Here is a 57,671-nt window from a genome sequence, read left to right on the forward strand (position 1 = left end):
AATCTTCGATGCGGCCATAACGTTTGTTTTTAATCTCTGCCAAATGGGCCAGTTTTTCCGGTGTGAAACCGGCTTCATCAACCACAGTACCGCCTGAATCAGAAGCAGTAATAACCTTGGCACCCAGTTCCATGGCTTTTTCGATAGTGTATTGGGCTACGTTACCGGCACCGGAAACAGAAACTTTTCTGCCTTCAAAACCTAAACCGTGGCGTTTTAGCATGGCGTCGGTGAAATAAACCAGACCATAGCCGGTGGCTTCCGGGCGAATCAGACTGCCACCGAAGGAAAGTCCTTTACCGGTGAAAACACAGGCGGTGTTATTGGACAGTTTCTTCATCATGCCGGACATAAAGGCCACTTCACGGCCGCCAACCCCAATATCACCTGCAGGAACATCAGTATCCGGGCCAAGATGACGGTAAAGCTCAGTCATCAACGCCTGGCAAAAACGCATAACTTCAGCCTGACTTTTCCCTTTCGGATTAAAATCAGAACCGCCTTTACCCCCGCCCATTGGCAGTGTTGTCAGGGCATTTTTAAAGGTTTGTTCAAAACCCAGGAACTTAAGGATGGATAAGTTTACTGATGGATGGAAGCGCATCCCGCCCTTATAGGGGCCAATCGCGGAGTTAAACTGAACACGCCATGCGCGGTTAACCTGGACTTTACCTTGATCGTCAGTCCAGGCAACGCGAAATTGGATGACGCGTTCTGGTTCAACTAAACGTTCCAATAGGCTCTGTTCACGGTAATGGGGGTTTTGCTCCAGAAAGGGCCAAAGTGACGTGAAAACTTCACGTACGGCTTGGAGATATTCTGGTTGGTTGGCATCACGTTGTTGTAAAGATTCTAAAAATGACTCCAGAGAGGTTAAAGCATTCATCACTAATAATTCCTTGTACCAATTAAGACTCTCCTGACAGATTTTTGCGGCCTATTATTATTATCCAAAATAGTGAGGAGACGATGTTGTGCATCCCCGACTATATCACTGGTTTATATTTAGGCCGCAAGGGATTTTGACAAAAACTTAGCAGGGTTATTAATGTGAGGAGATATAGGGCGGGTGCGGGTCTCCGCATAAAAAACGCCCGCGAAAGGCGGGCGTCAGAGGTGATGATGCTAAGCTAATATGGCTTATGTAGCTTAATCGTCTTCACCATTTTCATCATCGCGCAGTGGTACGATGAGCATATCGACATGTACGGTGTTGATCAGTTGGCGTGCTGAAGACATCAATTTGCTCCAGAAGTCCTGATGATGGCCGCACAATACCAAGTCCATATCGTATTTCTTAATGGCATCAACCAGTACCTGACCCAAATCGCCACTACCACTCAGCGTTTGTTCAATTGGATAGCCTGCATTTTGAGAAAGCTCGGTCAACGCATTGTGTGTTTCTTCAGAAATGCGTTTCTGCATATCGCCAAGATTAACGTCGATCAGGCCGGTATAGAGATCTGAGTAGTTTACATCAACATGGATCAGGGAAACTTTGGCATTGTACGGTCTGGCCATTGAGACCGCTTTTTCCACCAACACCTTGCTTTCCGGAGATAGGTCAACCGCAATCAGAATGTGTTTGTAAGCCATAAGTAAACTCCTTCCATAATGTTAATTAATGGGTAAGCAAACATTCAACCTGTTGAACGGGTGCTAACACGATATCGACATAGTATCATTATGACCCCTAACTGAAGTGTTTCACGGATCACAACACACTGTTTTGATGATGATCACTAAAGTCAGTGTCTGTCTTTTTACACCAAAAACGAACCAAACTCTACCGTGCATGCCCTAATGTGTCGTCGCATTGATTGAATTTAAAGCAGATCATTATCCTAAGTATAGCGCTGTTCCGATAGCATGATGTGGGTAATTTCATATTTGTGATGTAAATATAACCTAAAAATAATGGCCGTTTGATTTATATAAATCAGTTAAGAAAGATTAATATTTAGACAGTGTTTTAGCGAGCAACAAGACTTTTATGGGGAACAAAGTTTGTTATAAGTTAATACTAATCGATACTTAACAGACACCAAATTTGGCTTAATTTAGAGATTATCAGGCTATTTCTCATTTCATTTCCTACACTCTTAAAGGGAGTCCAATACGTTCAGATAGTGTGTCGAGTAAATAACACATCGAACCACAATCAGTGAGCGAACAATAGGGGGTAGTTTTTGAGGCCCTGGGGGTGTTTGTATCGGCTAGAGTGAGCGATGGCGCAAGGGTTCAGGGGAATGGATCTGGTGCGTATGATATCGCTGGGAGGATGATTATGATCAGTACCGTCGCGCTTTTTTGGGCTTTGTGTGTGGTATGTGTGATTAATATGGCACGTTATTATTCATCTTTGCGTGCTTTGTTAGTGGTATTACGTGGTTGCGACCCGTTGCTGTATCAGTATGTTGATGGCGGTGGATTCTTTACCTCCCATGGTCAGCCGAGCAAACAGATTAGATTAGTCGGTTACATCTTTGCTCAACGTTATCTCGATCATCATGACCCGGAATTTATTCGCCGTTGTGAGAGGCTACGTGGGCAGTTTATCCTGACCAGCGCACTATGTGGTTTGGTTGTGGTCAGTCTGGTGGGCTTAATGTTGTGGTATTAGTATGAACTTCTTGCATCGAAACAGGTAAAAAGGCGACCGATAAGGCCGCCTTTTATTTATCTCAAACTCGAGTTTGCTCAATTTGAGTATGGCTAATTCGCTGGATTTAGATAAATTTCAACGCGATCCAGTACAACCCGCCGGAAAGAAGAATTGAGATTGGCAAGGTTAAGACCCACGCCAACATAATGTTCTTCACCGTCTTACTCTGTACGCCACCGCCATCCACCAACATGGTGCCGGCAACAGCTGATGAGAGCACTTGAGTTGTCGATACTGGCATACCGGTATAACTCGCAATACCAATAGAGACCGCCGCAGTCATCTGGGCAGAAACCCCTTGTGCGTAGGTCATGCCTTTCTTACCGATTTTCTCACCGATAGTCACTGCAACACGTTTCCAGCCAACCATTGTCCCTAAAGACAGAGCCAGAGCGACGGCAACGATAATCCAGGTTGGTGCGTATTCCACTGTTTCTAACAAATCTGTGCGCAGATTATTGAGGAAACGGCGGTCTTGAGCACTGGTTTCTGGCAGTTTGGCAACAGCCCCAGCGGTCTCAGCAACACACATCAGCAAGCGACGCATATGGCTACGTTGATCGACCGTCAGGTCGTCATAGCTTTGCAGATTCGCTAACAGTGCCTGTGCATGATCAATCGCTATCATGGCGCGTGAACTATCACAGTGGAACTGTTCTGGGGTGTTTGGCAATGTATCTGGTGTCGGTACTAATGGCTTCAGCGCGACAGCATGAGGCAATGCTTCAACATGCTGCTGATAATATTGTTGCAGATGAGTTACTGCATCGCGGGTGCGCGCAATATCATAGCCTGTTGCATTCATATTCACGACAAAACCAGCCGGAGCCACGCCGATTAATACCAGCATGATCAAGCCAATCCCTTTCTGACCATCGTTAGCGCCATGAGAGAAACTCACACCAATAGCCGATAGGATCAGGGCAGTACGGGTCCAGAATGGCGGTTTACGTTTACCGTCTTTCTTTTCTCGTTCAGCGGGTGTCAGGTGAATACGTTGCTGCTTCTTGGTTCCGTTCCAGTAACGACGTAACAGGAACACCATCAAACCGGCAATAACCAAACCCACAATCGGGGATAAGATTAATGACAGGAAGATTTGAATCATCTTAGGAACGTTCAGTGCATCTACTACAGATGTACTGGTCATTAATGCATTGGTTAAACCAATACCGATGATTGCACCAATCAGCGTATGCGAGCTGGAGGCTGGGATACCGAAATACCAGGTGCCCAAATTCCAGATGATCGCCGCCAGTAGCATAGAGAAGACCATCGCCAACCCATGTGCCGAACTGACATTTAACAGCAGATCAGTAGGCAGTAAGTGAACAATGGCATAAGCCACGCTCAAACCACCCAGCATCACGCCGAGGAAGTTAAACACCCCTGCCATCACGACAGCCACCTGTGAACGCATGGCGCGGGTATATATTACGGTTGCAACCGCATTGGCTGTGTCATGAAAACCATTGATGGCTTCGTAAAACAGCACAAACAACAAAGCAAGAACTAACATTAGGCCGGTATGGAAATCCAGGCCAGCGAAAAGATGTAGCATAAGCGTTACGCCAGTTTGTGGACATGAACGCGGCGCATTATCAGTGACAATGGGGGGTGGGGAAAAGGAAAATATGACCTTTTTTTGACATGACCGCAGATGAGTTCGTCATTTTTAACAACATATGCATGTTATATCAGCAGGTTACTTAGTTTTACTCTATGAGACATTTTCTTACTATAGCTTCCTGAGAGTGGGCGACTTACAATCTCCCGCCGCTAATTTGTCGGTTGAATGAACAAATAGCATGCGACTTGGCGAAAAAATGGACACTTTTGCAGTGATGATGATTTTACTCAGTGAGGCCCAGTGTGGAACAGTTTGATGTGGTAGTGATAGGCGCAGGTGCTGCGGGCCTGTTTTGTGCGGCTCAAGCCGGGCAAGCAGGGTGCCGGGTACTCTTGGTAGATAATGGCAAAAAAGCTGGGCGTAAGATCCTGATGTCCGGTGGTGGCCGCTGTAACTTTACCAATATGTTTGTCGAACCCGCAGCTTACCTCTCACAAAACCCTCATTTCTGTAAATCTGCTTTAGCACGTTACACCCAATGGGATTTCATTGACCTGGTGAATCGCTATAACATCGCCTGGCATGAAAAAACGCTAGGGCAACTGTTTTGCGATGATTCAGCCCAACAAGTGGTTGAGCTTTTACTGAAAGAGTGCGAATTGGGGCAAGTCACGATTCGATTACGTAGCGATGTGCTGTCAGTAGAAAAAACTGAGACGGGTTTCGCGTTGCAGGTTAATGATTTTAAAGTGAGCGCTCACTCACTTGTAGTGGCTTCAGGTGGATTGTCTATGCCCGGATTGGGAGCCTCTCCCTTCGGCTATAAGTTGGCAGAACGGTTTGGTTTGAAAGTATTACCGACCCGCGCAGCACTGGTTCCTTTCACGTTGCATAAGCCTTTGTTAGATCATCTGCAAACACTCTCAGGTGTTTCAGTCCCAGCGGTGGTGACGGCAGAGAATGGTGTCAGTTTCCGTGAGAGTATTTTATTTACCCATCGTGGTCTTTCTGGCCCGGCAATTTTACAACTTTCAAGCTACTGGCAGGCTGGCGAGTATGTGAGCATTAACTTACTTCCTGATGCTGATTTAGACGCATTTCTGAACAATGAGCGGCAAGTCCACCCTAATCAGACGTTGAAGAACACGCTGGCTCAACTGTTACCTAAGCGGTTGGTGGAATGTCTACAGACGCTGGAACAACTGCCGGATGTCACCTTGAAGCAGCTAAATGTGCCGCAGCAGGCTGCGTTGGTGGCAAACCTACAAGAGTGGCGAGTGCAACCTAATGGAACAGAAGGTTATCGCACCGCTGAGGTCACGATTGGTGGCGTCGATACCCAAGAGCTCTCCTCTAAAACAATGGAAGCTCATAAAGTGCCTGGGTTGTACTTTATTGGTGAGGTGGTTGATGTCACTGGCTGGTTAGGGGGCTATAACTTCCAATGGGCCTGGAGTTCTGCCTGGGCCTGTGCACAGGCACTGGCGGCGAAGCAAAAATAAAGTTTGTCGTGCTTCTGTGCTCGTAGATAATCCTGCTCTATATTTTGAGTGGAGTAATTGTTTTGTGCACCTCATTCTTTATTCATAGCGCGCCGGGTTTATAGAGCCGATGTGAAAGCAGTAGTGTAAAACCAGACATGGCAATATAAATACCGGCATAAACCAGATCGAAAGAAACCAGATAACTGATAATCAGAGGTGTCAGTCCTCCAACAATAGTGGATGACATATTGTAACCCATACTGAGAGTGGTGGTCTGGCCCTCGGCAATGTCAGCTAAAACAGATGAAATATTGCAGGAGATCATTGCGGTATTTATCGTAATGATAAGTTGGGCAAGTAAAACTAACGAGGTAACATCACTGCGTAATATAAAATATAATGGAATATAGAATATAATTAATCCTGTAATTCCGAGATTAAACACCTTGCGCGATGAACTGTATTTATCGGTCAACCAGCCACAAATTAGCATAAAAAACAAAATTGAACAGGACGAGAGTATGGCATACACACTCTTAAAATTACCGATTTGTAAATTTTCCCTGATAAGGGATGTTGACATATTTTGTGCGTAAAATACGACGGAGCCTGGTACTGCTATAAGGAATATTTGGAAAGATTTGTTCCAATTAACACCATGATAATATGCCGTTACTGCTTTCTGCGACGGTAATCTCGCCCTGAACCAGAAACTTACCGCAATATTGACGGCCCCTAACAATAGGGGAATACGCCATCCCACTGTTTGCATAGTTATAGGATCAAGCAACTTTTCAAGCAAGAGAACAATCACCAATGAGGCGATCACCCCCGCCACTGCGCTGCCTACAATGAGAGAGGATATCCTGGCGCGCTCGTTCCGGGCGGCATCATTAAACAAATATGTTGCCAGCGAGGGATACTCACCCGCGTAGCTAAAGGAAAGTGCCATTTGCAGAAACAAAAGAGCAAAGGGGGTGTATGAACCTAAAAGATGGATAGGTAATAATGCCATGCTGAGTGTGGCAAGACCCGTAACAAGGCTGGTGAGAATGAGGGCAGATTTGCGGCCGACTTTATCTGCGTACCGGCCAATAATGTATCCTCCTATGGGGCGGACGATAAATCGCAGGGCAAATATACCCCACACCATTTGTGTTGCCTGCTCATAACCCTGGCGCTCCAATTCCGCTGTCAGATAGGTTGAGATGGCCGCAAAAACGGCAATGTCATAATATTCAAGAGCATTACCAGCAACAGCACCGAGTCTGAATCTCCATTTCATCTGTTATGTCCTTTTTTATTCTCGATATTAAATAATATTTTTTGTTTGTATTTTCAATATTCTCCTCAAGGGAAGTTAATTTGAGTATCTAAACAAGCTAAAGTAATGCCATTTTCCTTTAACACATTAAATAGTCCCCCCAGAGAATGATGCTGACAATTCAATTTTTCTTTTATCCTTTGGATTCGTTTATGTTCAGATGTTAATGAACAGCCTTGAATTGCACATATTTCCTTAACTTTGCGATGGGAAAGTAATAATCGAATCGTGATTATTTCTTTTTGTGTGAATTTGAGATCCCCAAACCGCATATAAGGATGTATGTTTAATAACTCATCTGAGGAATGAATAACTTTTTTTCTATTCATTGGTAGAGTTATATTTTCTCGTAACGGTAATACGATATCCTGATGTTTACACCATTCACGATGTGCGTAATCAGCAATGACAGGTTTCCATTTATAGATGGTTACCATATCGGCAAACGATAGTCTATTGATGGAGTTTACGGTGATAATTTCAAATACACTATTATGTTGGGTGCAAATGTCTACCTTGGAACCTTTTTTATGGCTTTTCTTTAATGCTTCTGAAAACTTATAGGAATAGTTATTCCAATGTTGAACGCCCGGTGTAAGGCGTTCACTCGTGTTCAAATCTAAATTCTCATCAAAATAGATAAGATGCCATTCATAGTTACTTGGCATAGCAAAGATACTTTTATTTAAAGTATCTACTCTGGCATAATTAACATCCATACTATTCCAGTCAAAGTAATTAAAGAAAGTTTTTTTTAATTTCAAAAATTGTTTTTTCCATTAAGTTATTTTTAACATCCATAATAACCTCCTGACATTGCGATTGGAATTTTACGTTAGCATGCCTGTCTGTACTCTACAACTGCTCAAATTAAAATGATAATTTTATAGATATATATTTTACTCTGCCACTCATTTACTTTAAAACACTACGAAACGTAATCTATCAAGTTTTAATAGGGATTAGGTTGGTTAATATATTAACTTAATAATAAATTATACATGAGGAATTAATATGAAAAATGACTGGCACCCAGCAGATATTATGGCCGCAGTAAAAAAGAAGGGGTCATCACTCTCTGCGCTATCACGTCGCGCAGGATTAAGCTCATCGACGTTGAGTAATACCATTATACGTAAATGGCCAAAAGGAGAAAAAATCATTTCTGATTTTTTAGGTGTAGAAGCTGCTGTGATATGGCCTTCTCGTTACCAACATAAGCATAAAGAACTATAGATTGATGCTGTTTAGACGGCCAGTAGAATGGCAAAAAAATTCAACTGGCTGTCACCATATTTAAGTGCTGCTTATTTTACGAAAGCGTCAGCATCCTTTGGATAGTTAACATAACGGCGTTCTCTGTATTTCTACCTGTGATAAAATTTGCGGCAGATTTAGTTTCTTCAAAAGCATTACGCATGGCGAAACTGAAGGTCGCTCTTTCCATTAATTCAATATCATTCAGTCCATCACCAAATACCATAGTCTCGTCCTTATTAACATTTAATAAATTCTGTAGGATTTCGACTGTATGCCCTTTATGCACGCCGACATCAGCAATATCAATCCAGGCATCTTCAGAAACAACAATATAGGCTTTATCAAAGAACTCCTGTAGATGAGGTTTAAAATCAGGGCAGCGACCCTTTTCATCATAAATAGATATTTTGACAAAATCATGATTCACTTGATAAAAATCATCGACTCTTGTCACTTTGGCATATGACTTTTTAATTTTACCTTCCATTTCTTTAGAAACAGAACTCTTAATAAAAGCCCCCTCTGATGTACAAGCAATGAGCACGGGCTCTTTATTAATAGCTTCGAGTTTGGTAATGATATTCAACCCAAGTTTATTTTTAATCAGAGACTGATAAACATATTCGCCTTTATATTTAATTCTGGTGGCACTATCACCCAGAATCCAGAATTGTTCAGCATCTCCCTTGAAAAGCTCCTCTACACGTTCGCATTGTTTACCGGTACATATCGCAAAATGGACGCCTTTCTGCGCCATGATTTTTTTGACGTCCTGAAACATTTCTCGATTGTAATCCCCCTTCTCATCAAGAAAAGTACCATCCAGATCGGTAATTATTAATTTTATCATTGTAGGATACTCATTTTTTTAAAGTACCAATAAAGATTACAAAACATTATATTATTGTCACGCGAAAATATGTTTCTTTTTTGTAATATGTACCATAGATAAAACAATATGTTTTTTATAATGTGGAAATTAATAAAACTAGCCTTTCTGTTATTTATCTTTGCGTTTCTTTGTGGGGCTCTGTGTTCCGGCCAGGTGTGGCATAGCCTGGCGCATAATATCAAGAAATGCCCGCAATCTGGCTGGGTAATAGCTGGCGTGCGGGTAAACTAAATAGATCGGTAGCGGTAATCCATGCCAATCGGGTGTCAGATGAGCTAACCTCCCTTGTTTGATATCATCATTTACTACCCATGTTGACGCGATCCCTACACCTAATCCTATCAGCGCGGCGTTTCGTAATGCATACAGGCTGTCGGTACTTAATTGCGGCTGTATAGAGAAACGGTGTATTTCCCCATTTGTTTTATGGCTCAGAACAACTTCATTACGGTAAAACGTATTCAATGCCAACCAGTGAAAATCCTGCAATTGCTCGGGGTGTGTGGGCAGCGGCTTATCGCCTAACAATTCAGGTGCGGCAACCACAATACGTGGCACTTCGGCCAGCAGGATAGCGACAACAGAGGGGTCTGTTACTGAGCCAACTTGAATAGCGCAATCAATACCTTCAGCAATAAAGTCAGGGCGGCGATCATTTAGCATCCATTCAACAGACATTTTCGGGTATTGGTGCAGGAAGTCTTTGAGTGGCTTGATTAATTGGTCTTGCCCGAAAGCATGTGGCACCAGAACGCGCAGTAGTCCTCTGGGTTCATCAGTCGCACCACGTAGGTCATCTTCCATGGTATTCCAGCTCTCAACAAGCTGCCTGGCATGGGAATAGCAACGTTCGCCATCATCTGTCAACTTCATGATATGCGTGGTTCGCTGCAGTAATTTCAGGCCAAGCAACCGCTCTAATGTCTGCAAACGGCGGCTGATAGTCGGCTGGCTAGTACCCAGACGTGCTGCGGCCGCAGACAAACTGCCTGCTTCGACAATACGAATAAATGTTTGCATTAACTCTATACGGTCAATGCCAGCTAAATTAGATTCTGTCATACGTTAAGCGTATAACAGTTTTACTCTCCAGGCGACTACCAAGATAGGTCTGCACACGTAAAAATGCAGCCTCAATATCATTACAGGTAGCCATCATGTCAGTCATTCAAACCGCATCAACTCACACTGAAAGTGCTGAGAAAACCCTTTCCGGCAGCAAAGTTCTGATGTTGGCAACTGGCGCAGGCCTTAGCGTCGCATCAATTTATTATAGCCAGCCGCTGTTGGGCGTTATGGGTTCTGATTTACACGCCAGCGTAGGAGCGGTTGGATTAGTACCGACGCTGACACAGATTGGTTATGCTTTGGGGATATTGTTGCTTGCCCCATTGGGCGATCGCCATGACCGCCGAATTATTATCTTATTAAAGGGCATTCTGCTGACGGCTGCTTTGCTATTCAGTGGTTTTGTTCCTGGTATAAATGCATTGCTGGTAACCAGTTTTGTTATCGGGATTGCCGCAACAATGGCACAGGATATTGTCCCAGCGTCTGCATCATTAGTCTCAGCAGCACAGCGGGGGAAAACGGTCGGTACTGTTATGACAGGCTTACTACTGGGCATTTTACTGTCACGGGTGTTGAGTGGCTTTGTTGCCGAGTATTTTGGTTGGCGGTCGCTTTATATGGGAGCCGCACTATCGGTCATTATAATAACGCTGGTGATATGGCGCAGTTTACCGCGCGTACCGGCAACCTCAGCATTGAGTTATCCGGCGTTACTCGCCTCAATGAGCCATTTATGGTCGCAGTTTAAAGATTTACGTCGGGCGGCATTATCGCAAGGGCTACTGTCTGTAGGGTTTAGTGCTTTCTGGTCAACCCTGGCGGTAATGTTGCAGGATACTTATCACCTTGGCAGTGCTGTAGCGGGAGCGTTTGGCCTTGCCGGTGCCGCAGGTGCATTAGCTGCGCCATTAGCCGGTTCATTGGCTGACCGCCGGGGGCCGCAAGTGGTTACGTTGATTGGTGCAAGCCTGGCGACCCTATCCTTTGCTGCTCTGTTCCTTTTGCCACTGCTGCCATTTCACTTCCAGATAGGACTTATTGTGCTCAGCGCCATTGGGTTTGATTTTGGTGTGCAGGCCACACTGGTAGCCCATCAAACCATTATTTATAGTCTGGAACCTGCGGCCCGCAGTCGGCTTAATGCACTGTTATTTACCTGTGTATTTATCGGGATGGCTGTTGGCTCCGCCTTAGGTAGTTTGATGTTGGAAAGAATGGGATGGACTGGCGTAGTCGCCTTAATCACTCTGGCAGGCGCCGCTAGCCTGGCTGTGCGCTGGGGAGGGCTTCGAGCCAAATGAGAGAGTACTAACCTATTGGCATAGTGCCAGCTCCTGCTGCGATAGAAATACATGAGAGATCGCTTCGGGATATTGGTCAAAATAGAAATATTTATTTCATTTAAATAAAACGACGAAACAATTATGTTTCTAATAAACTCAAATATTCGGTGGGTAAAATTCATTTAACTCTCATTAATCTGGTTGATTTTTTTAACATTAACAACTTATTTGTGGCGAGGTAATAAGAGTTTTTAGCTTAATAAGCGCATTGCGTGGGCTATCTGGCTTTTTTGGTCATGACCTTTTTTCCTTGCAGGAACTTGCGATACATCGCACAAAACAAAATTTCCAAACAAAGTTATTTGAAACTTTTTTTCCAATAGCATAGAGTCTGCATATCGGCTGGTTTTTCGCCTGTCTGGCGGCTGGTCGCCTTGTTGGCTATTTTGGTCCCACAGCAAGATAGCCCTTATTGATTGAGCGTATGGTTCGTTATGAGTTGTCTGGTTTAAGCCACTTTGAGCGAACCCTGCGATAGCAGCTATTGAGAAGAGGGTGAGACATGAAAATCGTGAGTAACTTTATCGGTGGGAAGAATTCCCTGAGTTCCAGCAATCAAACTGCCGATATTCATAATCCAGCCACCGGTAAGGTTGAAAGCCAGGTCACGCAAAGTACAGCTGAAGAAGTTCATCATGCTATTGGCGTAGCTCATCAGGCCTTTGCCGATTGGTCGCGAACCACCCCTCTGCGTCGCGCTCGCATTATGTTCAACTTTAAAAGCCTGATTGAACAACACCGCGATGAATTGGCGGAGTTGATTGTTCGTGAGCATGGCAAGGTATATTCGGATGCTTTGGGCGAAATTACGCGCGGTCTGGAAGTGGTCGAGTTCGCCTGTGGTATCCCACACTTATTGAAAGGCGAATATTCCGCAGACGTGGGGACTGGGGTTGATAGCTTTTCAATGATGCAGCCTTTGGGGGTTGTTGCCGGGATAACACCTTTTAACTTCCCTGCGATGGTTCCCATGTGGATGTTCCCTATTGCATTGACGTGTGGCAATACCTTTATTCTGAAACCGCCGGCACTAGATCCTTCTGCATCAGTTCGTCTCGCTGAGTTGCTGACGGAAGCGGGCTTACCTGATGGCGTATTCAATGTTATTCACTGTTCAAATGAAAGTGCTGCCCAACTCTGTACAGATCCACGAATTCAAGCCGTAAGTTTTGTCGGCTCTTCTACTGTGGCCGAACATATTTACACCACGGCCAGTGCGCACGGTAAACGTGTACAAGCCTTTGGTGCCGCGAAAAATCAGGCGATCATCATGCCTGATGCTGATTTGGATGCGACTGTAAATGCATTAATGGGCGGTGCCTTTGGATCAGCCGGTGAGCGTTGTATGGCGCTGCCTATTGCGGTCGTGGTGGGTGACAGTACTGCAGATAAATTAATTGAAAAGTTAAAACCACTCATTGCTCGCCTGCGTGTCGGCCCAGGCATACAGCAAGGTGGAGAAGAAAATGAAATGGGGCCCCTAATTTCAGCAGCTCATCAGAAGAAGGTACTTGGCTATATTGATCAAGGTGTTAAAGAAGGTGCGACATTAGTCACAGATGGCCGTCATTATAAAGTTGCGGGTTATGAGCAAGGATACTATGTAGGTGGCACACTGTTTGATCATGTCACCCCAGATATGAAGATTTACCAGGAAGAAATCTTTGGCCCAGTGTTAGGGATTGTCAGAGTACCTGATTATCAAACGGCAATTAATACGGTGAATAGTCATGAGTTCGGCAATGGGAGCGCGATTTTCACCAGTAGCGGTCACTATGCAAGGCAGTTTGTGCATGAAGTTCAGGCGGGGATGGTTGGCGTCAATGTGCCTGTTCCAGTACCAATGGCGTTTCACAGTTTTGGTGGTTGGAAGCGTTCCGTGTTCGGTGCATTAAATGTGCATGGCACTGATGGGGTGCGTTTCTACACCCGCATGAAAACAACCACAGCCCGTTGGCCAACAGGTCAGCAAACGGTTTCAGAATACAGTATGCCAACGCTGGGTTAATGCTACCTGAGGGTGTTCGTTAGAATAATTTCATGTTGTTAACAGGAGAGTCATCATGTCGTCACTGCTTGCCAAATGTCAGTCGCCAGATGCGAATGGGCGTATTCAGCATATTTCACCGGAGAACGCCGGCTGGCGTTTTGTTGGGTTTGATGTCTATCGCCTTACGGCAGGAAAGGTATTGATGCTGGATAGTGCTGACAATGAACTCTGTCTGGTACTCGTCGCGGGTATTGCTTCGGTATCAACACAGCGTGCTGAATACCCACATATTGGCAAACGCATGAGCCCGTTCGAACGAACACCACCTTATTCTGTTTATGTTCCACACCATGATTGTGCGAAAGTCGTGGCAGAGACCGATTTGGAATTGGCGGTCTGCCGTGCTCCTGGTCATGGACATTTACCGTCTCGTCTGATTACGCCAGCAGATGTGGGGGTAGAGCGGCGAGGTAAGGGGCGTAACCAGCGGTTAGTACATAACATCTTACCTGACGATAAACCCGCAGACGGTTTGCTGGTGGTTGAGGTTTATACCGATGAGGGAAATACCAGTTCATACCCAAGTCATAAACATGATCAGGAAAATTCGGCAGATGAAACCTATCTGGAAGAAACTTACTATCACCGGTTAAATCCAGAGCAAGGCTTTTGCATGCAGCGGGTATATACCGACGACCGTTCACTGGATGAATGTATGCCGGTTTATAACCGAGATGTCGTAAAAGTGCCAAAAGGTTACCACCCCGTGGCGACATTGGCGGGCTATGACAACTACTATTTGAATGTTATGGCGGGGCCAGTGCGGTTATGGAAATTTACCTGGGAAAAAGATCATGCATGGATCAACAGTGATCACTATCCGGTGGAAAAACGCTAAGCTGCGATTAAACGTATGAATTAAATGGGTAGGTAGATCCTACTCATCAGACTGCTGACAAACCTCGAGGCCTCGATCTCACAAGGTGAAGACAGGTAGAAGAGTAAAGCGTCCGCGCCAGGGACGGCGCGGCTCGAGCCCCCAGGGAAGGGTTTACGGCGTCTTTACGATCTGCCTGTTTTCACCGATACGAGTACTTTGTCATTAACCTCATGGGTAGGCATAGCCATTTTATTGCTCGCCACAAGCTACATCTGACTTGGAAGCGCCTGAGGAGTTATGCTTTGGCGTTATTCAGTGCTAATGAAACGGCTAAGGTTTGCGCCAGGCACATAGAGGCAACCTGTGAACGGAACCCGTCAACTTGTGCTTCCCGCACCACAAAACAGACATCGCTGAAAGCCGCTAATGGGCTAACCTGACTATCAGTAATCGCAATTTGCTGCGCACCACTTTTGGCACCTAATTCCACCAATTCCAAGGCTTCTTGTGCATAGGGTGAGTAACTGATAGCAATCACTACGTCTTTAGGTTTTACCATGCTTAGTTGTTCAGCGAACATTCCACCAAGCCCGTCAATCAGAAAAGCACGGCGCTCCAAATGGCGTAATGCATAGGTTAGGTAAGAAGCCACGCTAAAAGAACGACGCAAACCAATCACATAGATATTTTCAGCATTGTTCAGTAACTCAACGGCTCTATCCAACTGTTCTGCACTGGTTTGCACTGCCAGTTGTTGCAGAGCTTGCGCATTGACCATCGTAAATACATTCAGTATTTCAGCCGGTTTTTCTGGTGCAGTATTGCCATCGGTTGAGGTTTGACGGAATAACCGCGCGCGTTCGGTATAGTTAACGGTTTCTTCCATCAAATGTTGACGGAATACCTGTTTCATTTCGTTAAAGCCACTGAAACCAAAGGCATTTGCAAACCGGATTAAGGTTGATGGTGGCACACTGGCTTGGGCCGCAATGGAAGCAACTGTATCAAATGCAATGCTGTTACTGTTATCCAGGATATAACGGGCAACTTGTTTTAAGCGTTTGCTTAACGTCTCATAACGATGACGAATCTGGTCTTGTAGCAATGATAGTTGAGTCGGGTTATTCATCCATTCAGCCCACGGCAGAGGAAAATTCAAGGGTTATCTGTCAGGTATTCTAGCAGATGGTTGGAAAATTTCGTTTGTTGATATTCGCTTTTACTTTTATTTCATTGCGAATTAAAACTGTTTACTAAACCATGATAAAGGAAACGGCTATAAGCAAAAGATATTACTTTATTAAGTTTGACAGAAATCAGGATTTTTTCAGACTAATAAGGAATGAACTATGCAGATGGCAGCACAATGGCGCCGATGTGTTCCCACGCCAGCGCCATGAAAGCGGTCTTAACTTCAGATGACTGGACGATAATCTCGCCAATAGCCTATCAGTGTTTGATAATTTTGTTTCACTTGTGCAATCAACTCGGCATCATTTAGCTCACCTTGCAGCCAATGGCGTGATGCCTGGCCGAAGATGGTGCGGCCAACAGCAAAACCTTTAACCCAAGGTGCTTTTGCCGCGGCGGCAAAGCCCGCTTTTAATATAGCTTCTGGGGAATCCAACCCAAGAATCAATACACCTCGGCAATAAGGGTCTTGAGTTTCAATCAATTCACCTACTTTCTGCCAGTTCTCTGCGCTGAGCGGTGGCAGTTTCCACCAATCTGGTTGAATACCTAACGCATAGAAATGTGCCATAGTTTCAATATAATAACGTTCATCTTTGTCTTTGTTGTCTTCAGGTAAAATCACTTCCAACAGCAATTCATGCCCCGATTTACAGCATCCCCGGTAAACATCCAAGATCAGCTCATCCTGCTGCTGGCGTAGCTCCGCACTGTCTTTGGGGTGATAAAATACCAGGCACTTCACGACATGTTCCAGTGGCCAATCAATGAGTTGGGATCCGATATTGCCATATTCAAGGCGTAATGGCCTTGAGCTGGGTAACTCAATGGGGCGGCCTATCCACCATCCTTGGCCAGTAATGGTGTTGAGTGCTTCCTGACCATAAGTGGTATCTGCCAGAATGCCACTCTTATGCTCCAGCCCGGACTCTTGAGCTGCCTGTTGTGCGGCCTGTAGTAATAATGTTTTGAGTTTAGGGATGTGTTCTTCACTCACACCCGCTTCACGCGCCATATCGGCCAATTGTTTGCGGTGATCGAAAGCAAACACGCAAAGCTCCGGCCACTGCTGTTTTCGGGTGGTTACCCGATGCAAATGATTAAGGCGAGTGTCACGATCAGGGCGCGGAACAGAGTGCTCGCGACTGAGGTAATCGTCTAATTCAATTTTGGTTGGCATGGCGGGCGCACAACCATGACGTGAAACAACCAGTGCACCGCAGGCGTTGGCATAACGGCAAGCCTGTTCCCAACTTTCATCATTAAGATAGCCGCGCAGTAAACCAGACATAAAGGCATCGCCGGCCCCCAATACATTGAGAACTTCAACGCGAACACCAGAATGGAGTTTGACCTGTTCCCAACTGGAGGGGATTTCCCCTTCGAATACTGAACAACCTTGTGCTCCGCGCTTGCAGACCAGTGTCGCCTGAGTTGCTTTACGCACATTTCGCAGCGCTACCAGGGTATCTGTACTGCCCCCCGCGATATGAAACTCTTCTTCAGTACCGACAATTAAATTGAAATGGTGCAGAACTTCTTGCAGTTGCTGAGTCACTTTTTCTGACTCAATGAAACGTGTTTCACCGTCGCCAAGTGAGGTCAGGCCCCATAATACTGGGCGGTAATCAATATCCAGGGCAGTTCGTAGCCCATGTTTATGCGCGTATTCCAGCGCTTTCAATACAGCGGCACGTGTATTTGGGTGTGAAAGATGTGTGCCAGTGATAGCCAGTGCCCGCGATGATGCAATATAAGACTCATCGATATCATCTGGCGTCAGGGCCATATCAGCGCAGTTTTCACGGTAAAAAATCAGAGGGAAGGTTTCTTGATCTTTAATACCAAGAATAACCAATGCGGTTAGGCGCTGCTTGTCAGTAATAAGAAAACGGGTATCGGCCCCAACACGTTGTAATTCCTCGCGCAGGAAGCGGCCCATATGTTCATCACCAACACGTGCCAACATACCTGACTTCAAGCCTTGAATCGCTGTGCCATAGGCGACATTACCTGATGAACCGCCCAAATATTTGGCAAATGTACTGGTATCTTCCAGCCGGGAACCAATCTGTTGTCCATAAAAATCGACGGCAATTCGCCCGATACATATGACATCCAGCACTTTGTGTTGTGTACCCATCCCCATTTCCTTCTTTTAAAACCTCGACAATGACCGATGAAATAAACCCGTAGTAATGTTTCTGAAATCAGTATGAGGAATAAATATTTCAATTTCAAGATTAAATGAAATTTACACCCCAATTATGTGACCTGGCTAAAAGCCTTATATCACGCACGAGAATGGGGCTTACACTAAAGGATTGTGCCAGTTATTGATGGTTTTATGAGTAGGAAATAGGAAGTATTGATGAGTGATATTAAGTTAATAATATCAATTCATTAGATTCATTTACTGCTGGTTTGTAATGCCACTATTTCACATGAGTTAATGCGGGTGTGATGGTTTCAGTGTTTACCTGATTATTTGATCTTCATCGCAGAATGAAATGTTTCTTCTGTAATGTGATTTTATGAAAAAAATATTTGTTTATAATCCCTGCTATGTTTCACCTCACTGTTGTATCGCGCAAACAGAGCAAAGGATGAATAAATGAATAAGATTCGGCTAACTACTGCACAGGCATTAGTCCGGTTTTTGGACAATCAATACTTGCAAGTCGATGGTCAGGAAATCAAATTTATCAAAGGGATTTTTGCTATTTTTGGCCATGGTAATGTGCTGGGTGTCGGGCAGGCACTGGAACAAGACTGTGGTGAACTTGTAGTTCACCAAGGGCGAAATGAGCAAGGAATGGCTCATGCAGCGATCGGTTTCGCCAAACAAAAGTTGCGTCAGCAAATCTATGCTTGTACTTCATCTGTTGGGCCGGGCAGTGCCAATATGGTGACCGCCGCCGCAACTGCAACAGCTAACCGTATTCCCTTACTCTTGCTCCCTGGTGACGTATTTTCCTCACGCCAACCCGATCCCGTGCTCCAGCAAATTGAACAATCTCATGACCTGAGTATCAGTACCAATGATGTATTTAAGCCTGTCAGTAAATACTGGGATCGCATTACGCGGCCAGAACAGCTGATGAGCGCGTGTATTAATGCCATGCGGGTACTGACTGACCCGGCTGAGACCGGTGCTGTAACGCTGTGTTTGCCGCAAGATGTACAGGCTGAAGCCTATGATTATCCTGATTACTTCTTCCAAAAACGTGTTCATCGCCTTGACCGGCGGCCTGCCAGCGCAGCAATGCTGGCTGATGCTATCGCTTTATTGACCTCAAAACGTAAACCGATTTTGGTCTGTGGCGGCGGCGTAAAATACTCACAGGCCGGTCAGGCATTGCAACGATTTGCTGAATGTTTCGGTTTACCATGGGTCGAGACACAGGCGGGCAAAGGCACAATTAGCTCCGAACATGAGCTCAATCTCGGCGGTATTGGTGAAACAGGTTGCCTGGCGGCGAACACCTTGGCGAAGCAGGCTGATTTGGTGATTGGTGTTGGCACCCGCTATACCGACTTTACGACATCATCGAAATGGTTATTTCAGAACCCGGATGTTTCATTCCTCAATATTAATGTCAGTGCTTTTGATGCTGGTAAATTGGATGGTTTGCAATTGCTGGCGGATGCGCGTGAGGCATTGTCTGCATTGCATCAACAACTTGGCAATAGTGGTTATCAGGCGGGTTGGGGCGGGGAAATTGCCCGAATGCGTGCTGAACAATTAGCCGAGACAAAACGGGTCTATCAGGTGGAATACCATGCCGAGGATTTCACCCCTGAAATTAATGACCATTTAGACCGTGAGCAGGTCTTTGGTGAGTTTATTAATAAAACCGGTTCTTTCCTGACACAAAGCCAGGTGCTGGGTGTTCTGAATAATCAATTACCTCAAGATGCTGTCATTGTTGCGGCTGCTGGCAGCTTACCCGGTGATTTACAGCGGGTATGGCGCACAAAAGGCAATAATGGCTATCACGTCGAATATGGTTACTCGTGCATGGGCTATGAAGTTAGTGCTGCATTGGGTGTGAAGCTGGCTGAACCTAACCGCGAAGTTTACTCATTGGTGGGTGATGGTGCCTTCATGATGCTGCATTCTGAGTTGGTTACTTCCATTCAAGAACGCTGCAAAATCAATGTCATATTGTTTGATAACATGACAAATGGCTGTATCAATAACCTCCAGATGGAACATGGCATGGACAGCTATGCCACTGAATTCCGTTTCCGTAATCAAGATACTGGTCAATTAGACGGCGATTTTGTTCCGGTAGATTTCGCCATGTTGGCTGCTGCTTATGGCTGTAAGACATATCGCGTTGCTACAGAACAGCAACTGTTTGATGCATTAGCCGATGCCCGCTTGCAGACAGTCTCAACCTTAATAGACATAAAAGTTCTGCCAAAAACCATGGTTCATAAATACCTGAGCTGGTGGCGGGTCGGGGTTGCCCAAGTTTCTGACAGTGAAAAAACGGACGCAGTCGTACGGGAGCTGGAAAAGAATATCGCCAAAGCCCGTGATTATTAATGCTAATTAAATGATCTGGATGTGAAGTCATAAAATGAGCAGGGATCACCTGCAAACCAAACTTCATGAGGGAAATAATATGTCATTAAATATTGGTGTGATCGGAACCGGTGCTATTGGCCAGGATCATATTCGCCGTTGTAGCAAGGTGTTGCAGGGTAGTCGTATTGTCGCTGTGACCGATATTAATCGCGAAAGTGCCACTAAAGTTATTCGTGACTTGGGTATCGAAGCGAATGTTTATGCAGATGGTTATGAAGTTATTAATGCCAAAGAAGTCGAGGCGGTGCTGGTCACGTCGTGGGGGCCAAGCCACGAAGAGTTTGTATTGGCAGCAGTTGCTGCGGGCAAATATGTATTCTGCGAAAAACCGTTAGCTGTGACCGCTGAAGGATGTAAACGCATTGTAGAGGCAGAAGCCGCGCAAGGTAAGCGTTTGGTTCAAGTTGGGTTTATGCGGCCTTACGACCAAGGTTATCGTGCACTGAAAGATGTGATTACTAGCGGAAGAATTGGTGAGCCATTAATGCTGCATTGTGCTCACCGTAATCCAAGAGTTGGCGATAACTACACTACAAGCATGGCTATCACTGACACTTTAATTCATGAAATTGATGTGCTGCGCTGGCTGTTAGATGATGATTATGTCTCGGTTCAGGTTGTTTTCCCGCGTAAAGCTAAACATGCTAAAACCCACCTAAGAGACCCGCAAGTCGTATTATTTGAAACGGCAAAAGGTACGCGTATTGACGTCGAAATCTTTGTGAACTGTCAATATGGCTATGATATTCAATGCGAAGTGGTGGGTGATAGCGGTATTGCAAAATTACCAGAGCCATCTTCTGTATTGCTGCGTAGTGAAGCGCGGCTATCAAATGAAATTCTCACTGACTGGAAAGATCGTTTTATCGATGCCTACGATGTTGAGTTGCAAGCCTTTATCAACGATGTGTTAGCTGAAAAGCTCACCGGGCCTTCTGCCTGGGACGGCTTTGCGGCGGCGGTCACCGCTGATGCCTGTATTGCCGCGCAGGAAAGTGGCCAGATTGTCCCGATAAGTTTGCCGCCACGGCCCGCTTTTTATAACAAATAATATCAATATCTATTGTCTGTGTGTCAGCCGATAAGCTGTTGCATAGCGCTATTTTTTACATCATAGGATGGGCAATTAATCATTTTTTAATTGTATTCATCTATATCAATTAGATGTATTGCAGAGGTTTATTATGAATAAAGATCGTGTGAAGTTGGCAATCGCTCCTATTGGTTGGACGAACGACGATATGCCAGATTTAGGCAAAGAAAATACCTTCCAGCAATGTATCAGTGAAATGGCACTGGCCGGGTTTATCGGTAGTGAAGTTGGCAGTAAATATCCACGAGATCCTAACGTATTGAAACCTATGCTTGAACTACGCGGTATGCAGATTTGCAATGCCTGGTTCAGCACTTTCTTTGCTGATGGTCAACGCGCTAAAACTATTGATGAATTTACTAATCACATGAATTTCCTCCATGCGATGGGGGCTAAAGTTATAGGCTGTTCTGAACAAAGTAAAAGTATTCAGGGAACCACAAAAGCTATCTTTGAAGAGAAACCTTACTTTACTGACACTGAATGGCAACGTGTTGCAGAGGGTTATAACGAGTTAGCCAAGATCGCGGCAACGAAAGGGATGCAGGTATGCTTACACCATCATATGGGGACTGGCATCCAAACCACGGAAGAAATTGATCGTTATATGAGTATGGTTAACGACGATGTTTATCTGCTATTTGATACTGGGCATGCCTATTATTCCGAAGGTAGTCAGGAAGCGATGTTAGCTATTTTAGAAAAATACTTACCGCGTATTAATCATGTCCATCTAAAGGATGTTCGTGATGAGGTGGTCGCGGAAGTTAAAGCGAAAAAACTCAGTTTCCTTGATGGTGTGAAAAAAGGCACATTCACTGTTCCCGGTGATGGTGTTATTGATTTCCGTCCAGTGTTTAAATTGTTAGATGAAAAAGGCTATCAAGGATGGATGGTAGTAGAGGCAGAACAAGACCCTGCTATTGCGAACCCATTTGAGTATGCAGTGAAAGCACGGCGTTATATTAAAGAAACCGCGGGTATTTAGTTATTTTCATCGCCAGCCTGCATTGATCCCATCAGGGAATAAGCTATATCTCTTATCCCCTGATGGTTAGTTTGGTAAATTTATTCGTCCCATATGGTGAGCATCAACAAATTGACCGTCACGGAAAGCATAACGCAGGCTAGTCCCTTCAATTTCAAAGCCAAATTTACGATAGAGGGCGATTGCTGCCAGGTTATCGACAAAAACAGTTAGTTCAATACGTTGTATATTCAGCCAGTTATCACATAAGTCAATCATGGCTGCCATCAATGCACTGCCGACACCCTTCCTGCAAGAGTTAACATCAACAGCAATACCAAAAGTTGCCACATGACGGCGACGTGCACGCTGATTTGCTTCAACAGTCAGTTGACCAACAATCTCTTCATCGATACATGCCACTAAATTATGCATTCCGGCTGGTATTTCTTTGATCTTTTTAGCCCACATCTCAAGTGAAGGTAGGGGGAGTTGTAACGTGTCTCGGTAAACCTGTGGATGTGAAAATAGTTGCTGCAAGGCGGGATAATCGCTGAATTCCACATGGCGTATCTGCACATTTTCCATAAACATACCCTTACTCTTACTGTTTGAATTACCTAATAAAATATCGTTTTATTCACCAGAGTCAATAATATTGCGAGTGGCTAAAAAAAACACTTTACAAGTGAGAGTGATAATGATTATCATTGTCGTGCTTTCAGATGAGGCCATCAAAGTTTAGGTGTTCACATTACGAAGGCACGACATTGCTCACATTGCTTCCAGTGTTTACTTAGCCAGCCGGGTGCTGGCTTTTTTTTTTGCCTGTTTTCCTGCTAATCACTTCAAATTCAAATCATTTGTCCCTTAACTTATTAATCAGTCGAATTTTTTGAACAGAGGAGTGAGTTTTTTGCGCTTTCATATTCTCCCGCGACATCTAGACTAAAGAAAACGTTGAGGAGAACTGAACATGATTTATTTACGCAAAGCGGAAGAACGTGGCCACGCTAATCACGGTTGGCTGGACAGTTGGCACACCTTCTCATTCGCCGATTATTACGATCCAGAATTTATGGGTTTTTCAGCACTACGTGTGATTAACGAAGATGTTATAGATGCAGGTCAGGGGTTTGGTACTCATCCGCATAAGGATATGGAAATCCTGACTTATGTGTTGTCCGGTACGGTTGAGCACCAGGATAGCATGGGCAACAAAGAACAAATCCATGCGGGTGAATTTCAGATAATGAGTGCTGGCACGGGGATTCGCCATTCAGAATATAATGGCCGCGATGATCAACCGCTACATTTGTATCAGATTTGGATTATCCCGAATAAGACCGGTTTGGAACCTCGTTACGAGCAGCAAATGTTCGATATTCCACAAGGGCGGCAGTTGGTGTTATCACCTGATGCCCGTGATGGTTCGCTAAAAGTGTTCCAGGACATGACGCTGTGGCGCTGGGCATTGAAACGCGAAGAGCAGTCAATTTATCAGATTCAGGCAGAGCGCCGTATCTGGATACAGGTTGTGCGAGGCAATGTGTCTATCAATGGCCACCGTGCGGGCACCAGCGATGCATTGGCTATCTGGGATGAAGCCGCTCTTTCTATTCATGCCGATGAAGACAGTGAAATCTTGCTGTTTGATTTACCGCCAGTTTAAGTTTGATCATCCTGAGTAAAAAAGGGTATGTGCATCGCGCCATACCCTTTTCTTTGCTAGAATAGCACCCCGTTTACTCTGCCTCAGTTCATTGATAATGAAGAAAAAAAGGCCAGTGCTACAAGACGTTGCCGATATGGTTGGGGTCACTAAAATGACGGTCAGCCGTTATTTGCGCAATCCAGAGCAAGTTTCTGCCGTATTGCGGGAAAAAATTGCACTGGCGCTAGACGAACTTGGCTACATTCCCAATCGTGCTCCCGATATCCTTTCCAACGCAACCAGCCACGCTATTGGCGTATTACTGCCATCATTAACTAACCAGGTTTTTGCCGAGGTGCTAAGAGGTATTGAAAGTGTGACGGATGCGCATGGCTATCAAACCATGTTGGCACATTACGGCTATCAGAAAGAACGGGAAGAGCAGCGGTTGACCTCGCTACTTTCTTACAATATTGATGGGCTAATCCTTTCCGAGCGCCATCATACGGCGCGTACTTTGAAAATGATTGAGGTTGCGGGCATTCCTGTTATTGAACTGATGGATTGTTCATCACCTTGCATTGATTTAGCCGTGGGTTTTAATAACTTTGAAGCCGCAAGGCAGATGACTCAGCAGATTATCGCCAAAGGCCACCGTTACGTGGTGTATTTTGGTGCGCGTCAGGATGAGCGAACGGTGATTAAGCAGCAAGGTTATGAGCAGGCGATGCGTGAGTCCGGCCTGACGCCGATGAGTGTGATGACTAGCCGTTCCTCATCATATTCAGCTGGGGCGGAGCTATTGCGCGAAGCTCAGGTGAGTTATCCGCAGATCGACAGTATTTTTTGCACCAATGACGACCTGGCCATCGGCGCGGTATTTGAATGTCAGCGCCAGGGGCTTTCTATTCCGCATGATATGGCGATAGCCGGTTTCCACGGGCATGATATTGGTCAGTCGATGGTTCCGAAACTCGCCAGTGTACTGACCCCACGCGAAAGAATGGGGCAAATTGGTGCCGAGCGCTTACTGGCCCGGCTACGCGGAGAAGTGGTTACACCCAAGATGGTTGATGTGGGCTTCACCATCCTCCCCGGCGGCAGTATCTAAATAGCGGTAGTTATATACTAATGCTATATAACTAATGCTATATCACCATTGCTAATAACAGACAGCCGACCAATCCGCAGACGGATATAATGGTTTCCAGCACTGACCATGACTTGAAGGTCTCGACGATAGTCAGGTTAAAATATTCTTTAAATAGCCAGAAACCCGGGTCGTTGACGTGAGAGAAAATCACGCTACCTGAACCCACTGCAATCACCATCAATTCAGGGCTGGCACCGGTGGTGGCTATGAGAGGGGCCACAATCCCGCCTGCGGTAATGGCTGCCACTGTCGCAGAGCCAAGTGCAATACGTAGCACGGCTGCAATCGACCATGCCATTAGAATCGGTGATAGCCCGCTGCTATTCATCATGCTGGCAATGTAATGGTCAACGCCGCTGTCGACTAAAACCTGTTTGAAAGCCCCACCACCACCGATAACCAATAGCATCATTGCAATGATTTTGATGGAGTCGGTCACGGTATCCATCACGGACTCCATGGAGCGACCACGGTTTAAACCAAAGGTGAAAATTGCGATTAACACGGCGATCAATGTGGCGATAACCGGGTCGCCCAAGAACTCGGCATAGGAAAGAACAGGGTGGCCTTTGGGCAAAATCATCTCTGCCACCGCCCGCATTGCCATTAAAATAACCGGCACCAGCGCAGTGCCGACACTGACGCCAAAACCAGGCATCTCTTCATCGGTAAACGTTTTTGGGTTATACAGCCCTTCTGGCACCGGTTTATCAATACCTTTCAGGAAATGAGCGAATACCGGGCCAGCCAGAATAACGGTAGGAATGGCCAGTAACGTCCCATATAACAGGGTCTTACCCATATCGGCGTGGAAAATGGTAGCAATAGCGGTTGGACCGGGGTGAGGAGGTAAGAAGCCGTGAGTCACTGATAGCGCTGCGGCCATCGGGACACCCACATATAACAATGGAATGCGGGCTGAAGCGGCGATACTGAATACCAGCGGCAGCAACAACACAAAGCCGACTTCATAGAATAGGGCAAAACCGACAGTAAAACCGGTGAGAACAACCGCCCACTGAATGTGTTTTTTACCAAATTTATCAATCAGGGTAGTAGCGATTCGTTGAGCGCCGCCGCAGTCCGCTAGCAACTTACCGAGCATGGCACCGAAGCCCATAATCAGTGCCAGACTGCCCAGTGTTCCACCGACCCCTGCTTTGATTGAGCCGACAACCTTATCGACCGGCATCCCTTGCATGACACCCACCGCCAGCGCGACCAGTATCAGCGAGATAAATCCGTTGAGTTTGAAACGGATCATCAGTAACAGCAGCATGGCAACGCCAACCGCGACAATGACTAATGGCATAGTATTTCTCCATTTATTTAGAGTATATGTATCGCTTTTTATTATGGTTACAGTCAGTTGGAGCCAGTGTGATTGTGCGATTGAGTCCAATGACGATGTTCTATCAGGTGTGATAAAAGTCACATCTCCATTTGTTACCGGTATCATGATACCGGTAACATGATAAAATACGAAACCATAGCGAGCGGTAAAATTCCTATTCTGAGATAGAGATCAACATTATGGCAGGACGTAGCATTATCGTGATGGGTGTATCGGGTAGCGGTAAAACTACCGTGGGAGAAGCGGTGGCCCGCCGGATTCACGCCAAATTTATTGACGGTGATGACCTGCATCCCCGTGCCAATATTCAGAAAATGGGCAGTGGGCATCCTCTTAATGATGAGGATCGTATGCCGTGGTTGGAGCGCCTGAGCGATGCGGCTTATAGCCTGCACCATAAGAATGAAACCGGTATTATTGTCTGTTCGGCACTGAAACGGCGTTATCGCGATCGGCTGCGGGAAGGTAATCCGGAAATGGTATTTTTATACCTGAAGGGCAGTTTTGATGTGATTATGGAACGGCTAAAAGCCCGCTCCGGCCATTTTATGCCCACTGATTTATTAAAAAGTCAGTTTGAAGCATTGGAAGAACCGGGGTCAGAAGAACCGGATGTTATCTGTGTGGATATTGATGCAGATATTGATGAAGTTGTGCAGCGCTGTGTGTTGGCACTGGAAAAACAGAACTAATCATCGCGTGACGGAAACTGTTAGCAAAGTCGAATGAAGGGAAATCGCCCCAGGGTGCGGTAAACCCTTCACTCACCGAGCTATCAATAACTTTGCCGTCAACGGGTGCGTAAATTCACTTTGTCAGATACGCGCGCACGCCATCCAAAAACATCTGCGTTGATAACATCACCAAAATTAATCCCATCAGGCGCTCCAATGCGCTAACACCTTTACTGCCCAACAAGCGCAGAAACAGATTCGACATTAACAAAATGGCCGCCGATAAGCCCCAGGCAATCATCAATGCCAGCACCAAATGGCTAAGCTGATTAGGATATTGATGGGATAGCAGCATCAGGGTCGCCAGAATAGACGGGCCTGCTACTAATGGAATGGCGAGCGGAACCAGGAAGGGCTCCTCCCCGGCCGATAGCCCGGTAACACTGCTCTCGGGAGAGGGGAAAATCATCTTAATAGCGATTAAAAACAAAATAATCCCGCCGGATATTGATACTGTTTCCGTACGCAAATTCAAGAACGCCAAAATCTTCTCGCCGGCGAACAGGAAAATCAGCATCAATATGAGTGCGATCAGCAATTCACGGATCAATACCACTCGCCGCCGCTTAGGTTCCAGATGTTTAAGCACCGACATAAAAATCGGCAAATTACCCAGCGGATCCATAATCAAAAACAGCAACACCGTTGCCGCAATCATCTCTGTCATTATTACCTCAAAAAAATCAAAACGACTGGCGTTTCCCGCCAGTCAAAGTCACATATTAGGAAAATTGCTTTGAATCATTCTGGTATCGAATAATTTAACTTGCCACTTTGTCCATATTTTGTAAGGTGGTATCAGGTCTGTCCTCGTCAGTTTGCCGTATGCATCAGCAGCGATGCGAGACAGACATCCATTAATCGGTGTCACCTTCCAAGGCAGGGCAGTAAACATGAAAAACGTTGGTTTTATCGGCTGGCGCGGTATGGTCGGCTCAGTACTCATGCAACGCATGATTGAAGAACGCGACTTTGACGGGATCCGCCCGGTCTTTTTTTCTACCTCTCAACACGGCCAAGCCGCTCCATCTTTCACGGGTCAGCAAGGTACGTTGCAAGACGCTTATGATATTGATGCGCTGAGTGCATTGGATATTATCATTACTTGTCAGGGGGGAGATTATACCAACGAAATTTATCCAAAGCTGCGGGAAACTGGCTGGCAAGGTTATTGGATTGATGCTGCTTCATCTCTACGTATGCGCGATGATGCGATTATCATTCTGGACCCGGTGAACCACGGTGTCATTCAACAAGGGCTGGATAAGGGCATCAAGACCTTTGCCGGTGGCAACTGTACCGTCAGCCTGATGCTGATGTCATTGGGTGGTTTGTTTGCTAATGATTTAGTTGAGTGGGCATCTGTGGCGACTTATCAGGCCGCCTCTGGTGGTGGCGCACGTCACATGCGCGAATTGCTGACTCAAATGGGTATGTTGCACGCTGATGTGGCAAAAGAGCTGCAAGATCCTGCCTCAGCTATTTTGGATATCGAACGTAAAGTGACGGCGGCCACTCGCAGTGGCAAATTGCCGACCGACAACTTTGGCGTGCCATTGGCAGGCAGTTTAATTCCGTGGATCGACAAAGCACTGGATAACGGCCAGAGCCGTGAAGAGTGGAAAGGCCAGGCTGAAACCAACAAGATTTTGAATACCGGCAGTGTTATCCCGGTTGATGGTCTGTGTGTTCGTGTCGGCGCACTGCGTTGCCACAGCCAGGCTTTTACACTGAAGCTGAAAAAAGATGTGCCACTGCCAGAAATCGAGCAATTACTGGCAACTCACAATGACTGGGTTCGTGTTATCCCGAATGATCGCGAGTTGAGTATGCGCGAACTGACTCCTGCAGCGGTGACCGGTACGTTGAATACTCCGGTGGGGCGTCTGCGTAAACTGAATATGGGGCCGGAATATCTTTCCGCCTTCACTGTCGGTGACCAATTACTGTGGGGCGCTGCTGAACCACTGCGCCGTATGCTGCGAATTTTGCTGTAATTTAATATCTAATCGTGATGACAGGCCCTGATCTTATAGTCAGGGCTTTTTTATTGCTGCACTTTTGTTGGGTAACGCATTAATAAAGACGGCCACAATTACAACAACTGGCTGATGTTAAGTTCTTCCATCAAGCGGTAATTATCTGAATAATCCACCGGAATGGCGATGACAGCCGGGCCTTGAGTATCCATAGCCTGATGTAATTTAACCGTTAGTTCATCAGCAGATTCAACAGCAAAGCCTTTTGCACCAAAGGATTCCGCGTACATTTTAAAATCTATCGGGCCAAAACTGACCCCAGATGAGCGGTGGTATTTCTTCTGCTCCTGAATTTCCACCATGTTGTAGCCGTTATCCACCCAGATGATATGCAGCAGGTTACTTTTAAGCCGCACCGCAGTTTCCAACTCCATGCTGGATTGCATAAAACCCCCATCTCCAGAGACCGAAACCACTTTTTGCTGCGGATTTACCAGTGCAGCCGCAATGGCCCACGGCAGGGCGACGCCCATAGTCTGCTGGCCATTTGACATTAAAATTTGCCGGGCACGGAAGCTGTAGAGATAGCGGGCAATCCAAATATGAAAACTCCCCATATCGACACAAAGTGTCACATCACTGTTGACTATATCCTGCATTGCCCGCACCAGCCGCAGGGGATGGATGGCGAAACCACTCATTTTATCTGCACGATTGGCCAGGTCGCGCCGTTGACGACAGCGCTCCTCCAGTATTGCCTGTGTTTGAGAGGTTAAGACTATCGGGCCATGTATCTGCTGATTGAGCATCTCCAATGTGGCGGCGATATCACCCAATAACTCTTTTTCCGGCTGATAAGCTGCATCTATTTCGGCGGGTAAAATATCGATATGTATCAGTGTTGCCTGGCCGTTGTTCCATAGTGTGGGGTCATACTCCACTGGGCTATAACCAATAGTGATAATTAAATCAGCTTGCTGCAGTAGCTTATCGCCCGCCTGATTATTAAATAATCCTACCCGACCCGCAAAATGATCAAAATGTGTCTGGTCAACGACACCGGCGGCCTGATAGGTGCTAGTGACCGGTATTTTGCTGTGATGAAGTAAGCGCCGAATCGCTTGCGCATTGGCCGGTTGGCTGGCCATTAATCCCAGTAGCAAGATGGGATTTTTCGCCTGATTAACTAATTTAGCGACAGCAATAATTTCATTAAGTGGTGCGCTACCGCTTTGTGGACAAACCTGATGAATTAGTGCCTGTCCGGTGATGGGTTTATTGAGAATATCTTGTGGCAAACTGACAAAGGCGGCGCCCTGCCTGCCAAACTCAGCGCTTCTGAAAGCATTCCCCAGCACTTCGCCAAGTGCCGCAGAAGCCGTCACTTCTGCGCTAAATTTGGTTACCGGGCGGAAGATGCTCACGGTATCCATACTTTGATGGGTTATTTTCAGGCTATCGGAGCGTTTAACCGCACCACCCAAGGCTACCACCGGATCCCCTTCGGAGGTGGCTGTAGCAAGGCCGGTAACCAGATTGGCACAGCCCGGTCCGGAGGTAACCAGCGCGACACCGGCTTTACCGGTCAATCGGCCAACTGCAGCGGCCATAAAAGCGGCATTCGCTTCGTGGCGCACCACGATGGTGTTGATGCTGGAATCTTCCAGTGAATCAAATACCCGGTCAATTTTAGCACCTGGAATACCAAATACCTGTTTCACACCTTGTTGCTCTAAATGATTAACCACCAGATCGGCACCGCTTTTCCAGGCCAGAATGTTAGGTTCGTTTATCATGATATGTTGTCCTTTTATATCCGTCATACTTCAAGCTGCATGTGCGTTGGCTACGCTCACTTACCCGAATCACTTACTTATGTAAGCTCATCGGGATTCATTCGTTTGCCGCCTTCCTGCAACTCGAACTATTTAGGATGTATGTCTTCGCTCTGTGCGGCGGATTAACTCTCTACGGCGCAAATCGCGCTGTTGAGATTCTGTGGGGAAAGGTTTGCAGTAAGAAAATCGGGCTCCTGCGGTAGGTCGATAACCAATTTGGCGACAGTACCAAAGGTCAGAATGCCGTTTTCCAGTTGGTAATCCAGCACATGACCACCGCCGCTGCGGTCATCGGTAATAAAATGTTCGTGATAACCGGCAACATTAATACCTTGGGTATAGTTTGGGCTGCGAAAGCCAATGATCACGCCACTTTGATGCTCAAACTCAAAAGTGGGTTGCTCGGCGATAGCTTCGAGCATGGGTTTATAGGGGCGTTGTTGGCGCGGCACGGTGCGGGTTTCAACATGGCTGAATTTGCCATCAATACGCAGTGTGCAAAACAGATTGTCTGTTGCGGCAACGTCGTTAATGACTTTGTGGAGCTGCTCTCGGCTCATTTTATGTTCGAATTGGCGTTTTTCAGTCGGTTGAAAAAAGGTCATTACGGCAAAGGGGGTTTTCTGCTGTGGTTGGGCGGATCTGGCGCTGCCATCGGAGCGTAATTGATAAACTTTACTGTTTAATGCGACGAGTTCGCCATCAAGATTGTTAAATGTTCCTAATCCAAAGTCGCCGTGTTTCAATAACTCAGCCATCGTGACCTGGCCTTCGTAAACCCCGCCAATCAATGCGCTCATTAGCGATGTTTGATAAATGATGCACTCAGGATGCTGGCTCTGATAGGCAATAGCGCTTTCTACTACCTCTTGAGCACATGAGCAATGTGATACCATTGGTTCAGCCATATTCTTCTTTCCCTCTACATAATATAAATTATATTTATGTATAAGGTTGACGCCGAAAGAGCATAAGTACCAATATAGGAACCTCACTTTTTCGATATCAAAAATATATGGAATTACGTTATCTACGCTATTTTGTTGCGGTGGCTTCAGCCCGGCACTTCACCCGAGCAGCCGAAGCACTGGGTATTTCACAGCCTCCATTGAGCCAACAGATTCAAAAATTGGAGCAGGAAATAGGCACACCGCTACTACGCCGGTTGACGCGAGGAGTCGAATTGACCAATGCGGGGAAAGTGTTCTATGAGGATGCCTGTCATATATTGACGTTGACGGATGAAGCGATAAAACGGGCTAAAAGTATTGCACGGGGGGAAACGGGCAAACTGCGGGTAGGTTTTGCCAGCTCGACAGCGTTTCAGCCTATAGTCTTACAACTGCTCCATGCTTATCGGGATAAATATCCGGAAGTGATCTTGTCGCCCAGCGAAGAGACTATGCCGGTGTTAATGAATGATTTGCATAACGAACATATTGATGTGGCTTTTATCCGCCAGCCTTGCGATGCCAGTAATGAATTCACCTGTAAGGTGCTGGTGGAGGAAGATATGTTGTTGGTGTTACCACATAATCACCCACTGCACCGCGTGCCAAAAATCAATCTGCAAACGCTACAGCATGAAAAACTGATTATTTTCCCACGGGAGGTCGGCCCCGGATTATATGATGCCATCATCACCGCTTGCTATCGCGCAGGGTTTCAGCCCGAGTTAGGGCAGCAATCGCCACAGATGGTTTCGGCGATTGGCATGGTTTCTGCCGGTTTTGGTTTTACCCTGGTGCCCCGTTCACTCATAACTATTCAGGCAAATAATGTCACTTATCATGAGATTGATGACAGCCTATTAAAAACTAAGATTACTTTGGCATGGCGACGTCATGAGCGCTCAGCCGCGGTACTGAATATGGTGAATATCATTACTCGCAAAAAGCTATCCGCGGGTTAGCTCTCACTTGCGGTGATAAACGGCAGTTTAATGATGATACGGGTGAACTCCTCAGCTTTATTTATTACGGTTACACCGTATTCACTGCCATAACGTACTTTAATCCGCCGATCCACAAGGTTCATACCCAGCCCATCACCATTTGGCTGCGGTTGATACAATCCGGCATTATCCTCGACTTCCAGCACCAGAACATGGTCATCCAACTTGCCGTGCAAGGTGATACGACCATTGCTGAACATCTGCGAAATACCGTGTTTGATGGCATTTTCTACCACCGGTTGTAGAGAAAATGCCGGTAAACGCGCCTCCATCAACTCATCTGGTAATGAAATTTCAACACTCAGGCGATCTGCAAACCGTGCTTTTTCTATTTCCAGATAAGCATTCACATGTTCAATTTCATCACTCAATGTGACCACATCATGACTGCGTTTGAGGTTTTTGCGGAAGAATGTCGACAGAGACAGTACCAGTTTACGGGCATGGTCTGGATTGCGCCGGATCACCACCGACAGAGTATTGAGCGCATTAAACAGGAAATGCGGGTTGACCTGCGCGTGAAGCAGTTTGATTTCGGATTGTGCCAACATCTGCTTTTGCTGCTCAAACTCACCGGCCAGAATTTGGGCCGATAGCAGGTGAGCAATGCCTTCACCTAATGTGCGGTTAATACTGGAAAATAGCTTACTTTTTGGCTCATACAGTTTGATGCTGCCAATCACCCGATGCTCTTCACCACGCAACGGGATAACCAAGGTAGAACCTAGCTTACAGGTCGGTGAAATTGAACAGGTATAGGGTACGGCGTTGCCGTCGGCGTAGACCACCTGATTCAGCTCAATCGCCCGGTGGGTATGGTCGGAAGTAATGGCTCCTCCCACTTTATGGTGGTCTGAGCCGGTACCAATAAACGCCAGCAGTTTCTCACGGTCAGTGATTGCCACCGCGCCCACACCCAGTTCTTCATACAAAATACGCGCTACTCGCATACTGTTTTGCTGATCAAAACCGTGGCGTAATAACCCTTCCGCTCGCGCGGCAATTTGTAACGCTTTGGCTGAAAATGCGGTGGTGTATTTTTCGAAAATAGCTCGCCTGTCCAATAAGATACGCATAAACATCGCGGCACCTATGGTGTTAGTTATCATCATGGGCAAGGCAATATTCTCAACCAATTCGACCGCTTCATGGAAGGGGCGCGCCACTGCCAGAATAATCAACATTTGCAGGACTTCGGCCACCAAGGTAATAGCGGCGACAACCAAGGGCTGGAATAACAGGTCAAGGCGATTTTTGCGGATCAGATAGCTATGGAGTAGCCCGCCTAATAACCCTTCGGTGATGGTAGATAACATACAGGCGGTGGCGGTCATTCCTCCCATGGAGTAGCGATGTAAGCCGCCGGTTAGCCCCACCAGAAAACCGACTGATGGCCCCCCCAGCACGCCACCCAATACTGCACCGATAGCACGGGTATTGGCGATGGAGTCATCAATATGCAAACCGAAATAGGTTCCCATGATGCAAAACATGGAAAACGTGAGGTAGCACACCAGTTTATGGGGCAACCTAATGGTAACCTGCATTAAGGGGATAAATAGCGGTGTTTTACTCAACAGATAGGCGATAACCAGATAGACACACATCTGTTGTAAAAGGGAAAAAATCAGTTCGACCTGGCTAACGCCCATGTTAGATGACCACTGTTATTACTAAGATTATTTATTGCAGCCGCTATTGTAGCCAGATTTCTCGACCGAGAAGTTAGCCCACCCCTTGTTTTAACAAAAAAGCCCTATGGGGCTAAAAATCGTGTCAGCTTGTTATTTTGCTCATTTCGTCTGGTGAGTATCACCGTTTCTTTGTGCGACTCATAACGGTATTTCCATCATCTATGTGTTTCTTGCACAGCTTAATCTTCTTTTTTTTCACTTATCTGCGTGAGAAAAAATTTCATTAATCATAAGCCAATTTTTTTAGCTCTCATTGACTATGCTTATAGTTTGGGTGAGAAAAATCCTATCACTAAGTGCGCAATCATAAAGGCAGGTTAAGGCATTAAGTCTGTTTATTGACCTTGATCATGCCTAATACATTAAATGGATTGCATGATTAACGTGCAGATTTTTGACTGTATTTTTCAAATTTCTTTATAAAATCATGCTATTAATCAAAGGAAGAAGATATGCCAGTACTTCCCGACCGTAAGGTGATTAATCAAATTATTTCCGGCCATTATGCCGATCCTTTTTCCGTTTTGGGTATGCACCAAACTGAGCGGGGGTTACAGGTATGTGCGTTGTTGCCGGATGCCAAAGAGGTGTGGTTGGTTGACACAGAAAGCGGGCGTAATATTGTTCAATTAAAGAGTGAAGATCCGCGTGGTTTCTTCATCGCCAAAATTCCTCGCCGTAAAAAACCTTTCCGTTATCAGTTAGCCGTCACATGGCAAGAAAATACACAAATCATCGAAGATCCCTACCGTTTCGGCACATTATTACAGGATATCGATACCTGGTTACTGGCTGAAGGGACTCATTTACGTCCTTATGAACGCTTAGGGGCACATTTGATGAGTCTGGATGGTGTGCCGGGGGTCAGCTTTGCGGTTTGGGCGCCGAATGCTCAACGTGTTTCTGTGGTGGGTGAATTTAACTTTTGGGATGGTCGCCGTCATCCTATGCGGTTACGGCAAGAAAATGGTATTTGGGAGCTATTCCTGCCCGGTGTGCAAGAGGGGCAGTTGTATAAGTTTGAGATAATAGATTGCCATGGTCAGGTGCGGTTAAAAGCTGACCCCTACGCCTTTAAAGCCCAGATGCGGCCAGAAACAGCCTCATTGATCAGTCCGTTGCCGGATGTGGTCGAAAATACTCCAGCCCGACAAAAAGCCAATGACTTGCGTTCACCCGTTTCTATTTATGAAGTCCATCTTGGTTCGTGGCGACGCCATACCGACAATAACTTTTGGCTCAGTTATGGCGAATTAGCTGATCAACTGGTCGAATATGTCAAATACATGGGATTCACCCATGTGGAATTACTGCCGATTAATGAGCATCCGTTTGATGGTAGTTGGGGTTATCAGCCACTGGGGTTATATGCCCCGACTCGCCGATTTGGTACACCACAAGATTTCAAAGATTTTGTCGCCAAATTCCATGAGGCAGGAATTAACGTCATTCTTGACTGGGTTCCGGGTCATTTCCCCAGTGATGAGCATGGTTTATCGACGTTCGATGGAACCGCATTATATGAATATGCCGATCCGCGCGAAGGCTACCATCAGGACTGGAATACCCTGATTTATAACTATGGTCGCAATGAAGTTCGTAACTATTTGGCGGGAAATGCATTCTACTGGATGGAGCGTTTTGGCATTGATGCATTACGTATTGATGCTGTTGCTTCAATGATTTACCGCGATTATAGCCGTGCCGAAGGGCAATGGGTGCCCAATTATTACGGTGGGCGTGAAAATCTGGAGGCGATTGCCTTCTTGCGTTACACCAACCACACCATCGGTGTTGAGCGCTCCGGCGGTGTCACTATGGCTGAGGAGTCTACAGACTTCCCCGGGGTGACATTACCTCCTGACGCAGGTGGATTGGGCTTTAACTACAAGTGGAATATGGGCTGGATGCATGACACGCTCAATTACATGCAATGTGACCCTGTTCACCGCAAATATCATCACAATCTAATGACTTTCGGTATGTTATACGCCTATACCGAGAACTTTATTTTACCGATCTCTCACGATGAAGTGGTTCATGGCAAACGTTCAATCCTTGATCGTATGCCAGGTGATGCATGGCAGAAATTCGCTAACTTGCGGGCTTATTATGGGTTCATGTGGGCGCATCCGGGCAAAAAATTGCTGTTTATGGGATGTGAATTCGCCCAAGGGCGTGAGTGGAATTTCGATACCAGTTTGGACTGGCATTTGCTGGATGACGAAAACGGTTGGCATAAGGGAGTGCAGCGCTGGGTTCGCGATCTTAACCATTGTTATCAACAGAATGCGCCACTCTATGAGTTGGATTACCAACCGGATGGCTTTGAGTGGCTGGTGGTGGATGATCATGAAAACTCGGTATTTGCGTTCCTGCGCCGTGATGCTGATGGTAACGAATTGATTGTCATTAGTAATTTTACGCCAGTACCACGTTACAACTACCGCGTAGGTGTCCCGCAGAGTGGGCATTATCGTGAAGTGTTGAACTCTGATTCAGCGTTCTATCGCGGCAGCAATATGGGTAATCAGGGCGGTATTCATAGCCACCAGGTTAGCAGCCATAATCACAATCACTCTTTGCTACTCACTCTGCCACCACTGTCGACCATTTATCTGGCGCGGGAGGGGTAGGATGACGACTCTGACGAGTGGCTCCCCGACGCCAATGGGCGCTCATTTTGATGGTGCTGGGATCAATTTTACTCTGTTTTCGGCCCATGCAGAACAGGTTGAATTGTGCCTGTTTGATGATAATAACCAGGAGCTGCGGATACCGTTACCGGCCCGCAGTGGAGATATTTGGCATGGTTATCTTCCCGGAGGAAAGCCGGGGCAGCGTTATGGTTACCGTGTCAGTGGGCCATTTCACCCGCAACAAGGCCACCGTTTTAATCCCCACAAGTTATTAATAGACCCTTGTGCTCGTGCACTGGATAGCAAGGTGGGTAATGACCCCAGCTTACAGGGGGGGGTGAGTCAGCCCGACTCTCGCGACAGTTCGGCCGCCGTGCCTAAGTGTATTGTGGTTCATGAAGAATATGATTGGCAGGGGGATCGCCGACCAACCATTCCTTGGGGCAATACCGTCATTTATGAAGCCCATGTCCGCGGCTTAACTCAATTGCACCCGGATATTCCGGCAGATCTGCGTGGTACTTACGCGGGTTTGGCTCATCCCGCCATAATTCAATATCTGCAAAAGCTGGGTATAACGACACTGGAGTTGTTGCCGGTGCAATTCCATGTTGATGAGCCACGGTTGCAGAAGATGGGGCTGAGTAATTATTGGGGTTATAACGTACTCGCGCCCTATGCAGTTGACTCGGATTATGCTTCTGGCCGTGAAGGCGTTTCCCCGCTGCAAGAGCTACGTGATGCAGTTAAAGCATTGCACAAAGCCGGTATTGAAGTGATTTTGGATGTGGTATTCAACCATAGTGCAGAGCTGGATGTGTTTGGCCCCACTCTGTGTCAGCGTGGGATCGACAATGCCAGCTACTACTGGCTCACCCCTGAGGGTGAATACGACAATATGACCGGTTGTGGCAATACATTAAACCTTAGCCAACCTTATGTGATGCAGTGGGTGCTTGACTGCCTGCGTTACTGGGTTGATAGCTGCCACATTGATGGTTTTCGCTTTGATTTGGGGACGGTTTTGGGGCGCTTACCGGCTTTCGAGCAACATGCCCCTTTGTTTGCCGCACTGGCGGCTGATAAACAGCTCTGTAGTTGCAAGATGATTGCAGAGCCTTGGGATATCGGCTTGGGGGGCTATCAATTGGGTAACTTCCCGGCCGGTTTTAGCGAATGGAATGACCAATATCGCGATGCCATGCGCCGCTTCTGGTTACGCGGCGATTTACCTTTGGGGCAATTCGCCCAGCATTTCGCGGCATCCAGCAATTTATTCAAACATCGGGAGCGTTTGCCTTCCGCCAGCATTAATCAAATCACCGCCCATGATGGCTTTACCTTGCAAGATTTGTTGTGTTTTAACCAAAAACACAACCAAATCAACGGAGAAGAAAATCGTGATGGCAGTGATAACAATCTAAGCAATAATTTTGGTAGTGAAGGTTTGGTGGCGGATGACGCTATCTGGCAACGGCGCAAAGCGTGCCAGCGCGCATTGCTGACCACCTTGTTACTTTCACAGGGAACACCGATGTTGCTGGCTGGCGATGAGCACGGCCATAGTCAGCAAGGCAACAACAATGCGTATTGTCAAAACAACATTATCACCTGGCTAGACTGGGGGAGCGCAGATCGAGAATTAACGGCATTTACTGCCGAACTTATTCGGTTACGCCAGCAGATTCCGGCTCTGATTCAAGATTCATGGTGGGAAGACGGCGATGGCAATGTGCAATGGCTGGATAGTCAGGGGCAAGCGCTGAGTGATGAGGCTTGGGAGCAGGGTTGCCAGAAACAACTACAAATACGGTTATCTCAGCGCTGGCTGGTGGTGATTAATGCCACTGATCAAGCGTGTGAAATGCATTTACCTGTGGGGGAATGGGTGGTGATTCCTCCTTTTGAGCCGTCAGAGCATACGGAACCATTAACCGTATGGAATGGGTCTGCACATACCGTTTGCGTGCTCACACAGAAATTCTAAGGAGTCTTCATGGTTAAGTTTGAGAACAAAGACCCACTGATGTTAGCTCGATTATTACCGAATAAATCTGTCGCGCTGATTCTGGCGGGTGGCCGTGGTTCGCGGCTGAAAGATTTAACGGCGACCCGTGCTAAACCCGCAGTTCATTTTGGCGGCAAGTTTCGTATTATTGATTTTGCCCTTTCCAACTGTCTGAATTCGGGTATCCGGCGTATTGGCGTGATAACGCAATATCAGTCACATAGCTTGGTTCAACATATTCAACGTGGTTGGTCATTCCTCAATGAGGAAATGAACGAATTTGTCGATTTATTGCCAGCCCAACAGCGCTTGAGCACTGAGCAGTGGTACAAAGGAACCGCAGATGCGGTTTATCAGAATCTGGATATTATCCGTCGCTACAAAGCGGAACATATCGTCATTCTGGCGGGTGACCATATTTACAAGATGGATTACTCCCGCATGTTGCTCGACCACGCCGAGAAAGGGGCTGAGTGTACTGTGGCATGTATTCCAGTCCCCATTACCGAGGCCACTGAATTTGGTGTTATGGAGGTTGCCGAGGATTATCAGATAACCGCTTTCTATGAAAAGCCGGCTAATCCTCCTGCGATGCCAGGCCGCCCGGATATGGCCCTCGCCAGCATGGGTATCTACATTTTCAATACTGATTATCTGTTTAAATTATTAGAAGAAGATCAGAAAACTCCTGGTTCCAGCCATGATTTTGGTAAAGATATTATCCCCAAATTGACTGAGCAAAGAGTGGCCTGGGCACATCCATTCGATCTTTCCTGTGTGACTTCTAATGCTGAACTGCCGCCTTACTGGCGTGATGTTGGGACGTTGGATGCCTACTGGCGCGCCAACCTCGATTTGGCATCGGTGACGCCAGAGCTGGATATGTATGACCGCGATTGGCCTATTCGGACACATATGGAGCCGCTGCCGCCCGCCAAGTTTGTGCAGGACCGTTCCGGTAGCCACGGTATGACCATGAACTCGTTGGTCTCCGGTGGCTGCATTGTTTCCGGTTCGGTGGTGGTGCACTCAGTGCTATTCCCTCGGGTGCGGGTGAACTCGTTTTGCACCATTGATTCCACATTACTGCTGCCGGATGTACATATTGGCCGTTCGTGCCGCCTGCGCCGCTGCATTATTGACCGAGCCTGCCAGATACCTGAGGGGACGGTTATTGGTGAAAATGCCGAAGAAGACAGCAAGCGTTTTTATCGCTCTGAGGGCGGGGTGGTGTTAGTGACCCGTTCGATGCTGGCCAAGCTGGCGGCGAAATAGGGCTATCGGATTTTATCATTTATTAAGTGAGTATCTTATACCCAAATTAATTGGAGTGGCAGGTAGGCAGCAAACGAGGGTATCCCGATGAGCTGACTCAGGTCAGTGATTCGGGTGCGTGAGAGCAGCTAACAACCCTGCCGCTTCAAGTAAGAAGGGTATAAATAGGAGTGATGATGCGGGTTCTACACGTATGTTCCGAGCTATTCCCGTTGTTAAAAACCGGGGGATTGGCTGACGTTGTTGGTGCTTTACCTGCCGCTCAAATTGCTGAGGGAGCCGATGTCAGGGTTATGCTGCCGGGGTTCCCTGACTTACGCCGTGGCATCCCAGACACGGTTTTGGTCAGGGAGATTGATACCTTTGCTGGCCGTGTTTCATTACGTTATGGCCATTATCAGGGGATTGGTATTTACCTGATTGATGCACCAGGCCTTTATGACCGGGCAGGAAGCCCGTATCACGACCAGTCTTTGCATGCTTATGCTGATAACTATCGCCGTTTTGCATTACTGGGATGGATGGCTTGTGAACTGGCTTGTGGCCTGGATGGTTATTGGCGTCCAGAGGTAGTGCATGCCCATGATTGGCATGCCGGGCTAGCTTGTGCTTATCTCGCGGCACGTGGCCGCCCTGCACGTTCAGTATTTACCGTCCATAATTTGGCTTATCAAGGGTTGTTCTCGGGGCACCATTTGGCTGAAATACAGCTGCCGGCCGCATTTTTCCAAATGTATGGGCTGGAGTTCTATGGCCAAATTTCCTATCTGAAAGCCGGATTGTTCTTTGCTGACCATGTCACCACCGTCAGTCCGACCTATGCCAAGGAAATTACCCAACCTGCCTTTGGTTACGGTATGGAGGGGCTGCTACAAGAGCGAGCCAGTCAGGGGCGATTGACCGGAATACTCAATGGGGTGGACAGTGATATCTGGGACCCACAAACGGATGCTTTGCTCCATGCCCGCTATGATGCAGAAGATCTGCAAAAGAAAGCGGTAAATAAAACACACCTACAAACCACGATGGGGTTGGAGGTGACGGAGAAGAAACCTATTTTTGCCGTAGTCAGCAGGTTAACGGAGCAAAAAGGGTTAGATTTGGTGCTGGAAGCGTTGCCCGATTTACTGCAATTGGGAGGGCAATTAGCTGTTCTGGGGGCGGGTGATGCCATTTTACAAGAGGCATTCCTGGCGGCTGCGGCAGACTATTCCGGTCAGGTTGGGGTGCAAATAGGCTATCACGAGGCATTTTCACACCGAATTATTGCCGGTGCGGATGTGATTCTGGTGCCCAGCCGTTTTGAACCTTGTGGGTTAACACAGTTATATGGCTTGAAGTATGGCACTTTGCCACTGGTCCGGCATACGGGCGGGTTGGCAGATACCGTGGTGGATTGCGCGCTGGAAAATCTGGCAGATGGCAGTGCCTCGGGGTTTGTGTTTGATGAATGCGATGCACAAGCATTGGTACGGGCGATGCGCCGTGCTTTTGTTCTGTGGAGCCGACCAAAACATTGGCGTCACGTTCAGCGCCACGCGATGGGGTTGGACTTTGGTTGGCAAGTAGCAGCGGCAGACTATCTGTCACTTTATCGGCGTCTGTGATTTCTCGTTGCCGATTTGTTGTAACCACTAATTGGGAAAACCGCTATGACATCACCGTTCAGTTATACCTCACCTGTTGTCAGTGTGGACGCGCTGAAACACTCGATTGCCTACAAATTGATGTTTATTGTGGGCAAAGATCCCTCTATTGCGACTAAGCACGATTGGCTGAATGCGACTTTATTTGCCGTGCGTGATCGCATGGTTGAACGCTGGCTGCGCTCTAATCGTGCACAATTATCCCAAGATGTTCGGCAGGTTTATTACCTGTCGATGGAGTTTCTCTTGGGGCGAACGCTTTCTAATGCACTGTTATCGATGGGGATTTATGAAGATATCGAACAGGCTTTGGATGAAATGGGCCTCAATCTGTCTGAGCTGCTGCAAGAAGAGAATGACCCTGGTTTAGGTAATGGTGGCTTAGGGCGTTTGGCGGCATGTTTTCTGGATTCACTGGCGACATTGGCACTTCCCGGTCGCGGTTACGGCATTCGTTACGAATATGGCATGTTCAGCCAGAAAATCGTCAATGGCCAGCAGATGGAGTCGCCGGATAACTGGCTGGAATATGGCAATGCCTGGGAGTTTCCACGGCACAATACCCGCTATAAAGTGCGTTTTGGTGGTCGTATTCAGCAGGAAGGCAGCAAAACTCGCTGGTTGGAAACGGAAGAAATCCTCGCTTGTGCCTATGATCAAATCATTCCTGGTTTTGATACAGATGCGACTAATACCCTGCGCTTATGGTCTGCACAGGCCAGTAATGAGATCAATCTGGGTAAATTCAATCAGGGTGATTACTTCGCAGCGGTAGAAGATAAAAACCATTCAGAAAACGTATCCCGGGTACTTTATCCCGATGACTCGACCTACTCCGGGCGCGAACTGCGCCTGCGGCAAGAGTACTTTTTAGTCTCCGCCACGGTGCAGGATATTCTCAACCGCCATTGGACGATGCACCAAACATTCGATAATTTGGCTGATAAGATTGCTATTCACCTGAATGATACCCATCCAGTCCTATCTATCCCTGAAATGATGCGTCTACTGATTGATGAACATAAATTTAGCTGGATGGATGCCTGGGATGTGGTGCAGCAAGTGTTCTCCTACACCAATCACACCTTGATGAGCGAAGCACTGGAAACCTGGCCTATCGACATGATTGGTAAGATCCTGCCGCGCCATCTGCAAATCATCTTTGATATCAATGATCATTTCCTCAAACTGGTGCAGGAACAGTATCCGAATGAACCGGAGTTGCTGCCACGGGTATCGATTATTGATGAAAATGATGGTCGACGAGTACGTATGGCCTGGCTTGCGGTGATTGCCAGCCACAAAGTGAACGGCGTGTCGGCGCTACATTCAGAGTTGATGGTGCAATCGCTGTTTGCTGATTTTGCCCGTATCTTCCCGAACCGCTTCTGCAATAAAACCAATGGAGTTACACCACGGCGCTGGCTGGGTCTGGCTAACCGGCCATTGGCCGCAGTATTGGATGACAGTATCGGCCATAACTGGCGCACGGATTTGAGCCAACTCAGTGAGCTGGAAAAGAATATTGATTACGTGAGCTTCTTGCGGGCAGTGCAAAAAGCCAAGCTAGAGAATAAGAAGCGACTGGCTATCTATATTGCGCAAAAGCTGAATATTGTGGTGAATCCGGATGCGCTATTTGATGTGCAAATCAAGCGTATTCATGAGTACAAACGGCAACTGTTGAATGTCCTGCATGTGATAACCCGATATAACCGCATTCTTGAAGCCCCTGATGAGAAGTGGATACCACGAGTGGTGATTTTTGCCGGTAAAGCAGCATCGGCTTATTACAATGCGAAGCAAATCATTCGGTTGATCAATGATGTGGCGAAAGTGATCAATAACGATCCGCGTATTAATAACCTGCTAAAAGTGGTGTTCATCCCGAACTACAGTGTCAGTCTGGCGCAGTTGATTATTCCAGCGGCTGATCTTTCCGAACAGATCTCGCTGGCGGGTACTGAAGCCTCGGGAACCAGTAATATGAAATTTGCGCTGAATGGGGCGCTGACTATTGGCACATTGGATGGGGCGAATGTCGAGATCCGTGAGCATGTTGGTGAGGATAATATCTTTATCTTTGGTAATACGACTGAGCAGGTTGAGGCGCTGCGTAATAATGGTTATAACCCACGGAAATATTATGACGAAGATCCAGAACTGCATTTGGCATTGACGCAAATTGCTACGGGTGTTTTCAGCCCTGAAGATCCTCATCGTTACACCAGTTTGTTTGATTCACTGGTTAATCTGGGCGATCACTATCAGTTGCTGGCGGATTATCGCAGCTATGTAGATACCCAAGATCAAGTCGATACGCTCTATCGTCATCCAGACGAATGGACACGTAAAACCTTACTCAATATTTCCAATATGGGGTATTTCTCTTCGGATCGGACTATTCAAGAGTATGCCGATGATATTTGGCATATTAAGCCAATCAGGCTTTAAACATTCGGCGAGTTAATAACAAAAACCCTCTTCAACAGTGAACTGTGAAGAGGGTTTTTCTAACAGATAGATGGCGGGAATTTGTTATCAGGAGACCAAAGAGAGAGTCTGTTGTTTCTCAGCCCGCACTTCTGCCAGCCATTCGGCAACACGCTGTTTCTGTTTATCATCCAGAGTCATGCCTAACTTGGTACGACGCCAGATGGCATCATCAAGTTCAACAACCCACTCTTTCTCAACCAGATAGCGCAATTCTGCTTCATACAGACCGTGGCCGAAATGTTCGCCCAGACTTTCGATGCTGGTGGCATCAGCCAAAATCAGCTCGCTATGGCTACCATAGGTACGGGTATAGCGGCGCGCCAATCCTTCAGGGAGCCAGTTATAGCGATGGCGCAGTTGTACCGTATAGTTATCACGATTGCCACCAATATCCCCGCCCGGTAACGAACCGGTTTTCGTCCATGCCGGGCCGACATTTGGATAGTAGCCGGACAGTTTTTCCAGCGCATGTTCTGCCAGTTTGCGGTAGGTGGTTAGTTTGCCACCAAATACCGAAAGCAGAGGTGCTTTGCCGCCTTCATCAGCGACATCCAGCGTGTAATCGCGGGTAACAGCTTGCGGTGAATCTGATTCATCATCGCACAGCGGACGAACGCCAGAGTAAGTCCAGACAATATCGTCGCGCCCCAGTTGCTTTTTAAAGTGGTCGTTATACACCTTCAGCAGGTAATCAATTTCTTGATCGTCGATCTTCACATCTTTCGGATCGCCGTGGTATTCCACATCAGTTGTGCCGATGATGGAATATTCATCCAACCATGGAATAACGAAGACAATACGGTGGTCTTCGTTTTGCAGAATATAGGCTTGCGGCTGGTTATGTACTCGTGGCACCACAATATGGCTGCCTTTGATCAGGCGGATACCATAAGGTGATTTCAGTTTCAGGCCATCATCGAAGAACTGTTTAACCCACGGGCCGGTAGCATTCACCAGCCCTTTGGCACGCCAGGTAAAGGTTTTGCCGGTGTTGACATCGACCGCTTCCACCATCCATAGGCCTTGTTCACGCCAGGCGCGAGTCACTTTGGTGCGAGTACGTACTTCGCCACCACGTTCGACCACTTCCTGAGCATTCAGCACGACCAGACGGGCATCATCGACCCAGCAGTCAGAATATTCGAAACCGCGCACTAACTCGGGCTTCAATACTGACTCTGGCCCAAAACGTAGCCCTTTACTGGCTGGCAGGCTGGTACGTTTGCCCAAATGATCGTACAAAAATAAGCCGGTACGAATCATCCACGCCGGGCGCAGATGGGGCTGATGGGGCAGGCGAAAGCGCATTGGGAAAGCGATATGAGGAGCCAGTTTCAGCAAAACCTCACGTTCGGCCAATGCTTCACTGACCAGCCGGAATTCATAGTGTTCCAGGTAACGTAAGCCACCGTGGATAAGTTTGGAGCTGGCAGAAGACGTAGCACAGGCCAAATCTTGTGCTTCCAGCAGCAGAACGGACAGGCCACGCCCTGCAGCGTCCGCAGCGATACCGGCACCATTAATGCCGCCACCGATCACGATCAAGTCTTTGGTTTCCATGCTTACTCCCTCTGGATGTTCGAAACAGCTCTTTAATGTTCGTTTTCGCTCATGATTGTAATCAAAAACCAACAAACAAGCCAAGACTTAACCAAAAAAAAACATTTATGCGTGATGGAAGTAACAGTTTTGTTATCAGGATGTGGAGGGAGAGGTTTGGATTTGGTGATTAGGTTTGGTTGTTCAGTATTCCGGTTCGGTTGACATAAGTTCAGTGATTAACTTACCTCCGTAGCCTCAACCGGCAAAGGTGCCACGCTTATGACCCCTTTGCCGGTTGGTTCATCGGAAGTTAAGTAAACTCAGTTGCTCTAACAACCGAATCGGATCACCAAAGCTAAACTATCAACATAACTCCAGTTGAACTTCATGCTGTTCAATAATCTTCATCACACTGGCGGGTGGCATCTGATCGGTAAACAAATAATCGATCAGATTCATATTCCCCAGATTCACCATCGCATTACGACCAAACTTGGAATGGTCGGTCACCAGCATCACACAACGGGAGTTTTCGATAATCGCCCGCTTGGTGCGCACTTCATGGTAATCAAACTCCAACAGGGAACCGTCCATATCAATGCCGCTAATACCGAGGATGCCGTAATCAAGGCGGAACTGAGAAATGAAATCCAATGTGGCTTCACCAATAATTCCACCATCACGGGTACGCACTTCGCCGCCAGCCAGGATCAGACGGAAATCCTCTTTAGCAGTCAGTAAGGTGGCTACGTTGAGATTGTTGGTGACCACACGTAGACCTTTGTGATTCATCAAGGCGTGAGCCACTGCCTCCGGTGTGGTGCCGATATCAATAAACAGGGTCGCGCCATCGGGGATCTGGCTGGCAACTCGCTGGGCAATACGCGCCTTTTCTTCCGACCACATCACTTTACGGTCGTTATAAGCCGCATTGACTGAGCTGGAGGGTAACGCCGCGCCGCCATGATGGCGGTGAATCTTGTTTTGATCCGCCAAGTCATTCAAATCGCGTCGGATGGTTTGTGGACTCACGGCAAAATGTTCCACTAGCTCTTCAGTACTGACGTAGCCCTGTTGGCGAACCAATTCAATAATCGCATCATGCCGCTGCGTTTGCTTCACGATAATCCCCTAATGTGCCTGGTTGTCCAGACAGTTATTGTGTGGTTTTTGCGTTGTTGCGCGTATCCCAAAATGCCATCAGCAACCCAATAATCAAGCCTGAAACATGCGCTGCATTGGCAATCGACAACCCTAAAATATCGAAATATCCAGCAACCAGCCAGAGAACCGAGAAAGCCATCAAACCACGCGGCAGCGAGATACCCCGCTCAGGTGCGCGTTCGCCGGTCAGCCAGACATAACCCATCAGGGCATAAACGACACCAGAAAGACCGCCAAAATTCACACCGCTAAACAGCGATTGCCCCCAGCCACTGAATAAGGCTGAAACAATAGTTAATACCAGCAATTTGCCGGTGCCAAGCCGTTTTTCCATCTGCCCGGCCAGATACCACCACCACATCAGGTTAAACAGGATATGCAGTAGCGAAAAATGTAAAAAAGCATGGCTGACCCAACGCCAGATTTGCAGATACTGGCTGTTATCACGTGGCCAGGCCAGCCAGGACATCACTGCGCCATCACCGACGATTTGCATCAGAATATAGATGGCGATACACAGCACCATGACACTCAGTGTCAGTGGCCCGGCTTGACTGCGTAGAGTCTGGAGATAAGAGAAACGCTGGTAAGGCAAATTAGAATGCAGATTGCCCGATTGCCAACTGGCGGCTTGATAGCGCGGATTGAGAGGATCGAGTAAAAACTGTTCCAGCTCATGCTGTACCAGGGGTAATTGCTCATCATCGGCGAGCCAGATCTCCGCACCCTGAGCATCCGGCTTCACTTCCAGTGCCACATGGCGAGTGGCCATATAATCGACGAAAGCCTGCGCCAGACGTAGATTAGAAATTGCTATTACACGAACCATATTTATACCCTTCATATTTCAAGTTGCAGCTATGTTGGCTGCTCTCGCTTACCCGAATTACTGACTTGAGTCAGCTCATCGGGATTAATGAACCTCAAAGAGGCTCACCCTACGGGCTAGCATAAATGCTGTTCAAATCGGTTTTCACCGAGTTGTCACTCCCTTGCCGCCTTCCTGCCTCTTGAAATCTATTGGGTATCACGAGATTTTAATCAAAGTGCTTAAAAATATCACAATCGGATGAATATTAGCTAACCGGCTTGTACCACGTCTTGCGGATAGCTTCTTGCCCATGCTTCAAAACCACCATCAATACTATAAACCACCTCAAAGCCTTGTTGGAGCAGATACTGCGCTGCACCTTTACTACTATTGCCGTGATAGCACATCACCATCACTGGTTGTTCAAAATCAGTCTGTTGCATAAAAGTATGCAAGCTGCTATTGGTCAGATGAAACGCCTCAGGCGCGTGACCGGCTTCAAAACTTTGCGGATCGCGGATATCAACTAAAACTGCTTTATTTTCTTTTAGGCGGTTATAGGCCTGCTCAATACTTATTGTTTCAAACTGTTCCATATTGCTGATGACCTTTATCGCAATTGATAATTTAAGCGCGAGATTGTAATCAATTTTTCATCAATAAAGACCAGTTAAAAAGAATGGTTATTGACAGCTACACCCAACCAGAGAGATAAAAATTAATTTAACTAACTGATATTTAAATAAATTAGTATGGGTTTATTAAACATATCCCATCATCTGTAATAAACGTTGCGCTTGCTGCACCGCATCTTGCCGGTGAGCAACCCCCAATTTTTGATACAAATTACGAATGTGGGTTTTAATGGTGGTCGCCGCGACATCTAACTCGCTGGCTATCTGGTCGTTGCTGTAACCGGAGTAAATCAGCCCCAAGACCTGCCATTCCCTTTGGGTCAGCGGGCTGGTGCGGATCAATTCTGGTACTTGTGGGTGAGTTAGCAGCTTATCGACGAAGATCTCATCGAAATGAGCAAATTTATGCCGATGATGCTGATTAATGTCTTTCAGAATGCGCTGGGCACGATGCTGCTCTAACTCGGGTAAGGCATTGAGTTGAATCAGCTGGCGTAGCTGTTGCGCCATCGCTTCACCTTCAATCACAAAATGGCTGATAAAACCGGTGCGGTTGGCGAGTGACAGTGATTCAATCAGCGCTTTTTGCGCCTCACTTTTTCGTTCGGTTTGCCAGTAAAGAATATTACTTAACAACAGGTTACGGTTAAGATCACTGGTGAGACGCAAGCGGCGGGCATTCTCATTGAGTTCGTCCAGCACCACTTCCGCTTCATTAAAACGACCCAACATAATCTGTATCCGCGCAATGTTGCGCCACTGGCCCTGCAAAAAGTGGTTATCGGCCATACCCGGTTTTTCGGCCTGACGCAGCCAATTTGCCGCTGCGGCTTTGTCGCCCGTCATTTGCCAGTGAATAACCCGTGGCTTATCAGCATTGGTAATCCAATCAAGATGATACTGGCTACCATGTTGCAGTGCCTCGCAGCGCTGAATATACATGTTAGCGTTATCCAAATCACCACGCGCCAATGAGCATTTGGCCAGCATCGCCAGACACTGTAATTGCTGCTGTGGCTGGTAATTCACCAGAATTTCGATACCTTTACGCGCCGCTTCTTCGGCTTCATCCAGCCGTGACCACGACCACAATACCTGAGAGCGAATGCGCAACAGGAATTCGTGCATCGGCAGTTGTTCAAGATGCTGTTCATGAATTAAATCAAAGGCTTTATCTTGTGTTTCATAAGCCGCTTGCAGGAACCCCTGTGCGATCAGAATTTCACTTTGCTGCAATAATGCCCATAAAGCATAGTGATAGGCTTCGTGGCGGCGTGCCATTTGCTCGGTTTGCTGCATCATTGGCAGCGCGCGGCTCAACTCCCCTTTGCAATGATGAACTTCGCCGGTGACTGAAGTGGCGACAATACGGCTGTAAAAGTTCGCCATTGGCAGATATTTCAGTGCATCTGTTGCCAGCTTTTCAGCTTCTTCCGGTTTGCCGGCATTGATGGCCACCTGAGCACGCAAAGCATCGAATTCAGCCCGCAAAATCTCATCAATGGGAATTTTACGTTCCTGCATTGCCGATTCGGCGCGCTCAAGCAAGGTGTTAACTTCACCGTAGCGATGCTGGCTTTGTGCCAGCCAGGCCTGTAGCAGCGCCAGTTCAGGATTTTGTACCAATAAAGAATAGGGCAGCGCGACCAGACATTGTTCCAGCAGGGCTAACTCACTGTGGTTAAACAGCGTCCAGGCGTGTTGCAACAAGATATCGCGCAGCATGCCGACATCACCCGCCGCTAATGCATGGTGAATGGCTTCCGCCGGATAGCCCAGCGCCATCCAACCTTCAGCCGCTGCATGGTGCAACTCTGGTAACTCTAATGCCAGTTCCCATTGGCAACGCTGGCGCAGGAAAGTGGCGAACAACGGATGGAAACAGAACCATTCGCCGCTATCATCCATGCGATGAATAAATAAGCCCTGGCGCTCCAACTCTTCCAGCCGTTGCTGGCCGTTATCTTCGCCGGTCAGGCGCACAATCAGAGCATCATTCATTGAGCGCAAAACCGAACAACGCAGCAGAAAGGCGCGTGCATCGCTATCGACCTGATCCAGCACTTCATCGACCAGATAGTCTGACAAATGGCTGGCATTTAGACCTGCCAGTCGTTTTGCTGATTTTTGTGCTGAGGAGTTAGGCTGGCGAGATGATAACGCGATCAATTGCAGCGCCGTCGCCCAGCCTTCAACTTCATCACACAGGCGGCTGCTATCACCTTGTTCCAGCGGCACGGAGAGGCGGCAATCGAAGAATTGCTGCGCTTCCTGATGGTTAAATGCCAACTGCTGCATACCTAATTCCAACAACTGGTCGCGAACTCGCAAGTTGGCAATCCCCAGTGGCGGCAAGGTACGCGACAGCATAATCAATGTCAGATTTTCTGGCTGATGACGCAGGAAAAAACGCATGGCTTCATGAATGGCATCATTGGTAATCAAATGATAATCATCAATAACCAGATACAGCGGGCCATCCCACTCGGACAGCTCGATAAATAATTGTGCGAACAGCGCAGAGAGGCTGGCATATTGATGCTTTTGGCTTATGGCCTCACTTTTGCTGCAATGGCCTCGGGTCGCCAATTGGATCGCTGCCACCAAATAGGTCGCAAAACGTTCAGGCTGATTGTCACTTTCATCGAGAGAATACCACCCGAGATCGGACTGATCGGCTGCCCACTGAGCGATCAACGTCGTTTTACCATACCCCGCCGGGCAATTTATTAAGGTCAGACGGTAATTTGCGACACCCGATAACTTAACTAACAAGCGATCACGTATCACGGTATTTTGCAGCCGTACCGGGCGGCTCAGTTTTGATGGGATCAGCATGCTATGTCCGGTTTTAAAGAGATCCGGTGAGAAGACGTCCTGGCGATTGATATGTCCATTTGTAGGAAGTTGTTACAGGCATTCATAAGAGTAATTATTTTTAGCCTCGTAATTAATCAGCACTGCTAAGGTCTGATAACAGCCATCTTATTGCAATAGAGTTAATGTTTCCTATGGCTGTAAGTTGCACCGGATCACAATTTTAGCTACGCCCTGCGACTCATCCCCAGCTAATCGTCCGGCAGGATGATGCTCTTGTCAGTTCTCATTGGCAGGATAAGGGTAAAATTACCCCACTCACAGGATAGAGACCTCCCTATGTCACAGCCTATGCTTAAAAAGGACGATTTTCTGGCCGCACTTGCCCGCCAGTGGCAGCGCTTTGGCTTAACCTCCGCTCAGCAAATGACCCAACACCAATGGTGGGAAGCGGTCAGTGCAGCATTAGCCGAGCAGTTATCTGCTCAGCCCGCCCCCGGTAAAGCCAAAAAAGTACAGCGCCATGTTAACTACATTTCAATGGAGTTTTTAATTGGGCGTTTAACCGCTAATAACCTGATTAACTTGGGTTGGTATGACCAGGTAGAGGCGCTGTTAGCTGAGCAGCAGGTTAATCTAAGTGACCTGTTAGAGCAGGAAACCGACCCGGCATTGGGTAATGGTGGCTTGGGGCGTCTGGCAGCTTGTTTCCTTGATTCGATGGCGACAGTTGAGCAACCCGCCACCGGTTATGGTCTGAATTATCAATACGGTTTGTTCCGCCAATCTTTCAGTGAATGTAAGCAGCAGGAAGCGCCGGATAATTGGCAGCGCGAGAGCTACCCGTGGTTCCGCCACAATGCCGCGCTGGCGGTGGATGTCGGTTTTGGTGGCAAGCTGGAGAAACAAGCGGATGGCCGTCAGCTATGGCGTCCGGCCTTTACCTTACGTGGCGAAGCCTGGGATTTACCGGTGCTGGGCTTTCGTAACGGCGTCACTCAGCCATTGCGCTTATGGCAAGCAACTCACCAGCATCCATTTGATTTAACAAACTTTAATGACGGTAAATTCTTACTGGCCGAAAAAAACGGTGTTGAAGCAGAAAAGCTGACTAAAGTGCTGTATCCGAATGACAACCATCTGGCCGGTAAGCGCCTGCGGTTGATGCAACAATATTTCCAGTGCGCTTGTTCGGTGGCGGATATCTTACGTAAGCACCATTTGGCAGGCCGCAAGCTGGCTGAACTGCCGGATTATGAAGTTATTCAGTTGAATGATACCCACCCGACTATCGCCATTCCTGAAATGCTGCGCGTATTGTTGGATGAGCATCAGTTGAGCTGGGATGCGGCTTGGGCTATCACCAGTAAAACCTTCGCCTATACCAACCACACCTTGATGCCAGAAGCTCTTGAGTGCTGGGATGAAAAACTGGTGCGCAGCTTGCTGCCACGTCATTTTGTCATCATCAAGCAGATCAATGCGCAATTTAAGAAGTTGGTCGATAAGCAATGGCCGGGCGATGAAGAAGTTTGGGCCAAGCTGGCAGTCCACCATAATAAGCAGGTGCGGATGGCCAATCTGTGCGTGGTCAGCGGCTTTGCGGTCAATGGTGTCGCGCAGTTGCACTCAGATTTGGTTATCAAAGATTTATTCCCTGAATACTACCAGTTGTGGCCAAATAAATTCCACAACGTTACCAATGGCATAACACCACGTCGCTGGTTGAAGCAATGTAACCCGGCACTGTCTGGTTTGATTGATGACACATTAAAAGTGGAATGGGCGAATGATCTGGATGCATTAGCCGGGCTTGAGCCTTATGCCGAAGATAAGGCTTTCCGCACTCGCTATCAGCAGATCAAATACGACAATAAAGTTAAGTTAGCTGAATATGTTAAGCGCGTGATGGGGATAACCATTAACCCGGATGCCATCTTTGATGTGCAGATTAAGCGCTTGCATGAATATAAACGTCAGCACTTGAACCTGTTGCATATTCTGTCGCTGTATCGCCAGATCCGCGACAACCCAAATCTGGACATCGCTCCACGTGTGTTCCTGTTTGGCGCTAAAGCAGCTCCGGGCTATTATTTAGCCAAGAATATTATTTATGCAATTAATCAGGCTGCTGAGAAGATCAATAACGATCCGATCGTTAAAGATCGCCTGAAAGTGGTATTTATCCCTGATTACAAAGTTTCGGTTGCCGAGTTGATGATCCCAGCGGCGGATGTGTCCGAGCAGATTTCAACTGCGGGTAAAGAAGCCTCCGGCACCGGCAATATGAAACTGGCACTGAATGGTGCATTGACGGTGGGTACTCTGGATGGTGCTAATGTCGAGATTGCTGAACAGGTGGGTGATGAGAATATCTTTATTTTCGGCAACACTGTTGAACAGGTAAAAGCTATTCTGGCGAAAGGTTATAAGCCACAGACTTATTTGAAAGCTGACGCGCATCTGAAAAGCATTCTGGATGAGCTGGCCAGCGGTGCATTTAGCCAAGGTGATAAGCACGCATTTGACATGATGTTGCATAGCTTGTTGGAAGGGGGCGACCCTTATCTGGTACTGGCTGATTTTGCTTCATATTGTCAGGCACAGCAGCAAATTGATGCCCTGTACCGCGATAAGGATGAATGGACCCGCCGTACCATTCTTAACACTGCACGGGTAGGGATGTTCAGTTCTGACCGTTCAATTCGCGATTATCAAACGCGGATCTGGCAAGCTAAACGTTAAGGAGAAGACTGCATGGATCGTAAATCGCTCGATCAAGCAGCGACACTGGCAGGGATTGCCGCCAACTATATTAATGCGCATGGTAAGTCGCAGGCTATTTCGGCACAAACCAAGCAGCAGTTGTTGGCGGCCATGGGGCGCACCAGTGTGCCCCCAGATTCTCAGACAGAAAAAGCACCATTACCACCGGTAAAAATATTTACTTTTGGCAGCGCAATGCAGCTGCCAATGGCGGGTTCAGGCGATTATCACTGGCAGTTACAGACCGAAAAAGGTGATTTGCATCAGGGGCGTATCAGTGCCAAAAAAACGCTGACATTGCCGGCTTCACTGCCGCAAGGCTATCACCGCTTGGTATTGGAACAAGGCTTACAGCAGTGGCAGTGCTCGGTTATCGTCGCTCCGAAACGTTGCTATGAGCCAGATGCCCTGTTGGCGGGGAAAAAACTCTGGGGAGCCTGTGTTCAGCTCTATACCCTGCGTTCTGAACACAATTGGGGTATCGGTGATTTTGGCGACCTCAATCAGATGTTGGAGCAGGTCGGTGAGCGCGGTGGGGCTTTTATTGGGCTTAACCCGATTCATGCGCTATATCCGGCCAATCCACACAGTGCCAGCCCTTACAGTCCTTCTTCCCGGCGCTGGCTGAATGTGATTTATATTGATGTCAATCGCGTGGATGAATTCCAGCATAGCGAGGCAGCGCAGACCTGGTGGCATCAGCCCGAGACACAAAGCGCGCTGGCGAAAGCGCGTGCCAGTGAATGGGTTGATTATCCGCAGGTCATGCAGCTCAAGTTGACCGCTTTGCGTTTGGCTTTCCCGCTTTTTACGGCGCGTAAAACCAAAGATGCTCGGGTACAGGCATTCCATCGTTTTGTTGAACAGGGTGGAAGCAGCCTGCATCAACAGGCCGCTTTTGATGCTTTGCATGCTCATTTAAGTAAAAACGACCCCATGATGTGGGGCTGGCCGGTGTGGCCGGAAAAATATCGTGATGGGCACAGCAGTGCTGTGGCTGATTTCTGTCGTGAGCATGCTGATGAAGTGAACTTCTATCTGTGGCTACAGTGGTTGGCGGCCAGCCAGTTTGAGGACTGCTTCCGTGCCAGTCAAACACGGAAAATGCCGTTGGGGTTGTATCGCGATTTGGCAGTAGGTGTTGCAGAAGGCGGTGCTGAAACCTGGTGTGATCGCGAGTTATATTGCCTTAAAGCCTCAGTGGGGGCGCCACCCGATATTTTAGGGCCATTGGGTCAGAACTGGGGGTTGCCACCAATGGACCCACACGTCATGGCGGCACGCGCTTATCAGCCTTTTATTGATTTATTGCGGGCTAATATGGCCAGTTGTGGCGCGCTGCGTATTGATCACGTGATGGCGTTATTGCGTCTGTGGTGGATTCCTTACGGCCAAACGGCGGATCAAGGGGCTTATGTCAAATACCCGGTCGATGATCTGCTGGCGATATTAGCGTTAGAAAGCCAGCGCCATCGCTGCATGGTGATTGGTGAAGATTTAGGCACGGTGCCGGTTGAGATTGTCGGTAAGCTGCGCGACAGCGGAGTGTATTCCTATAAAGTGCTCTATTTTGAGCATGACAGCGAAAACATTTTCCGCGCACCACAGTCTTATCCGGTACAAGCGATGGCAACCATCACCACTCATGATCTGCCGACGCTGCGCGGTTATTGGCAAAGTGATGATTTGACGTTGGGAAATAAGCTGGGGCTATACCCGGACCAACAGATATTGAAACAGCTTTATCTTGATAGGGAACGTGCGAAACAAGGCTTGCTGGAAGGGTTGCATCATTATGATTGCGTGCCTAAGAAAGTGGGTCATAAAGCGTCGTTGCTGTCGATGAGCCCGGTTCTTAATCGTGGATTGCAGCGCTATGTTGCCGACAGTGCCAGTGCATTATTGGGTTTGCAGCCGGAAGATTGGCTGGATATGGCCACCCCAGTGAACATTCCTGGCACCAGTGATGAATATCCAAACTGGCGGCGAAAGTTGACGGCAACATTGGAAGAGATGTTTGCCGATGACCAGGTTAATCGTTTATTGAAAGATTTGGATAAGCGCCGCAAGAATGTTTCAGCGGGGTGATTCCCAGGTGATTCAGGAAAAATATAAGAAGCAAAAAGGGGGATAAATCCCCCTTTATATGATGACAAAAGCAACAATAAAGCCGATGAGCCAAGGGTTTACCGTACTTGGGAGCACTCCGGCGGCCTAAGCCGCTGCGACCCCAATGATACGTTTCCCCTTAGTTTGGCATCTGATTTTGTCAGCATTGATAACGATATTAGCCAAAGTCATTGGTGTTACAGCAAGGCAGCAAACGAGCAAATCCCTATGAGCTGACTCAGGTCAGTGGTTCGGGTGCGCGAGCGCAGCTAACACAGCTGTAGCACCAGAGACGGAGGATAAGGTTTGTTAGCCGTCTAATATTAGCCAAAGTCATTGGTGTTACAGCAAGGCAGCAAACGAGCAAATCCCGATGAGCTGACTTAGGTCAGTGATTCGGGTGCGCGAGCGCAGCTAACACAGCTGTAGCGCCAAGGACGCAGGGTAATTAGTAATAAGAGTGCTCGCCGCGCTGATGCTCGGTCAAATCTCTCACACCTTTCAATTCTGGGAATTTCTGCAACAGCTCTTTCTCGATGCCTTCTTTCAAGGTCACATCGACCATAGAACAGCCGTTACAACCGCCACCGAATTGCAGGATAGCTAACCCATCTGGCGTGATTTCCATTAAGGTAACACGACCACCGTGACCAGCTAACTGCGGGTTAATCTGCGATTGCAGAACATACTCAACCCGCTCCATCAGCGGAGCGTTATCATCCACTTTACGCATTTTGGCGTTAGGCGCTTTCAGCGTTAGCTGTGAACCTAACTGGTCAGTGACGAAATCGATTTCAGCATCTTCCAGATAAGGTTTGCTCAGCTCATCAATATAGGCTGATAACTGCTCGAATTTCAGTTCGGTATCTGTTGCTTCAACGGCATCCGGTGGGCAGTAAGACACGCCGCATTCAGCGGTTGGTGTTCCGGGGTTGATAACAAAGACGCGGATTTGGGTGCCTTCTTCTTGATTTGCCAACAGTTTGGCGAAATGAGATTGTGCTGCGTCTGTTATTGTGATCATGGCATCTGCTCAATAGTTGACTACTCTTGTCGGTTATAATACGCCCATTGTT

42 protein-coding genes (1 of these 42 running past the window's edge) are annotated in these 57,671 nt (G+C 47.2%); 21 read left to right on the forward strand and 21 right to left on the reverse strand.

Features of this window, described 5'->3' with window-relative positions; all coding sequences use genetic code 11:
- On the reverse strand, positions 1-886 hold the 5' portion of the coding sequence (gene gdhA / locus FTB31_RS12735) for an NADP-specific glutamate dehydrogenase (RefSeq protein WP_050076668.1). Its footprint begins 458 nt before the window's first position; 886 of the gene's 1,344 nt are visible here — the first part of the coding sequence; its start codon is at positions 884-886; its stop codon lies off the left edge, out of view.
- A gap of 263 nt (positions 887-1,149) precedes the next feature.
- Entirely contained in the window at positions 1,150-1,596 is a 447-nt protein-coding gene (gene uspA, locus FTB31_RS12740; protein ID WP_005157389.1) for a universal stress protein UspA, read from the reverse strand.
- A gap of 691 nt (positions 1,597-2,287) precedes the next feature.
- On the opposite strand from uspA, the gene uspB reads away from it, so the two are divergent.
- On the forward strand, positions 2,288-2,623 hold the full coding sequence (gene uspB / locus FTB31_RS12745; protein WP_005187112.1) for a universal stress protein UspB: 336 nt from the start codon (positions 2,288-2,290) through the stop codon (positions 2,621-2,623).
- A 106-nt stretch (positions 2,624-2,729) separates the two neighbouring features.
- Here the strand turns inward: uspB and pitA are convergent, their stop codons facing one another.
- Positions 2,730-4,226, reverse strand: coding sequence for an inorganic phosphate transporter PitA (pitA, locus tag FTB31_RS12750; RefSeq protein WP_050076670.1), 1,497 nt, complete (start codon positions 4,224-4,226; stop codon positions 2,730-2,732).
- Between the two features lie 311 nt (positions 4,227-4,537).
- Here pitA and FTB31_RS12755 point away from each other — a divergent pair, with 311 nt between their 5' ends.
- Entirely contained in the window at positions 4,538-5,737 is a 1,200-nt protein-coding gene (locus tag FTB31_RS12755) for a BaiN/RdsA family NAD(P)/FAD-dependent oxidoreductase (protein WP_227731436.1), read from the forward strand.
- Positions 5,738-5,819: 82 nt separating this feature from the next.
- Here FTB31_RS12755 and FTB31_RS12760 read toward each other — a convergent pair whose 3' ends face one another.
- Together FTB31_RS12760 and FTB31_RS12765 are read right to left on the reverse strand one after the other, a co-directional pair.
- Positions 5,820-7,004: an MFS transporter gene (locus tag FTB31_RS12760; protein WP_050076694.1), complete on the reverse strand. Its 1,185-nt coding sequence runs from the start codon at positions 7,002-7,004 to the stop codon at positions 5,820-5,822.
- Positions 7,005-7,069: 65 nt separating this feature from the next.
- Positions 7,070-7,807, reverse strand: a complete 738-nt coding sequence (locus FTB31_RS12765; protein WP_227731437.1) for a ribonuclease H family protein — start codon at positions 7,805-7,807, stop codon at positions 7,070-7,072.
- 250 nt (positions 7,808-8,057) lie between these two features.
- On the opposite strand from FTB31_RS12765, the gene FTB31_RS12770 reads away from it, so the two are divergent.
- Entirely contained in the window at positions 8,058-8,279 is a 222-nt protein-coding gene (locus FTB31_RS12770) for a helix-turn-helix domain-containing protein (RefSeq protein ID WP_077175013.1), read from the forward strand.
- Positions 8,280-8,355: 76 nt separating this feature from the next.
- On the opposite strand, the gene FTB31_RS12775 is transcribed toward FTB31_RS12770, so the two are convergent.
- The gene (locus FTB31_RS12775) at positions 8,356-9,153 is read right to left on the reverse strand and encodes an HAD-IIB family hydrolase (protein ID WP_227720205.1); all 798 of its coding nucleotides are present in this window, start codon (positions 9,151-9,153) and stop codon (positions 8,356-8,358) included.
- A gap of 150 nt (positions 9,154-9,303) precedes the next feature.
- Positions 9,304-10,257 carry a LysR family transcriptional regulator gene (locus FTB31_RS12780; protein ID WP_050076698.1) on the reverse strand — a complete coding sequence of 318 codons (954 nt, stop codon included), beginning with the start codon at positions 10,255-10,257 and terminating at the stop codon, positions 9,304-9,306.
- Between the two features lie 95 nt (positions 10,258-10,352).
- On the opposite strand from FTB31_RS12780, the gene FTB31_RS12785 reads away from it, so the two are divergent.
- The 3 genes from FTB31_RS12785 (at position 10,353) to iolB (ending at position 14,497) form a co-directional block, all read left to right on the forward strand.
- Positions 10,353-11,567, forward strand: a complete 1,215-nt coding sequence (locus tag FTB31_RS12785) for an MFS transporter (RefSeq protein WP_227720203.1) — start codon at positions 10,353-10,355, stop codon at positions 11,565-11,567.
- A gap of 544 nt (positions 11,568-12,111) precedes the next feature.
- A complete protein-coding gene (locus FTB31_RS12790) occupies positions 12,112-13,617 on the forward strand; it encodes a CoA-acylating methylmalonate-semialdehyde dehydrogenase (RefSeq protein WP_050076700.1) in 1,506 nt (501 codons plus the stop codon).
- Positions 13,618-13,672: 55 nt separating this feature from the next.
- On the forward strand, positions 13,673-14,497 hold the full coding sequence (gene iolB / locus FTB31_RS12795) for a 5-deoxy-glucuronate isomerase (protein WP_227720201.1): 825 nt from the start codon (positions 13,673-13,675) through the stop codon (positions 14,495-14,497).
- 277 nt (positions 14,498-14,774) lie between these two features.
- Here the strand turns inward: iolB and FTB31_RS12800 are convergent, their stop codons facing one another.
- The gene (locus FTB31_RS12800; protein ID WP_005157438.1) at positions 14,775-15,608 is read right to left on the reverse strand and encodes a MurR/RpiR family transcriptional regulator; all 834 of its coding nucleotides are present in this window, start codon (positions 15,606-15,608) and stop codon (positions 14,775-14,777) included.
- 285 nt (positions 15,609-15,893) lie between these two features.
- Complete coding sequence (locus FTB31_RS12805; protein ID WP_175628080.1) at positions 15,894-17,813, reverse strand: bifunctional 5-dehydro-2-deoxygluconokinase/5-dehydro-2-deoxyphosphogluconate aldolase; 1,920 nt, start codon at positions 17,811-17,813, stop codon at positions 15,894-15,896.
- A 471-nt stretch (positions 17,814-18,284) separates the two neighbouring features.
- Between FTB31_RS12805 and iolD the strand changes: the two genes are divergently transcribed.
- From iolD to iolE, 3 genes are all read left to right on the forward strand, one after another.
- The gene (iolD, locus tag FTB31_RS12810; protein WP_227731438.1) at positions 18,285-20,225 is read left to right on the forward strand and encodes a 3D-(3,5/4)-trihydroxycyclohexane-1,2-dione acylhydrolase (decyclizing); all 1,941 of its coding nucleotides are present in this window, start codon (positions 18,285-18,287) and stop codon (positions 20,223-20,225) included.
- 79 nt (positions 20,226-20,304) lie between these two features.
- Positions 20,305-21,318: a Gfo/Idh/MocA family protein gene (locus FTB31_RS12815; protein WP_050076704.1), complete on the forward strand. Its 1,014-nt coding sequence runs from the start codon at positions 20,305-20,307 to the stop codon at positions 21,316-21,318.
- A 133-nt stretch (positions 21,319-21,451) separates the two neighbouring features.
- Positions 21,452-22,348, forward strand: coding sequence for a myo-inosose-2 dehydratase (gene iolE, locus FTB31_RS12820; protein WP_005174802.1), 897 nt, complete (start codon positions 21,452-21,454; stop codon positions 22,346-22,348).
- 66 nt (positions 22,349-22,414) lie between these two features.
- On the opposite strand, the gene FTB31_RS12825 is transcribed toward iolE, so the two are convergent.
- A complete protein-coding gene (locus FTB31_RS12825; protein ID WP_050076705.1) occupies positions 22,415-22,915 on the reverse strand; it encodes a GNAT family N-acetyltransferase in 501 nt (166 codons plus the stop codon).
- Between the two features lie 388 nt (positions 22,916-23,303).
- On the opposite strand from FTB31_RS12825, the gene FTB31_RS12830 reads away from it, so the two are divergent.
- Both FTB31_RS12830 and gntR read left to right on the forward strand, forming a co-directional pair.
- Entirely contained in the window at positions 23,304-23,999 is a 696-nt protein-coding gene (locus FTB31_RS12830; protein ID WP_004709427.1) for a pirin family protein, read from the forward strand.
- 97 nt (positions 24,000-24,096) lie between these two features.
- Entirely contained in the window at positions 24,097-25,092 is a 996-nt protein-coding gene (gene gntR, locus FTB31_RS12835) for a gluconate operon transcriptional repressor GntR (RefSeq protein ID WP_050076706.1), read from the forward strand.
- Between the two features lie 37 nt (positions 25,093-25,129).
- Here gntR and gntT read toward each other — a convergent pair whose 3' ends face one another.
- Entirely contained in the window at positions 25,130-26,446 is a 1,317-nt protein-coding gene (gene gntT / locus FTB31_RS12840) for a gluconate transporter (RefSeq protein WP_077294938.1), read from the reverse strand.
- Between the two features lie 221 nt (positions 26,447-26,667).
- Here gntT and FTB31_RS12845 point away from each other — a divergent pair, with 221 nt between their 5' ends.
- Entirely contained in the window at positions 26,668-27,180 is a 513-nt protein-coding gene (locus FTB31_RS12845) for a gluconokinase (RefSeq protein ID WP_077294936.1), read from the forward strand.
- 115 nt (positions 27,181-27,295) lie between these two features.
- Here the strand turns inward: FTB31_RS12845 and FTB31_RS12850 are convergent, their stop codons facing one another.
- A complete protein-coding gene (locus tag FTB31_RS12850; RefSeq protein WP_005174792.1) occupies positions 27,296-27,889 on the reverse strand; it encodes a YhgN family NAAT transporter in 594 nt (197 codons plus the stop codon).
- 226 nt (positions 27,890-28,115) lie between these two features.
- Here FTB31_RS12850 and asd point away from each other — a divergent pair, with 226 nt between their 5' ends.
- Complete coding sequence (gene asd, locus FTB31_RS12855) at positions 28,116-29,219, forward strand: aspartate-semialdehyde dehydrogenase (protein WP_005174790.1); 1,104 nt, start codon at positions 28,116-28,118, stop codon at positions 29,217-29,219.
- Between the two features lie 98 nt (positions 29,220-29,317).
- Here the strand turns inward: asd and alsS are convergent, their stop codons facing one another.
- Both alsS and budA read right to left on the reverse strand, forming a co-directional pair.
- Positions 29,318-30,997 (reverse strand): acetolactate synthase AlsS, encoded by a 1,680-nt coding sequence (gene alsS, locus FTB31_RS12860; protein ID WP_050076709.1) that lies wholly within the window; start codon positions 30,995-30,997, stop codon positions 29,318-29,320.
- Between the two features lie 164 nt (positions 30,998-31,161).
- A complete protein-coding gene (gene budA / locus FTB31_RS12865) occupies positions 31,162-31,947 on the reverse strand; it encodes an acetolactate decarboxylase (RefSeq protein ID WP_050076711.1) in 786 nt (261 codons plus the stop codon).
- A 107-nt stretch (positions 31,948-32,054) separates the two neighbouring features.
- Between budA and FTB31_RS12870 the strand changes: the two genes are divergently transcribed.
- Complete coding sequence (locus tag FTB31_RS12870) at positions 32,055-32,951, forward strand: LysR family transcriptional regulator (protein WP_050076713.1); 897 nt, start codon at positions 32,055-32,057, stop codon at positions 32,949-32,951.
- Here FTB31_RS12870 and FTB31_RS12875 read toward each other — a convergent pair.
- Complete coding sequence (locus tag FTB31_RS12875) at positions 32,948-34,645, reverse strand: sensor histidine kinase (RefSeq protein WP_050076715.1); 1,698 nt, start codon at positions 34,643-34,645, stop codon at positions 32,948-32,950. The genes FTB31_RS12870 and FTB31_RS12875 overlap by 4 nt on opposite strands.
- Before the next feature lie 494 nt (positions 34,646-35,139).
- Between FTB31_RS12875 and glgB the strand changes: the two genes are divergently transcribed.
- The 5 genes from glgB to glgP all read left to right on the forward strand — a co-directional run bounded on the left by glgB (position 35,140) and on the right by glgP (position 44,709).
- Positions 35,140-37,323 (forward strand): 1,4-alpha-glucan branching protein GlgB, encoded by a 2,184-nt coding sequence (gene glgB / locus FTB31_RS12880; RefSeq protein ID WP_077175004.1) that lies wholly within the window; start codon positions 35,140-35,142, stop codon positions 37,321-37,323.
- Position 37,324: 1 nt separating this feature from the next.
- Positions 37,325-39,313, forward strand: a complete 1,989-nt coding sequence (glgX, locus tag FTB31_RS12885; RefSeq protein WP_050076717.1) for a glycogen debranching protein GlgX — start codon at positions 37,325-37,327, stop codon at positions 39,311-39,313.
- Between the two features lie 9 nt (positions 39,314-39,322).
- Positions 39,323-40,609, forward strand: a complete 1,287-nt coding sequence (glgC, locus tag FTB31_RS12890) for a glucose-1-phosphate adenylyltransferase (protein WP_019084100.1) — start codon at positions 39,323-39,325, stop codon at positions 40,607-40,609.
- 176 nt (positions 40,610-40,785) lie between these two features.
- Entirely contained in the window at positions 40,786-42,216 is a 1,431-nt protein-coding gene (glgA, locus tag FTB31_RS12895) for a glycogen synthase GlgA (RefSeq protein WP_077175002.1), read from the forward strand.
- 45 nt (positions 42,217-42,261) lie between these two features.
- Positions 42,262-44,709, forward strand: a complete 2,448-nt coding sequence (glgP, locus tag FTB31_RS12900) for a glycogen phosphorylase (RefSeq protein ID WP_077175001.1) — start codon at positions 42,262-42,264, stop codon at positions 44,707-44,709.
- A gap of 87 nt (positions 44,710-44,796) precedes the next feature.
- Here glgP and glpD read toward each other — a convergent pair whose 3' ends face one another.
- The 5 genes from glpD to malT all read right to left on the reverse strand — a co-directional run bounded on the left by glpD (position 44,797) and on the right by malT (position 51,741).
- Positions 44,797-46,311 carry a glycerol-3-phosphate dehydrogenase gene (gene glpD, locus FTB31_RS12905; protein WP_050076722.1) on the reverse strand — a complete coding sequence of 505 codons (1,515 nt, stop codon included), beginning with the start codon at positions 46,309-46,311 and terminating at the stop codon, positions 44,797-44,799.
- Between the two features lie 345 nt (positions 46,312-46,656).
- The gene (locus FTB31_RS12910) at positions 46,657-47,415 is read right to left on the reverse strand and encodes a DeoR/GlpR family transcriptional regulator (RefSeq protein ID WP_005157500.1); all 759 of its coding nucleotides are present in this window, start codon (positions 47,413-47,415) and stop codon (positions 46,657-46,659) included.
- A gap of 34 nt (positions 47,416-47,449) precedes the next feature.
- On the reverse strand, positions 47,450-48,286 hold the full coding sequence (gene glpG, locus FTB31_RS12915) for a rhomboid family intramembrane serine protease GlpG (protein ID WP_227731439.1): 837 nt from the start codon (positions 48,284-48,286) through the stop codon (positions 47,450-47,452).
- Positions 48,287-48,537: 251 nt separating this feature from the next.
- Complete coding sequence (gene glpE / locus FTB31_RS12920; RefSeq protein ID WP_227731440.1) at positions 48,538-48,864, reverse strand: thiosulfate sulfurtransferase GlpE; 327 nt, start codon at positions 48,862-48,864, stop codon at positions 48,538-48,540.
- A 165-nt stretch (positions 48,865-49,029) separates the two neighbouring features.
- Positions 49,030-51,741, reverse strand: coding sequence for an HTH-type transcriptional regulator MalT (gene malT, locus FTB31_RS12925; protein ID WP_019084095.1), 2,712 nt, complete (start codon positions 51,739-51,741; stop codon positions 49,030-49,032).
- Between the two features lie 318 nt (positions 51,742-52,059).
- On the opposite strand from malT, the gene malP reads away from it, so the two are divergent.
- Together malP and malQ are read left to right on the forward strand one after the other, a co-directional pair.
- On the forward strand, positions 52,060-54,465 hold the full coding sequence (malP, locus tag FTB31_RS12930; protein ID WP_050076726.1) for a maltodextrin phosphorylase: 2,406 nt from the start codon (positions 52,060-52,062) through the stop codon (positions 54,463-54,465).
- A gap of 12 nt (positions 54,466-54,477) precedes the next feature.
- The gene (malQ, locus tag FTB31_RS12935) at positions 54,478-56,574 is read left to right on the forward strand and encodes a 4-alpha-glucanotransferase (protein ID WP_227731441.1); all 2,097 of its coding nucleotides are present in this window, start codon (positions 54,478-54,480) and stop codon (positions 56,572-56,574) included.
- Positions 56,575-57,043: 469 nt separating this feature from the next.
- On the opposite strand, the gene nfuA is transcribed toward malQ, so the two are convergent.
- A complete protein-coding gene (gene nfuA / locus FTB31_RS12940) occupies positions 57,044-57,619 on the reverse strand; it encodes a Fe-S biogenesis protein NfuA (protein WP_050076728.1) in 576 nt (191 codons plus the stop codon).
- Between the last annotated feature and the right edge of the window lie 52 nt (positions 57,620-57,671).

Origin of the sequence: Yersinia proxima (assembly GCF_902170785.1) — a bacterium.
GTDB classification, from domain to species: Bacteria; Pseudomonadota; Gammaproteobacteria; order Enterobacterales; family Enterobacteriaceae; genus Yersinia; species Yersinia proxima.

What these genes read in the sequence shown, in the direction of transcription:
- uspA (WP_005157389.1), bottom strand. Translation starts at nt 1,596, where the DNA reads ATGGCTTACAAACACATTCTGATTGCGGTTGACCTATCTCCGGAAAGC.
- uspB (WP_005187112.1), top strand. Translation starts at nt 2,288, where the DNA reads ATGATCAGTACCGTCGCGCTTTTTTGGGCTTTGTGTGTGGTATGTGTG.
- pitA (WP_050076670.1), bottom strand. Translation starts at nt 4,226, where the DNA reads ATGCTACATCTTTTCGCTGGCCTGGATTTCCATACCGGCCTAATGTTA.
- FTB31_RS12760 (WP_050076694.1), bottom strand. Translation starts at nt 7,004, where the DNA reads ATGAAATGGAGATTCAGACTCGGTGCTGTTGCTGGTAATGCTCTTGAA.
- FTB31_RS12770 (WP_077175013.1), top strand. Translation starts at nt 8,058, where the DNA reads ATGAAAAATGACTGGCACCCAGCAGATATTATGGCCGCAGTAAAAAAG.
- FTB31_RS12775 (WP_227720205.1), bottom strand. Translation starts at nt 9,153, where the DNA reads ATGATAAAATTAATAATTACCGATCTGGATGGTACTTTTCTTGATGAG.
- FTB31_RS12780 (WP_050076698.1), bottom strand. Translation starts at nt 10,257, where the DNA reads ATGACAGAATCTAATTTAGCTGGCATTGACCGTATAGAGTTAATGCAA.
- FTB31_RS12785 (WP_227720203.1), top strand. Translation starts at nt 10,353, where the DNA reads ATGTCAGTCATTCAAACCGCATCAACTCACACTGAAAGTGCTGAGAAA.
- FTB31_RS12790 (WP_050076700.1), top strand. Translation starts at nt 12,112, where the DNA reads ATGAAAATCGTGAGTAACTTTATCGGTGGGAAGAATTCCCTGAGTTCC.
- iolB (WP_227720201.1), top strand. Translation starts at nt 13,673, where the DNA reads ATGTCGTCACTGCTTGCCAAATGTCAGTCGCCAGATGCGAATGGGCGT.
- FTB31_RS12800 (WP_005157438.1), bottom strand. Translation starts at nt 15,608, where the DNA reads ATGAATAACCCGACTCAACTATCATTGCTACAAGACCAGATTCGTCAT.
- FTB31_RS12805 (WP_175628080.1), bottom strand. Translation starts at nt 17,813, where the DNA reads ATGGGTACACAACACAAAGTGCTGGATGTCATATGTATCGGGCGAATT.
- iolD (WP_227731438.1), top strand. Translation starts at nt 18,285, where the DNA reads ATGAATAAGATTCGGCTAACTACTGCACAGGCATTAGTCCGGTTTTTG.
- FTB31_RS12815 (WP_050076704.1), top strand. Translation starts at nt 20,305, where the DNA reads ATGTCATTAAATATTGGTGTGATCGGAACCGGTGCTATTGGCCAGGAT.
- iolE (WP_005174802.1), top strand. Translation starts at nt 21,452, where the DNA reads ATGAATAAAGATCGTGTGAAGTTGGCAATCGCTCCTATTGGTTGGACG.
- FTB31_RS12825 (WP_050076705.1), bottom strand. Translation starts at nt 22,915, where the DNA reads ATGGAAAATGTGCAGATACGCCATGTGGAATTCAGCGATTATCCCGCC.
- FTB31_RS12830 (WP_004709427.1), top strand. Translation starts at nt 23,304, where the DNA reads ATGATTTATTTACGCAAAGCGGAAGAACGTGGCCACGCTAATCACGGT.
- gntR (WP_050076706.1), top strand. Translation starts at nt 24,097, where the DNA reads ATGAAGAAAAAAAGGCCAGTGCTACAAGACGTTGCCGATATGGTTGGG.
- gntT (WP_077294938.1), bottom strand. Translation starts at nt 26,446, where the DNA reads ATGCCATTAGTCATTGTCGCGGTTGGCGTTGCCATGCTGCTGTTACTG.
- FTB31_RS12845 (WP_077294936.1), top strand. Translation starts at nt 26,668, where the DNA reads ATGGCAGGACGTAGCATTATCGTGATGGGTGTATCGGGTAGCGGTAAA.
- FTB31_RS12850 (WP_005174792.1), bottom strand. Translation starts at nt 27,889, where the DNA reads ATGACAGAGATGATTGCGGCAACGGTGTTGCTGTTTTTGATTATGGAT.
- asd (WP_005174790.1), top strand. Translation starts at nt 28,116, where the DNA reads ATGAAAAACGTTGGTTTTATCGGCTGGCGCGGTATGGTCGGCTCAGTA.
- alsS (WP_050076709.1), bottom strand. Translation starts at nt 30,997, where the DNA reads ATGATAAACGAACCTAACATTCTGGCCTGGAAAAGCGGTGCCGATCTG.
- budA (WP_050076711.1), bottom strand. Translation starts at nt 31,947, where the DNA reads ATGGCTGAACCAATGGTATCACATTGCTCATGTGCTCAAGAGGTAGTA.
- FTB31_RS12870 (WP_050076713.1), top strand. Translation starts at nt 32,055, where the DNA reads ATGGAATTACGTTATCTACGCTATTTTGTTGCGGTGGCTTCAGCCCGG.
- FTB31_RS12875 (WP_050076715.1), bottom strand. Translation starts at nt 34,645, where the DNA reads ATGGGCGTTAGCCAGGTCGAACTGATTTTTTCCCTTTTACAACAGATG.
- glgB (WP_077175004.1), top strand. Translation starts at nt 35,140, where the DNA reads ATGCCAGTACTTCCCGACCGTAAGGTGATTAATCAAATTATTTCCGGC.
- glgX (WP_050076717.1), top strand. Translation starts at nt 37,325, where the DNA reads ATGACGACTCTGACGAGTGGCTCCCCGACGCCAATGGGCGCTCATTTT.
- glgC (WP_019084100.1), top strand. Translation starts at nt 39,323, where the DNA reads ATGGTTAAGTTTGAGAACAAAGACCCACTGATGTTAGCTCGATTATTA.
- glgA (WP_077175002.1), top strand. Translation starts at nt 40,786, where the DNA reads ATGCGGGTTCTACACGTATGTTCCGAGCTATTCCCGTTGTTAAAAACC.
- glgP (WP_077175001.1), top strand. Translation starts at nt 42,262, where the DNA reads ATGACATCACCGTTCAGTTATACCTCACCTGTTGTCAGTGTGGACGCG.
- glpD (WP_050076722.1), bottom strand. Translation starts at nt 46,311, where the DNA reads ATGGAAACCAAAGACTTGATCGTGATCGGTGGCGGCATTAATGGTGCC.
- glpG (WP_227731439.1), bottom strand. Translation starts at nt 48,286, where the DNA reads ATGGTTCGTGTAATAGCAATTTCTAATCTACGTCTGGCGCAGGCTTTC.
- glpE (WP_227731440.1), bottom strand. Translation starts at nt 48,864, where the DNA reads ATGGAACAGTTTGAAACAATAAGTATTGAGCAGGCCTATAACCGCCTA.
- malT (WP_019084095.1), bottom strand. Translation starts at nt 51,741, where the DNA reads ATGCTGATCCCATCAAAACTGAGCCGCCCGGTACGGCTGCAAAATACC.
- malP (WP_050076726.1), top strand. Translation starts at nt 52,060, where the DNA reads ATGTCACAGCCTATGCTTAAAAAGGACGATTTTCTGGCCGCACTTGCC.
- malQ (WP_227731441.1), top strand. Translation starts at nt 54,478, where the DNA reads ATGGATCGTAAATCGCTCGATCAAGCAGCGACACTGGCAGGGATTGCC.
- nfuA (WP_050076728.1), bottom strand. Translation starts at nt 57,619, where the DNA reads ATGATCACAATAACAGACGCAGCACAATCTCATTTCGCCAAACTGTTG.